Below are 57,671 nucleotides of genomic sequence, written 5' to 3'. Positions count from 1 at the left end.
TAACAGCCTGACAGAGGCCAGCAAAGAGGCCGGGCAGTGCTCCCTGCATTTCGATTCATGCCGCGATGCTGCGCTGGCCGACTTTGACTGGAACTTCGCCACCAAGCGCCTGGCTCTGGCAGATACCAATAATCCGCCGCCTGACTGGCAATACGCATACCAGTACCCGACTGATTGCGTGCGCATCACCGAAATTATGGTGCCCGGTGTTCGTAACCCGACGGCTGTCATGCGCATCAACTATGAGGTCGGCTCCAACGGTGACGGCACTGGGAAGCTGATCTACACCGACCAGCCTCAGGCGTGGCTGAAGTACATCGCGCGCGTCACCGACGTGAACATGTTCGATCCCATCTTTATGGAAGCTCTGTCCTGGCGTCTGGCCGCCGCCATTAACATGCCGCTAACCGGCAGCGCAGATCTCGGTAACAACGCCCTGAACATGTACCAAAAAGTCATCCTTAGTGCTGGCTCTCACAGCCAGAACGAATCTCAGGAGCCGCAGCCACCAGTCGATGAGTTTACAGCAGCGAGGTTGTCATAATGGCTATCAGCTGGATACAGCCGAGCTTTGCCGGTGGTGAGATTGGCCCGTCACTGTACGGGCGCATCGATATGTCGAAGTATCAGGTGGCGCTGCGCAAGTGCGATAACTTCATAGTCCGCCAGTATGGTGGGGTTGAGAATCGCCCGGGAACGCGCTTCGTCGGCGAAGCAAAATATTCGAACAAAAAATGCCGCCTTATCCCGTTCCAGTTCTCGACCGTTCAGACCTATGCGCTGGAGTTCGGCGACGGTTACATGAGGGTTATCAAAGACGGCGCGTATGTCTTGAACAGCAGCAATGTAATCTACGAGCTGGCGATGCCGTATACAGAGTCCGATCTGTTTCGCATTAAATTCACGCAGAGCGCCGATGTTCTTACGCTGGTGCATCCAGCATACCCGCCGAAGGAGCTGCGCCGCTACGCGCACGACAACTGGCAGATCGTCGACGTCACCACCAAAAACGGCCCGTTCGAAGATATCAACGTTGACGAGTCAGTGAAGGTTTACGCCAGCGCCAGCACCGGCACAATTACGCTGACGGCAAGCTCTGCCATCTTTGGCTCTGAGCAGGTAGGTAAGCTCTTTTATCTTGAGCAGCCTGCGGTTGATTCCGTTCCTGTCTGGGAGACCAGCAAGACCACGGCCATCAACGATGTGCGCCGCGCTGACAGCAACTACTACCGGGCCAACACCGCAGGGAAGACCGGCACTCTTCGCCCTTCGCATACTGAAGGCATGTCCTGGGATGGCTGGGGTGGTACCGGGGATAGCGATACAGGCATCCAGTGGGAATACTTGCACAGCGGTTTCGGTATTGTTCGTATCACGGCTGCGTCCGGCACTACCGCCACCGCTACGGTGATCAGCTACATCCCATCTCAGGTTGTCGGATCTGCCAATGGCAGCTACAAATGGGCAAAATACGCATGGAACAGCGTCAACGGCTACCCGAGCACTGTCGTCTATTATCAGCAGCGCCTGTATTTCGCTGCGTCCACAGCGTACCCGCAAACTATCTGGGCCAGTAGAACCGGCGACTATAAAGACTTCGGCAAGAACAACCCTATTCAGGATGACGATCGCATCATCTACACCTACGCCGGGCGTCAGGTAAATGAGATCCGCCATCTTATTGATGTTGGCAGCCTGGTCGCGCTGACGTCTGGCGGGGAATATACGATATCCGGAGACCAGAATAAGGTGCTCACGCCGTCGGCGTTCTCATTCAGCTCTCAGGGCAATAACGGGTCCAGTAATGTGCCGCCTATCTCCGTTGCCAACATCGCGCTTTTCATCCAGGAGAAGGGCAGCGTGGTGCGCGATCTGGCCTACTCCTTCGACGTAGACGGGTACCAGGGTACCGACCTTACCATACTGGCAAACCACCTGTTCCAGAAGCGCAGCATTGTCGACTGGTCATTCTGCATCGTGCCTTACAGCAGCGCGTTCTGTATCCGCGACGACGGCAAACTGCTGGTATTGACCTATCTGCGTGATCAGCAGGTTTTCGCCTGGGCGCCACAGTCCAGCACCGGGAAGTATGAAAGTACGTGCTCCATCAGCGAAGGCAGCGAGGATGCTGTTTATTTCGTGGTTAACCGCACTATCAACGGCCAGACGAAGCGTTACATTGAGCGCCTTTCAAGCCGCTTGTTTACCAGTGACGAAGATGCTTTCTTTGTCGATTGTGGCCTGAGCTATGACGGACGTAACACATCATCCAGGACGATGACCATCAGCGGCGGCACTGGCGACTGGAGCTACCAGGTCGACTACCCGGTAACGATTAGCGGCGGGGCATATTTCGTAAGCACTGACGTAGGTGCGCAGATCCAGTTCCCGTACTCAGAAACTGATCCTGACACTGGATCGGTGGTGGCGAAAGAGTTACGCGGCGATATTGTTTCGGTAACCAGCAGCACGGCGGTGGTTGTGCGCTTTAACCGTAACGTTCCTGCAGTACTGCGCAGCGCGGCCACGACTAACTGGCAGATGGCCCGTCAGACTTTCGGCGGCCTGTCGCACCTCGAAGGCCAGACAGTAAACATCCTCTCAGATGCCAGCGTGGAGCCGCAGAAAACCGTCTCTGGTGGTACTGTCACGCTGGAATCACCGGGCGCAGTGGTGCATATCGGGCTGCCGATCACTGCTGAATTTGAAACACTGGACATCAACATCAACGGGCAGGAAACACTGCTGGATAAAAAGCAGGTCATTCCAAAGGTCACGCTAATCGTAAACGCCAGCCGCGGCATTGAGGCGTCAACTCCTGGTGGAGAATGGTACGAATACCCGCAACGTGAATTCGAGTTCTACGACGATCCAGTTGATGACGCAACAGGTAAAGTTGAGGTGAAACTCGACAGCGTCTGGGATAACAACAGTCGCGTGAAGGTTCGCCAGACAGACCCGTTACCGCTATCGGTACTGGCTGTTATTCCTCGCCTGACTGTAGGGGGGAATTAATGGTTAACGCTCAGATCGTACCGGCCACTGCAGATCACATCGAAGCCATGTTGCCACATGTCAGGCAGGCAGACGTTGAAGAGTTCCTGGCGACAAACGGCTGGAGCCCGCGACGCGTGCTTGAAACCGGGCTGCGCACTTCAACATTCTGCTGCGCCGGGCTGGTAAACGGGGAGGTGGTAACCATCTTCGGCGTGGCCCCGGCATCCATGATCGGCGGTAGCGGCATTCCCTGGCTGGTAGGCACTGATGCGCTGGAGAAATACCAGCGCACCTTCCTGCGCCGCTGCGGGAAAGTGGTCAATGCAATGCTGACAGTTTACCCGTATCTTGAAAATTACGTTGATGCCCGCAACCACGTCGCGCGCGTATGGCTGCACTGGCTTGGGTTCACCATTGAAAAGCCGAAGCCATATGGCATCCACAATCTCCCGTTCCACCGTTTCCACATGGAGAGAAAATAATGTGTAGCCCAGCTATTGCACTGGTCGCAGTCACGGTAGCCTCTGCTGCTGCCAGCGCGTACAGCCAGAACCAGCAGGCAAAATATACTTCTGCTGTAGCTGAGAAGAACGCAGATATTGCTGAAGCTCAGGCGCAGGATTCAATCAACCGAGGTAATGCTCAGGCTGATGAGATTCGCCGCCGTAACCGTCAGGCTGCTGGGACCCAGGCCGCAACAATGGGTGCGACAGGCGCAGAGCTTTCCACGGGCAACGCTCTGGATATCTTCGGAGATACGGCACAATTCGGCACCCTGGATGCTCTGACCACTGTCAACAACGCTCAGCGTGAGGCTTATGGCTATCAGGTGCAGGGTAGTAATTATCAGTCTCAGGCTAATGCAACTCGCAGCGCGAACAGTGCAGCACTAACCCAGACGCTGCTGACAACCCCGTTGAAAGCATATGGCGCGTATCAGATGGGCGGCGGCACATGGTCGCCATTCACCCAGAAAGCAGCTCCTATCAGCGCTGCTGTCGGCACGCCAACCGGCCGATAAGGAGATATCATGCCAACAGTACCAACTGTAAACGGCCGTCAGGTAGAAAGCAGGGGATTCCAGTCACCTGGGCTTCAGGCGTTCGATACGCCTCAAACCGCTGATGTTCTTGGTCAGGTCGCAGAGCAATACGCAGGAGCATTCGCTCAGGCTAAGCAGCGTGCTGATGTTGCCCAGGCACAGGATGCATCCCTGCAACTCAGCCAGATTTCCAGCGATCTGTTGACGAACCCTGATACCGGACTGCTCAACTTGCAGGGTAAAAATGCACTCGGCAAGGGGCAGGAGTACACCCAGCAGTTTGATTCACAGGCTGAGCAGATCGCCATGACTCTGCCTGAGGGGGCGCGCGCAGGCTTCATGCAGCAGGCACAGCAAATGCGAACCCAGTTCACGACGCAGGCCGGTCGCCACGAGATTAGCCAGTTGAATGCCTACGAAGAAGGGCAGTTTCAGGCGACGCTGGCGAACAACGGGAAACTGGCTGCAGCCGCATACGGCGATAATGCTAACTATGTGCTGTACAACCAGCAGACTTTCCAGCAAATCGACGACTACGGCGCTGCGCATGGCTGGAGCGCCGAGCAGATTCAGGCGAAAAAAATTGAGTTCAAGGAGAAGGTTGCCGATGCTTCACTTTCTCAGTGGTCAGCCAACAATGCTATCGACTTCATTCACAGCAATGGCGAATTGAGCGACACGGCAACAGGCTCCCGCCGCGCGGTATCGGAAGGCGGTAGCGGTGACGGTGCGCGCGGCATCCGGAACAACAATCCCGGAAACCTCGAGTACAGCAAAACTAACCCGTGGATTGGGCAGACAGGCGATGACGGTCGATTTGCCAAATTCGAGACACCAGAGCATGGCATCCGCGCGCTGGGACGAAACCTGCTATCATACCAGCGCCAGGGCATTGATACCGTCAGTGACATTATCAACCGCTGGGCGCCGCCGTCTGACAATAACAATACAGACGCGTACATCAAAGCCGTTTGTGCTCAGCTCGGCGTGACAGCAGACCAGCAGCTTGACGCATCAAACCCTGACACGCTGAAGGCCCTGTGTGCTGCAATCATCCAGCATGAGAACGGTAGCCAGCCATACAGCGACCAGCAGCTCACCACCGGTGTCAGTGCAGCTATTGGCCTGTCTCAGCTTCCGACCAGCACCAAGCGCTACACCGGGAACGCAGCATTTGACGCCGCATCCCCGGAGGCGCAGGCAACCTTCCTTCGCCAGGCTGACCAAATCCGTAAGCAGCAGCAGGCGGAATATCGCACCAGTATCGACAGCCAGGTCCGCGACGCAACGGCGGCTTACATGCGCGGCGTGGATTTCCCAAATGCGCCAACACAGACCGACTTCCTCGCTGCCTATGGCGTGCGCGAAGGCAACCTGCGGTATACGGAGTTCAAAAACACGCAGATCGCCGGGCAGTACATTGGCTCATTCCGCAACATGCCGACGAGCAGCATCACTGCCTACGTCAATCAGCTGAAGCCAGGAACCGAGGAAACTGGCGAGGGGTATGCATCCCGCGCTGAATTATTCGATCAGGTGTCGGCGGCGGCCACGAAAGTAATCAGCCAGCGCCAGAACAACCCGTTCAATGCTGCGGTTGAGATTGGCGCCTATAAGCCGATCGCCAGCAACAACCCTAACGATATTACAGCCGAGGTGGCTAACCGTTTCTCTTCACAGGAGAGCCTGCGCGCGCTGGGCATCAATGCGCCTATCCTGTCCAGTGAGGAGGCTGCGGCCCTGTCCGAGCAGGTACGTGGCACCAAAGACGTTAACCAGACCATCAGCCTGTTGCAGAGCATGGGTGAAACTCTGTCGGCACCGGCTATGCGCCAGGTTGCATCTGCCATCGCGCCGAACAACGCAGCTACAGCCTATTCCGCGCTGCTGCTGGGCACACCGGATAACCAGTACGACAATACCAAGCCGTCTATCGCCTACAGTCAGTTCATCGGCTACAAGCCGACCATGAACAAGTACGATGTTTCGAAGGTGATCCTGGCTGGTGACCAGTTGCTGAACCCGACTAAAGCGATGAAAGACGCCGGGATAACTCCGGTCCAGTTGCCGAGCGAAGATAAGCTTAAGCGTGCTTTCGACGATCAAGTGGGTAATGCCTTCGCCAATAACGCACAGGCGCGCCAGCTCAGTTACAACCTTTTCAAAGCAGCTTACGCCGGGATCGCTTATCAGTCCGGCGATGCCTCAATGACGCGCACTGATGCAGCCAACTCCGACGTAGTGGAAAAGGCAGCGCAGTACGCCACAGGCGGCGTATACAAGGGCTTTAATGGTGGAGACGTGGTAATGCCATTTGGCATGGACAAATCCACTTTCAAGGACCGCTACACCGCATCTGCGCAGCAGGCGCTGAAGGATGCCGGGCTGAACGTCAACGCCGCGTCAAACTTTACCCCGGTAAATATCGGCAACAACCAGTATAGGCTGGTAAGCGGTAGCGGGCGCTGGGCGACGGATCCGAAAACCAATGAAGCTATCGTCGTGAGGGTTGAATAATGTCTGATGTATTTTCTCTGGCGCCGGAAGGCCAGGCTTGGACCGACGATAAAACAGCATCCAACCCTGCGCGACCTGAAGACTACGAGCCGACATTCTTCCAGGGCTCAATAGCTGCGCCGGTGCGCGGCGTGGCGGAAGGCACACTCGGCCTGGCGCAGTCTGCAGTTGGATTCAGCAAGCGCCTGATCAGCGATCCGGCATTCACCGCAGACATTGCGCCGACGGTCAATATCTTCCGGGTGATGTTCCCGGATGCCGACAAAGCCCTGAACGACACCTACGACACGATCGGCAAACAGCTGCAGGATGCTCGCGGATATGTGAAGCCTGACGCTGGCAGCCAGGGCACTGCCGCTGAAGTGCTTTACGGCCTCGGGCAGTTCGTTCCAGCCATCGGTGCGACCATTGTCGGCGGTCCTACCGTCGGCGCAGCGACAGCATTCAGCTCTACGTATGAGCAGTCCTATCAGGATTTCAAAGGGAAGGGTGTAGACGAATCAACGGCGCGCAACCTGGCAACGCAGCAGAGCCTCTTCAACGCGGCTGGGATGGCCCTGCCTGCTGCCGTCGGCACCACACTGGCAACGCGCATCGCCTCTGGTGTCGCAATCAACACCGGGTTCGGCGGCCTTAACCGTTACTCGGTTGGCGAAACGCTGGAGGAGAAAGGCTACACCGAGATGGCGAAGCAGTACCGGGTATTTGACGGTCAGGCCATGCTGGTGGATGCCGTGCTTGGCGGTGCATTTGGTGGTGCGCATCACCTGGCTGCGCGAAATGCTGACGTACCTCCGCCGCCAGATGCTGAAACGCCGATCCCGGCAGCAGAGGTTCAGAGCGTTCCTGATGCAACCACAGAGGCAGCACCTGTCGCAGACGCTTCGCCAGTAACAGATGCCCCTGGCGCGCCAGTGCGATCTGATGCTCAGGCACCAGTGACAGATACCACCGCAGCGCCAGATATTCCCGCCATTAAGCCAAGCGACATCGACGCCGCTCACACGCTGAATGAAGGGCTGTATTACGATCTGGAATCTGCTCCAGTGCTGCACGCCAGCAACGAGAGCATAAACAGCCATGTGGCTGCCATGGATGAAGCATACCGCCAGCTGAATGACGGCCAGCCCGTTAACGTCGGGATGATGGCGCGCGGGCTGGATGGTCCTGCGCGGCCCGGCATGCTGGAATCCGCAAACGAGCAGTACCATGCAATGCAGCGGGTTTTCGAAGAGAATGGTGTCAGGTATGAAACGCCGTCAGATCTGGCTGGCGAAGCTCCGGCGCCGCGGGCAGAAAGTGCATTCACTGCAGCAGCCGAAACTGGCGGGCAGGTAAGTGTCGACCCAGACACCGGCCAGGCGATTTCATCCAACAGTTACGACCTGATGGCGGCGCGCGATATGGCGACCACCAATCCGGATCTGACAATTACGCACCCAGACACCGGGCAGCCGGCGAAACTCTCCGATGTTCTGGCTGAATTTGATGAGCAAATCCAGACCGTGCAGAACGAATCAAAAGTGTATTCCGTCGCCGCCGCGTGCTTCCTGAGGAACCCATAATGAAACAGGCATGTGTTGAAGCCATTGCGCAGACACTTGGCCGCCAGCCAAAGGCTGACGAGCTGAAAGGTATTGAGGACCGCATCAAAGAAGCCGTGCGCCAGGTGCATAAAAAAAATGCCAGGGAAGGCAAGACTGGCATCCCGGATGCGCAGACGTACATGGAGGCCGCAGATCTTGTTCGTCAGCGCGTTGTGCATGACGTCTATAAGAAGCGCCAGCGCGTCGCTCAGAACGCGATCGCCATCAGAAGGGTGACAGATGCCCTCGACGCCAATATCCCACCAGAGCAGCAAACACCTGCCAATTTGCAGCAGTTTATCTTTGCCGGGCGGCGCACGAAGGTATTCGGTAAAGATCCAGATATCAACGTGACCTCTGCTGAAGAACTGGCAACCGGTGCATACCAGGACTGGTCACGCCAACTCAGTGCTGAATTGCTCAAGGCTGGCGATGATGTCCGCAAATTCTTCGAGCAGAGTAAGGCTCTTGGAGAGCAGCGTTTCCGTAGCCTGTTCGACCAGCAGGCGGCTAAGTCGGCACAGTTCCAGATCCTGAAAGAGCTTTACGGCGAGGACACCGGGAATCCACAGGCGAAGAAAATCGCCCAGGTATGGAATGACGTTACCAGTCGCGCCCGACAGGAGATGAACGATAACGGGTTTGATATCGGCCTGCGCGATGACTGGCACCTGCCGTATGTGGATGATGCCGATTTTATTCGCAACGCCGGGCGTGATGAATGGCTGGCGTCGTTGCCGGTGGCAGAGCAGGCTAAAGCGCGTCTTTCTGGCCGCCAGCCTCCTATTGAATTCGCCCGCCAGGCATGGGTGGATGACGTTTACAACACGCAGGATCGCAGCAACTACGTTAATCCGGACGGCAGCCCGATGAATGATATCGAGTACCGCCAGGCGCTGGAGGCGATCTTTGAAACGAAGGCCACCGACGGGGCCAACAAAATTGACCCTGGCGCATTCATGGGCACCGGCGGGATAAAGAACCGTGGATCGCAGAGCAGGGTAATGGCTTTCAAGGATGCTCAGTCGCACTTTGCCTACATGGAGCGCTATACCCAGCAGCCGGTGGCGGGCGTAATGATGTCTCACCTGCAGTCATCTTCCCGTGATCTGGGCGTGGTTAAAGCGTTCGGCCCGGATGCTGCCCGTAACTTTTCCCTGGTGCTGGACCGCGTATATCAGCGTGCGGTAACCGGCGGGAAGGAAGTCGGCAAGATGAACGATGAGCGCAAGATGGTTGAGCGCATGTTTAATTCAATGGCGGGGCTTAACGGTGCGGCCACATCGAGCGTGTTCACGTCGGCGGTTGGCGGCCTGCGCAACCTGATGACCAGCGCCATGCTCGGCACCAGCGTACTGACGGCAACCAGCGATCAGGCGATCATGCGCGCCAATGCCCAGGCTCTTGGCTTTACCCGAGACGGCATGCGCCTGTCTGCAAACACCATTCGCAACCTGTTCAGCGGTGATGCCAAAAAGGCCAATGCCGAGCTCGGCCTGCTGGTGGATTCGCACGCTGCTGTCGTATCGAAGATGGGTGGATTCGACCTGTCTCGCGGCATAACCGGCTGGTTTGCAGAGAAGACCCTGAAGTGGTCCGGGCTGATCGCTATGGACCGCGCCAACAAAGCGGCGTTCGGACTGCTTATGTACAAAAACATTGGCGAACTGACCCGCAAGTTTAAGACTCTGGACGACGTTAAGGGATCGGATAAGACCATTCTGGCGAGCAAGGGCTGGAGTAATGAGGACTGGGCTATCATGGCTGCTGCAGACCTCCAGCCAATGACCACCGCCGGGCATATGGGAATGACGCCTGATGCGATTTATGCCGTTCCTGATGAAGTGATCACCGGCATCATGGCGGACCGTATCGCGCAGGTGCGTGCAGGTAGTGATGCAGCGCTGGCCGCGCTTGGCGATATTCCACCAGAGCGCCTGAAGAAAATGAAAGAGGCGTTCGACGCTGAAGCAGAGCAGACCATCACGCGCATGGTGCGCAATGCCCGCGCCGAGGCCGCTCAGAAACTGCTGGGTGTCACGCACGGCGAGATGACCAGCGCCGTAACCACCGCTACCGGCCTGGACACCTACGCACGCGATGATGCCGGGCAGCTGATCAAGAGCTTCATGCTCTTCAAAACAACGCCGTTTGCAGGTTTCCGCCAGCTCGTAAACAGGGCCAATGATCTTGATACGGTGCCTGCTCTTAAGTTTCTGGCGTCTTACATCGCTGGCACGACACTTGCCGGAATGTTCGCTAACCAGATGAACAGCCTGCTGACAGGGAATGACCCGCTCGACATGACAAAAGTTACAACTTGGATCCAGGCGCTGCTGAAAGGTGGCTCCTTTGGCATCTACGGCGATTTCCTGTTCCAGGACCATACTCAATATGGCTCCAGTATCGCAGCCACCATCGGCGGTCCGGTGCTGAGTTTTGCTGAACAGTTAACAAAACTGCTAATCACTAACCCGCAGAAGGCGCTGCAAGGGGAGGAAACCTCATTCGGTGCCGACGCACTGAAGACAGCCCGCATGATCACCCCATTCGCCAACCTCTGGTATGCTAAGGCCATAACCAATCACCTGATCCTGCAGCAGCTTCAGGAGATGGCGAACCCGGGATACAACGACAGGGTGAGGGACCGCGCTCAGCGGGAATTCAATACAACAAGCTGGTGGGAGCCTGGCGAGACAACGCCACGCAGAGCGCCAGATTTAGGGAAAGCGGTGGGTAATTGATGAAAAATATCATGCGTATCATCGGTATAATTACAGGTCTGATTACGCTATTGGGGTCAGGATTCTATTTCGTTGAGAACTCATTCGATAACCTTTTATATGGCAACCTTTTTCTGAATATCTCAACTGGGATTGTTTTCGTCTTCTCCCTTATCGGGCTATATTTCATATGGAATAGTAAGTCGTGACATGTCACAAAGGCCGCCGAAGCGGCCTTTTTCATATCAGAACTCTGCTGTGTTTTTAGTGATGTACTGCGCGTGGGTGCGGATGTCGTTCAGGCATTTGCTGACGCCGACGATATAACTCACCATGGTAGTGAACTCCGCCGCCGCGCCGGAAACATCGTGCCCGTCATCCTGCATGCGGTTTAGCAGGTTCATCAGCAGGGAATGCTCAGCCAGGCCGAGAACGCCTTCAGGTGAATGGATATGCTCGCGGTAGCCTGGCTTCAGCGGGACGTTGTATTCCTGCTTCTCTCCCGACTTCATCGCTTCCAGTATCGCTGGCATAAAGCTGGCGACAACCTTCTGAGCTTTATCTGCTGGCGATAACTCTTCTCGAACGTAACGGCCGGTCTGGCGGATCTGCGGAAGCACTTCACCAGTGACCCATTTGCGGAAACGGTAGGCGGATGTTCCTTCAACTCCAGCCTTTCGGCACCTTAGCATTAGCCAATAGAGACCTGATTCGTTCACAACGCTTAACGACTGGAAACCTCCACGGGTCCGTATTGAATACGTACCCTTTTCATCGCTGTCTACTTTACGTAAAGCGACATCTACACTCTGGATTCCAAGGGCGCTACAAACATCCTGGGCAACGAAATAGGGGCGCTGGTCAATCATGACCATGCGGATGTTGACGGTGGATTCGAAAGAAAAGACGGTTGGTGCAGTTTGTGCTGACATAGTGATCACCTTTTTGATTAGGTTAATCACCACCTCTGAGACCAATCAGTTTGGTGGTGAGACGTACAGGGTTGGTCTTGCCGGTCACTATGAAACCCGGTGAGCCTTACGGCTCCCCTGCACGCCCCACCATAAAGATGTGCGTGTGTTTAGCGCATAAAAAAACCGCTAACGCGGTGTATGCGTCATAGTGAATTCCGGGAGACCAATCCCGGCACTGGATTTTGCCAGTGCCTGATTACTATGGCACAAGATTTATGCAATGTAAATTTACCGTAAAGGTAATGATTACATGAAATTTAGGTAATTACAAACCCTATCTGGTTTGCTTCTTCAGCTGCTCAGCGCAGTAATCAAGATGCATCTGCAGATCCTTCATGGACATCTGCGAGCTGGTGACATAGTTCACCAGGGCAGTCAGCTCTGCCATCGGGCCATCAACATTAAAGCCGTCCTCATTCAGCTGTCGCAGCAACGTCATCAGGTGTGATTCTTCAACAAGGGAGCGGACGCCTCCCGGCGTGTGTATGCGTTCGGCTAATCCTTTTTCCAGCGGGTGATGATACTGACGTTGCATCTCATGTTCTCCATGCAATTACTGTATGTATAAACAGTATCAGATGAGCTCAATCTTATCCAGCACGATATGCAAATTACCCCATCGGTAATAAGTTACCTGTTTCTTATTCAATCAATTCATATAAGGTTTGGCAGGTAATAAACTGTCCAGATGATGCACGCGCGCCGGGCGCTGCTTTACTGGAGACAGGCCATGACGGTATCAACCGTAGTTGACCATAACGATTACACCGGGAACGGCGTCACGACATCTTTCCCGTATACCTTCCGGATTTTCAAGAAAACCGATCTGACGGTTTCTGTAATCAACCTCGACGAAACCATTTCAGTACTTGTTCTTGATACGGACTACACAGTAACTAATGCCGGTGGTTACAACGGGGGGAATGTTGTACTGACTTCCCCTCTGGCATCCGGCTGGCAGATCTCAATCGCGCGAGATCTGGAACCTACCCAGGAAACAGACCTGCGCAACCAGGGCAAGTTTTTCGCAGAAGTTCATGAAGATGCATTCGATAAGCTGACGATGCTGATCCAGCAGGTAGGAAGTTTGTTCCGCCTGGCGCTACGGAAACCATCCAGCATTGCCAACTGGTACGATGCGCTAAACAACTACATCCGCAATGTGAAAGATCCTCGCGACCCGCAGGACGCCGCGACGAAAAACTACGTCGACACGTTGTCTGGTTCAAACAATTCCAGAACTCTGCGAACGCCTGAGCCTATCCCACAGCTTCCGGCTGCAGCATCCAGGGCAAATAAAATCATCGGCTTCGATAGCTCAGGGAACCCGGTTATGCTGGTGCCAGAATCCGGGTCAGCCTCTGATGTGCTGCTGCTTCTCCTTGCTGATGACGGCTACAAACGGATCCCGAGCATCTTCAGGGTCAATGCAGATGTACCAGTTGAGTCGTTTCGCTCAACCGGAATGACCGATCAGCAGGTAGTGCAGGCGGCAAATGATTATGCTGCATCGGTAGGGCGCAGGCTCATTTTTGAGGCCGGATTAACTTACCAGGTGGTAACCCTCAATTGCACGTGCGAATGGAGCGGACCGGCAACTATCAAGCGTCAGGCTGGCGTATCATCGACGCTGATCAACATGGCATCCGGTGCGCGTATTACAGGCAAGATGACCATCGATGGTAACAGCGCAAACTGCACTGGCTCAGCATCAAACGTCGTTATGAACGGGGTAAGCGGGTGCGTCCTGAATGATTTCTCTTCTATCAATGCCTGCGGCCACAACATTGAGATCAATAACTCTGTTTACAGCGATAACCGCCTGCCAAACAAAGTAAAAAATGGCGTGGTCAATGGTGCAGCAATCGGTCATGCCATCAGCCTATATAACGCGGCTAATGAGGTTCTCGAGGAACTTGAACTGATTAACGGTGGAGATGGGTTAAATGCATCAGGTAGCACACGCTCTATCAGGCCATTGATAATCAGTAAGGTAAATGCAAGGAAAAACAGAAATAACGGATTTGCTGTTAACTTCATCTCCACCGCTGATACGCCTGTGTATGACATGGTTAAATTCAGCGATTGTTTTGCCCGTGAGAATGGAGTTAATGGATTTGCTGTACAGAGCCATTACACGTCACTCACAAACTGCCAGGCCTACAAAAACGGAACAACAAAGGACCACCAGGGGTTCCTGTTTAATGCTAACGGCGTAACATTTAGCAGTCTTCTCGCTTTCCAGAACAAAGGTGTAGGGTTTGATTTTGGTGATTGTCGTAAGTGTGCTGGCTCAGGTCTGTTTGCAGAATCCAGCGGCTGGCATGGACTTGAAATAAACTCCTGTGAGGACATGGCTATCTCTGGTGTTGTACTGAATGATAGTTTCAAAGGGCAAGTTGACGGAGCGCTTCAGGCCGCCCTTATTATTCACAAAGGTAACGGTGGATATCCATTCCCTGGTGACAGCAAAAATATCTCCCTCAGTGCTGTAACAATCGGCAGTGGCGAGGGGCAGCGTTATGGCGTGTATGTTGATGCGGATTCGTACAATGTTGTAATAAACGGAGTGAACGCAAAAAATGCAGCTCTGTTAGAGGATATTTTCACAGCCTCTCCAAATGTAATTATTACTGGAAACACAACACGATGGGATCCATTGGGTGATGCCCGTGGAACATTAAGTGGCGGTTATATTCATATTCCTAGTGTCGCAAACACAGTCAGCGTCAATGGCTCTGGTAGTTGCGTTAATATCGCGATAGGAAACAACGGGGCATTCGTAAAAGACAGAACCGTAAGAATAAAGGCAGTTAGCGGGTTTACATTAGAGAACTCGGGAGGAACTCCAGGTGGCAACCTGTATCTTGGGGCATCCGTGGTGCTTACTGCTGGTCAAAGTATTCTTCTCTACTCTGACGGTAGTGGTGGCTGGGTAAAGTATAATGCCCTCAGCAACAGTGCTGGGGGCATTATAAACAATGTTGCAGTATTTGGTGACAGCACTGTAGATGGTTATGGCACTACCCCGTGGGTCCAGAATCCAATCACGCCAAACCATTACCACAACTCTGAATCTCCAATGGCTTGGGTATCTATGCTGGACGGAATAGTAGGTAAGAGGGTATTTAACAACGGATATTCAGGTAAGAGCATCATTGATGGTTGGGCTATCTCAAACATAACAAATTTAGTTTTTAATAACACAACAAACATAAACACAAAATATGTCATGTTAGTGTTTGGTCTCAATGATATTGGTCAGCCGAACTGGTCTACTTCATTGTATTCAAGCAAATATACAGAGTTGATTAATTTCGTAAAAAATCAAGGGTTAATACCGATTGTTGTGACCTCGGACCCAATCAGCAATGTGAATGATACATTTGTACAAAACACATTAGTGCCTTTGCAAAGGCAGATTGCTACAGATAATAGCGTTCAGTGCCTTGATCTTAATGCTGGCCTGGTTTCATGGTCTGACTATAAGTCAAACCAGCCAGACCAGATACACTTCAACAACACAGGGAACGCCAAGAAACGAGACCTTGCACAAACCTTCGTGCAATCATTACCTTAAAATTAAAGGGCCACTGTTAATTGGTGGCTCTTTTCATTTGCCTAAGGATCCTTACCGTGTAAAATAGCACAATGTAAATATATGATTACAAATTCAATAAGATGAGAAAACTAAAGTCAATACAGGCACTTAGAGCCATTGCTGCAATATTGGTTGTGATAGATCACGTCTTTTCAAGAGTAGAAGGGCTTAACCCTGGCTCAACATTTTTCAGTGAGGCTACATATCACTACCTTGGTGAAATTGGTGTTCAGGTTTTCTTCTGCATTAGTGGTTTTATCATGGTCCATACATCGAATGGGAGCGGGGGAATATCAGATGCGTTAGTTTTCTTGAAGAAAAGGGCCATCAGAATTTATCCTATTTATATCATTACGCTGCTCGTGTTTGTTGTAACTGTAAAACATTTTGCAGCCACCTATAACATAAATTTCTGGGTTGATATTTCAGACACAAACGTTTTTAAAAGACTATTCCTCCTGCCTACATTCATTTATGGTAATGGCTGGAATAATATTTTAATGCAGTCATGGACACTGGTTTATGAGGTATATTTCTATATGGTGTTTGCATTTTGCATGATGCTGGTATCTACAAAGCATATACCATTACTTGCAACATTGTTTATACTTTCTGTTATGTCAGTCGTGGTATTCACTGGAGGCAGGGAAGATTCGAATACTTCTACTTACATATTGAATGTTTTGGGTAGCAAAAACCTATTATTCTTTATTTTCGGAATGCTTGTTTCATTTGCAGAGAAACATGTTGCAAGAAAATTAATGTTAATTAACAACAGCGCTCTGTTTTATTCGCTGTCAGCAATCCTTATTTTAGTTTCAATTGCTCTGACAGATTATGTGTCAGTGTATGGGATAAGCATTTCCATACTGGCCCTTATGTATATATCAACTATTGTCGAGATTAATGGTGATAACCCAATAAACAAATTAATGGTATACCTTGGAGAGGCATCTTACAGCCTATACCTCGTGCACATTTTTGCTTATATAGCCTCACCATATTTTAATGTTCTTAATATTAACAACAATATTTATTGCTCTTTGATGTCAGTTGTTGCAATCATTCTTGGTTGTATCGTGCATTCTTTTATGGAAAAGCCGATCGTCACCTTGCTCAACAAATCATTTACTTATAAAGAAAGAAAAACAGCAGCATAAATTACCTCTAGGGTAATTTTGCTAAGAGTAATCCGATCAAATTTAATCCACATATGGTTTATTGTGTATGATGAACTCACCAACTAAGGGGGTTCATTATGCACATTAAACGGTGGTCACTATGGCGCATGTGCTGACAACGGAGTCAGTAAATCAGGGATTAAGCCTGACGGCACTGGCGTCCGTGTTCGTTGGTATACCGCCGGAGGTCGCGTTAGGTGCTCTGGCTGGTGCGGTAATTTTCGTTACCTCAGCAGTAGAGTACCCGATAAAGCGCCGGTTGCTCCTGGCGCTTCTCAGCTTCCTCTGTGGCGTTCTCTTCTACAAAGCGACAGCATCCATTCTTATCGGCGTTGCCAGCCTTATTCCCACGATTACACAGGACTCTTTCGAGAAGGGGATTGTGTTTTCTGCGGGGGCATTTGTCTCGGCTATCGTCGCTGTAAGAATCGGCATCTGGCTGTATCACCGTTCTGAAAATCCGCGCGACCTGATCCCGGGGAGAAAAGACGATGACCAGTCCTGATCTGCTTCTCATCCTGAACGCCGCTATCTGCGGCGGCATTGCAATCCGAGTCCTGCTTTTTCGCCGTGACGGGTCACGCCATCGCTGGTGGGGTGGATGGCTCGCCTACATCCTGATCGTCGTGGCTGCCAGCGTTCCTATCCGGACTTTCTACGGGTACTACGTCAGCGCAGACTGGTCAGAAGTCATCATCAAAGCCGTGTTCCTGGCTGCGCTCATCAAGACAAAAGGGAACGTGGTGCAAATTTTCAAGATAACGAGGTCCCAGCATGGACATTAAAAAATTCCAGCGCGCAGCTGGCATCAGTGAGGTGCTGGCCGCGCGCTGGTACCTGCATATCACCGCAGCCATGAAAGAGTTTGGCATCGAGCAACCGCTACACCAGGCGATGTTTATCGCGCAGGTGGGCCATGAGTCCGGCGGCTTCACCCGGCTGCAGGAGAACTTCAACTACAGCGTTACTGGGCTGGCAGGATTCGTCCGCGCCGGGCGACTAACCCAGGGCCAGGCTAACGCGCTGGGCCGTCGTGCTGGTGAGCCATCGTTACCGCTGGAGCGCCAGCGTGCGATCGCCAACCTGGTGTACAGCAAACGCATGGGGAATAACGGGCCGACAGACGGCTGGTTTTACCGCGGGCGCGGGCTTATACAGATCACCGGCCTGAACAACTATCGCGACTGCGGCAACGGCCTGAAGGTGGATCTGGTTAAGCAGCCTGAGCTGCTGGCGCAGGACGAGTACGCGGCCCGCAGCGCGGCGTGGTTCTTCGCTACCAAAGGTTGCATGAAGTACACCGGCGACCTGGTGCGCGTCACGCAGATCATCAATGGCGGGCAGAACGGTATCGACGACCGGCGCGCGCGGTATATCACAGCCAGCAAGGTGCTATCGGTATGATCTGGGCATTCGTTAAAGCGTACTGGAAGCAACTGTATATCGTCGCAATGGTTATAGTGTCGATTATTGCCTGCCGGGTAGCCTGGGTGAAGCATGGGGATATCCAGTACGACGCCGGATACGCGCAGGCGCAGTCAGACCAGAAACAGGCTGATGATGAGGCCAGGTCACAACGTGATCAGGAGAAAACACAAATTGAACGTGAAGCACAATCCCGTATCGATGTGGCGCGTGTTGATGCTGAGCATGCTAATACCGCTGCTGACGGCCTGCGCGCCGAGCTTGACAAAACCAAGCGACTCGCCGAACACTATACCGGATCTTTCCCCACTGGCACGCCAGCCAGCAAGGTCATCGGTGTGCTCGCCGACATGCTTGAAGAAAGCAACCGATCTTACATCTCAGCAGCAGAAGAGGCTGAGCGATATCGGTCTGCAGGACTCACATGCGAGAGGCAGTACGACTCCCTGAAAATGGGGCACTGATTTCTGGTGACGGTATATAAAGCGGTACGGTGAAAATCAGGTTTCGAAATGTTGTTATCAGTCAATTGGTTATGCGTGCCGTAAACAATTGAGTGGGAATGATTTCCCTCTGAATTAACACCCAAACCCTCTGCCTGCGCAGGGGGTTTTTTATTGCCTTATTTCCCTTCACCCAACCGATACGCCAGCGCCACCACCAGCGACTGCACCAGGCACAGCGTCGCCGACTGAGACCGGAACGCATCCACTTGCGCCTCTTTCACCACAAAGCAGAGATCGCTAAACGTCGCCAGGGGGCTTATCTGGCTGTCCGTAATCACGATCTGCCGCGCGCCGACGCTGGCGGCGGTTTCGCTGACCATCACCGTCTCTTCCGCGTACGGCGAGAAGCTGATCGACACTACGATGTCGCACGCCTTAATGCGGCTGATCTGCTCGCGCAGCATCCCGCCCATGCCGTCGAGCAGGATAGGGCGGCACTCCAGGTGGCTCAGGGCGTAGGTGAGGTAGGCCGCGACGCTAAACGAGCGGCGCAGTCCGGCGATGTAGATAGTGTCGGCGTCGGCCAGCAGCTGTACCGCGCGCTCCAGCATTTCCGGCTCGGCGCGGGCGGCCAGCTGCTGTAGCGCCTGCGCGTTCGAGCGGGCGAACTCCTGCAGAATATCGAGCGGCGTTTCCGGCACGGCCTCGCTCTCCATTTCGCGGAACAGCCGCGCGCGGTCGCTGTAGCTGGCAGTCTCCTCCACCAGGTTCATGCGAAACAGCTGTTTCATTTCGTTGAAGCCGGTGAAGTCAAAGGCGTTGGCAAAGCGGATCAGCGTCGAAGGCGGCACGTCGGCGCGCTCGGCAATGACGGCAACCGTATCAAAGGCGACGCTGTTGGTGTTATCCAGCACGTAGCGGGAGACCTGCTGCAGCCTCTTGCTCAGGCTATCGTAGCGATCGCGGATTTGCTGCTGCAGTTCGTTCAGGCTGGTTGCTGTCGTCATGTTATCCCCCAAATACAGTCTGATGATTCTAAACGCAAAACTGCGTCTTTTAAATGTCGGCCATCCATCTGGCAGCAAAAATGAAACAGAAGCTTCAGTCATTTCCTCGCCCGAAATCCCTTAATAGCGCACGCAGCGTCAGTGTTGCTGGCTGTTAACATAAAAATCCATCCTTGATCACAATAATCATCATTTATTTTATTTCAACTTAAAATGGAATATTTGTTTCATATATAGTGTCCTGTACACAGCGTTCAGGTAACAGTCACGTATCAACAGCGAGAGGTTAAGGATGGAGACGGTAGCGAATTTTATTCACGGCGAATGTGTCACTGGTTCAGGCCAGCGCGTTCAGGCGATCTTCAACCCGGCCACCGGCGAGCAGATCCGCCAGGTGGTGATGAGTACGGCGCAGGAAACGGAGCAGGCGATTGCCGCCGCGCAGCAGGCGTTTCCCGCGTGGGCGCGCCAGGCTCCGCTTAAGCGCGCGCGCGTGATGTTCCGCTTCAAGGCGCTGCTGGAAGAGAACATGACGCGCCTGGCCCGCATCATCAGCGAAGAGCACGGCAAGGTTTTCTCCGACGCGGTGGGCGAACTGACCCGCGGCCTGGAAGTGGTGGAATTTGCCTGCGGTATCCCGCATCTGCAAAAGGGTGAACACTCTGCGAACGTCGGTACCGGCGTCGACAGCCACTCGCTGATGCAGCCGCTCGGCGTCTGCGCCGGGATCACGCCGTTTAACTTCCCGGCGATGGTGCCGATGTGGATGTTCCCTATTGCGCTGGCGACCGGGAATACCTTCGTGCTGAAGCCGTCGGAAAAAGACCCTTCTCTCGCGCTCGCGCTGGCACAGCTGCTAAAAGAGGCAGGCCTGCCGGACGGCGTCTTCAACGTGGTGCAGGGGGATAAAGAGTCCGTTGACGTGCTCCTGACCGACCCGCGCGTGCAGGCGGTGAGCTTTGTCGGCTCCACGCCGATTGCCGAATACATTTACCAGACCGCCTCCGCCCACGGTAAGCGCTGTCAGGCGCTGGGCGGCGCGAAAAACCACTGCATTTTAATGCCGGATGCTGACATGGAGATGGCGACCAACGCCATCATGGGTGCGGCCTACGGCGCGGCGGGGGAACGCTGCATGGCGCTCTCGGTGGTGCTGGCGGTGGGGGATAAAACCGCCGATGACCTCTGCACCAGGCTGGAAAAACAGATTGAAGCGCTGCGCGTCGGGCCGGGGCTGGACCAAACACCGGAAAACGAAATGGGGCCGCTTATCTCCTCCGCGCACCGCAGCAAGGTGCTGGGCTATATCGACAGCGGGGAAGCGCAGGGGGCGAAACTGCGCGTGGACGGGCGCGGCTTCAGCGTGAAGGGCCACGAGCAGGGCTACTTCGTCGGGCCGACGCTGTTCGATAACGTCACACCGGAGATGACCATCTATAAAGAAGAGATTTTTGGCCCGGTGCTTTCTGTGGTGCGCGTAGCAGATTACGCCAGCGCGGTGGACCTCATTAACCGCCATGAATATGGTAATGGCTCGGCGATCTTCACCCGTGACGGCGGCTGCGCGCGCCGCTTCTGCGAAGAGGTGCAGGCGGGCATGGTGGGGGTCAACGTGCCGATCCCGGTGCCGATGGCATTCCACAGTTTCGGTGGCTGGAAGCGTTCCATCTTCGGCGCGCTCAACGTACACGGCAACGACGGCGTGCGTTTCTACACCCGAATGAAAACCATCACCGCGCGCTGGCCGGAAATGCAGCAGGAGACAGGCGCTGCGTTCTCCATGCCGACGCTGGGCTGACAGGAGGCATTATGCAAACCGAACGTATGACCATGGCCCAGGCGCTGGTCCGGTTCCTGAATCAACAGTACGTCAGCGTTGACGGCAACGAAACGCCCTTCGTGGAGGGCGTGGCGACGATCTTTGGGCACGGCAACGTGCTGGGTATTGGCCAGGCGCTGGAGCAGGATCCCGGTCATCTGAAAATCATGCAGGGGTGCAACGAGCAGGGCATCGCCCACATGGCGACGGGATTCGCCAAACAGCACCGCCGCCAGCGCATTTTTGCCGTCACCTCCTCAGTCGGGCCGGGCGCCGCCAATATGGTCACGGCAGCGGCCACCGCCACGGCGAACCGCATCCCGCTTTTACTGCTGCCGGGCGATATCTACGCCAGCCGCCAGCCGGACCCGGTGCTGCAGCAGATCGAGCAGTATCACGATCTCAGCATCAGCACCAACGACTGCTTCCGTCCGGTTTCCCGCTACTGGGACCGCATCAACCGCCCCGAGCAGCTCATGAGCGCCATGCTAAGCGCGATGCGAACGCTTACTGACCCCGCAGATACCGGAGCGGTGACCCTCTGTCTGCCGCAGGACGTGCAGGGGGAAGCGTGGGATTACCCGCTGAGCTTCTTCGCGCGTCGCGTGCACCACATCGAGCGTCGTCCGCCCGATCCGCAGCGTCTGGCGCAGGCGCGGGCGCTGATTGCCCGCAAACGCCGTCCGCTGGTGGTGTGCGGCGGTGGCGTACGCTACTCCGGCGCGCATGAGGCGTTTCGCGAATTTGTCGAGACGCTGCAGCTACCGTTTGCCGAAACGCAGGCCGGGAAGGGGGCGCTGGTAAGTGACCACCCACTTAACCTCGGCGGCGTAGGAGTGACGGGCGGAATGGCCGCCAACCAGCTCGCGCCACAGGCTGACTTAGTGATTGGCGTCGGCACGCGCCTGACCGACTTTACCACCGGCTCCAAGGCGCTCTTTTCCCACCCGGACGTCGAATTCCTGCTGCTGAACGTGGCCGAGTTTGACGCCCTGAAGCTGGACGCCACCGCGCTGATTGCCGATGCCCAAACCGGGCTCCAGGCCTTAACCCACGCGCTCGGCGATTACCGCAGCGGCTGGGGAGAGGCGATCGCCCAGGCGAAATCCGCGTGGCGCGATGAGTGCCGCCGCCTGTGGGATCGCCAGTGGCATCCGGACGACGCGCCCGAAGTGGCGGGGCATCTGGACGCGCAGCTGGCGGAATACGGCGAGACGCTCAACACCCGCCTGACCCAGACGCGGGTGCTGGGGCTGATCAATCAGCATGTGGAAGATAACGCCATCGTGGTGGGCGCGGCCGGTTCGCTGCCGGGAGATTTACAGCGCCTCTGGCAGGTCAAAACGCCGGACAGCTATCACCTGGAGTATGGCTATTCCTGCATGGGCTATGAGATTGCGGCAGCCATCGGCGCGAAGCTCGCCCGCCCCGAGCAGCCGGTTTACGCCATGGTGGGGGATGGCTCCTACATGATGCTGCACTCCGAGCTGCAAACCGCGGTGCAGGAGGGCATTAAGGTCACCGTTCTGCTGTTTGATAACGCCAGCTTCGGCTGCATCAACAACCTGCAGATGGGGCACGGCATGGGCAGCTTTGGCACGGAAAACCGCCATCGCAACCCGGAAACCGGGCGGCTTGACGGTCCGCTGGTGAAGGTCGACTTCGCGCAAAATGCGGAGAGCTACGGCTGTCGCGCGTGGCGGGTGCACGACGAGCAAACCCTGCTGGCGGCGCTTGAGGCGTCACGCGCGCATCCTGGCCCCACGCTGCTGGACATCAAGGTGCTGCCGAAGACTATGACCCACGACTACGCCTCCTGGTGGCGAACCGGTGATGCGCAGGTGGCGGAATCGTCTGCCGTGCGTGAGGCCGCTGAGCAAACCCAGGCGCAGGTGAAAAAAGCCCGTCAGTATTAAGATTTACCGCCATAACGAAATTTTCATTTCATTTCCCCTCACCCTAACCCTCTCCCCAAAGGGGAGAGGGGATGATTCGGTGCGGCCTTTTCTCCCTCGCCCCTTTGGGGTGAGTCGCACGTCCTCCCGTGTTGTGAGATTGATAACAAAATTTATCTCATTCATCTCAAAAGTGTTAACCCGCACTCAAAAACATAATTTTCACTATTTATAAAAATGAAATAAATGTTTTATTTATAGGGTCGTTAGTTCACAGCATTCACCAACACCGGGAGCCGTTATGTTTAACATTGCTTTACTGGGCGCTGGCCGAATTGGCCAGGTACATGCAGCTAACATCGCCAGCCACGGCGCGACTACGCTCTGGTCCGTGGTTGACCCGAATCAGGAATTTGCCACCCGTCTCGCCGCACAGTATCAGGCCCGCCAGCAGAGCGTGGATGAGGCGATGACCGACCCTAACGTTCACGCCGTGCTGATCGCCTCCGCCACCGACACCCACGCGGATCTGATTGAAATGGCCGCCCGCCACGGCAAGGCTATCTTCTGCGAAAAGCCGGTACACCTCGACCTCGCCCGCGTGCGCGACTGCCTGAAAGTGGTTAAAGAGTACGACGTGCCGCTGTTCATCGGCTTTAACCGCCGCTTTGACCCGCAGTTCCGCCGCGTGAAAACCGATGCCCAGGCCGGACGCATCGGCAAGCCGGAATCGTTGCTGATCATCTCCCGCGACCCGTCTCCGCCGCCCGCGGAGTACGTGCGCGTCTCCGGCGGCATGTTCCGCGATATGACCATTCACGACTTCGACATGGCCCGTTTCATCATGGGCGAAGAGCCGGTGTCGGTGTATGCCCAGGGCAGTAACCTGGTGGATCCGGCGATTGGCGAGGCGGGGGATATCGATACCGCGTTTATCGTTCTGAAATATGCCTCCGGCGCGATGGCGACCATCGTCAACAGCCGCCGCTCCTCTTACGGTTACGACCAGCGCCTGGAGCTGCACGGCTCCGAAGGGCTGCTGTGCGCCGGCAATATTCTGGAAAACCAGGTGCAGCACTACGGCAAAGAGGGCTGCACCAGCGCGCTGCCGGAACACTTCTTCCTGCAGCGCTACAAATCCGCTTACGCCGCGGAATGGGAACACTTTGTTGCGGTTCTGCGCGGCGAAGCGGTGCCTGACTGCAGCGGCGATGATGGTGAACGTGCGCTGTACCTCGCGGATAAAGCGCTGGAGTCGCTGCGTAGCCAGCGCGAGATCGTCCTCTAAACACAACAACCCTACACAGAGAGACATAATAATGAAAAAACTGATCTTAGCCGCCCTCATCGCCATGACGTCCGGGGCCGCCCTCGCCGAAAACGAGCAAATTGTGTTCAGTACGCCAAACCTGGCCATGCCGTTTGAAGTTCACATGCAGCGCACGGCGGTAAAAGCCGCAAAAGAGATGGGCGTGAAGCTTCAGGTGCTGGACGGGCAGGGCAGTTCACCGAAGCAGGTGGCTGACCTGGAAAACGCCATCACCCGCGGGGCGCAGGGCTTTATCGTCTCCCCGAACGACGTGAACGCGGTCTCCAGCGCGGTGGATGAAATTCAGGATGCGAAGCTGCCGGTGGTCACCCTTGACCGCTCCGTCGACAGCCAGAAGAAAGTGCCGCACTTTGGCGCCAACAACTACAAAGGCGGCCAGGCGATTGGCGACTTCGTCAAAACCAAATTCCCCGACGGGGCAGAGATCATCCTGCTCACCGGCCAGCCGGGTTCCTCTTCCAATATTGAACGCACCAAAGGGATCCGCGACAGCCTGAAGGCGGGCGGGGATAAGTACAAGATCGTCGCCGATCAGACCGGCAACTGGATGCGTTCTGAAGGGATGCGCATCGTCGAAAGCGTTCTGCCTTCGCTACCGAAACGCCCGCAGGTGATCCTCTCCGCCAACGACGATATGGCGCTGGGCGCGATTGAAGCCCTGCAGAGCCAGGGCGTGAAGCCGGGTGAAATCCTCGTGACCGGCTTTGATGCGGTACCGGAAGCGCTGGCCCGCGTGCGCGACGGCTGGCTGGCGGTAACGGCGGATCAGCGTCCGGGCTTTGCGGTGCAGACGGCGATGAGCCAGCTGGTGGCCAACGTGCGCGAGAAGAAGGCCATCACCGGGGCCGACTACCCGCCGACGCTGATCACCAAAGAGAACCTGCAGCAGGCTGAGCGTATCGGTGAGGCCGGTAACTGATATGTCCCGAGCCGCCTCTGGCGGCTCAACATGAGGAGGAGCAGACCGATGTCGCAACCCTTACTGAAAGTGACCGACCTGGCAAAAAGCTTTTCCGGCGTCTGGGCGCTAAGCAGCGCCCAGCTGACCGTCGGCGCGGGGGAGATCCACGCCCTGCTGGGGGAAAACGGGGCGGGAAAATCCACGCTGCTGAAGGCGCTTGCGGGCGCGCAGCCGCAAACCCGCGGGGATATCTGGTTCAACGGCGAAATGCTGCCGGTGGACGACTCTCCGGTGGAACGGCAGAACAAGGGCATTATCACCATCTATCAGGAATTCAACCTGCTGCCCAACATGACCGTCGCGGAAAACATGTTTCTCGGGCGCGAGCCGCGTAAACGTAATCTGATCGTCGACGAAAGGGCGGTAAATCAGGAGGCGCAGGTCATTCTCGATTACCTGCAGCTAAACGTTGCGCCGACCACGCCGGTCGCCCGTCTGAGCGTCGCCCAGCAGCAGATGGTGGAGATCGCCCGGGCGCTGACCCTCAACGCTCGCCTGATCATCATGGACGAACCTTCTGCCGCGCTGAGCGACAGCGAGGTGGAAAGCCTGCACCGCGTGGTGCGGGAGCTTAAAAACCGCGGCGTGAGCATTATTTACGTTACCCACCGCCTGCACGAAGTTTTCCAGCTCTGCGATCGCTTCACCGTATTTCAGGACGGCCGCTTCACCGGTACCGGCGCGGTGGCGGAGACCAACGTCGAACAGCTGATCCGCCTGATGGTCGGGCGCGACGTGGCTTTTAACCGTCGCCCCGCCAGCGAAACCCATCATCAAGACAAACCTGTCCGCCTGGCGGTGAAGGGGCTGAGCCGCGAAAAGCCGCCGCTGGATCCGCACGGCATCGCCCTGCACGACATCAGCTTCCACGTCCATGCCGGGGAGGTCTTAGGGATTGCCGGGCTGGTGGGCGCGGGACGCACCGAGGTGGCACGCTGCCTGTTTGGCGCAGACGCCTTTACTTCCGGGAGCTTTGAGCTGGACGGCGTGCCTTACCAGCCGCGCGACCCGCTGTATGCCCTCGACCAGGGCGTGGCGCTGGTGCCGGAAGACCGCAAAAAAGAGGGGGCGGTGCTGGGACTGTCGATTCGCGACAACCTGTCGCTCTCGTGCCTCTCCTCGCTGCTGCAGTGGCGCTGGTTTGTGAACACCCGTAAAGAGGACGATCTGATTGAGTCCTATCGCCAGGCCCTGCAGATCAAAATGGTCAACAGCGCGCAGGAGGTACGCAAGCTCTCCGGCGGTAACCAGCAGAAGGTGATCCTCGCGCGCTGCATGGCGCTCAACCCGCGGGTGCTGATCGTCGATGAGCCGACGCGCGGCATTGACGTGGGGACCAAATCGGAAGTGCACCAGGTGCTGTTTGACATGGCGAAAAAGGGCGTGGCGGTGATCGTGATCTCCTCCGATCTGCCTGAAGTGATGGCGGTTTCTGACCGGATCATCACCCTCAGCGAAGGCCGGGTGACCGGCGAGATCCACGGTGACGACGCTAACGAAGAACGGCTGATGACGATGATGGCCATCAACCACAACGCCCTGAACGCGGCATAACGGAGTTTCTCATGACGCAGATGATTTCTAAAACGCAGGCCCCGGTCAAACGCGCCGGACGCATCGATCCCATCGCCTTCTTCGAGCGCTTCGGGGTGTTGATTTTCATGATCCTGCTGCTGATCTTCTTCCAGTCGCAGAACAGTAACTTTTTCTCTGAACGCAATATTTTCAACATCCTGACCGAGGTGTCCATCTACGGGATCATGGCCGTGGGGATGACCTTCGTCATTCTGACCGCCGGGATCGACCTCTCCGTGGGCTCCATTCTGGCGGTGTGCGCCATGACCGCGGCATACGTCATTAAGGGCGATAACTTCACCACCGTCGACCCGAACGCCTGGGGTGGCATGAGCTGGCTGATCGGGCTGGGGATTTGTCTGGCGATGGGCACGGCGATTGGCTTCCTGCACGGCCTGGGCGTCACCCGCCTGCGTCTGCCGCCGTTTATCGTCACCCTCGGCGGGATGACCATCTGGCGCGGCCTGACGCTGGTGATCAACGACGGCGCGCCGATTGCCGGTTTCGACCCTGGCTACCGCTGGTGGGGACGCGGCGAGCTGCTTGGCATCTCCATTCCGATCTGGATCTTCGCCATCGTCGCCGTCGGCGGCTATCTGGCGCTGCATAAAACCCGCTGGGGCCGCTTCGTCTACGCAATCGGCGGCAACCCGGAGGCGGCGCGCCTGGCAGGGGTGAACGTCAAGCGCGTGCTCGTCAGCGTCTACGTGCTGATCGGCTGTCTGGCCGGGCTGGCGGGCTTCATCCTGAGCGCGCGTCTGGGGAGCGCCGAGGCGGTGGCCGGCATCTCCTTTGAGTTACGCGTCATCGCCTCGGTGGTGATCGGCGGTACCTCGCTGATGGGCGGCTACGGGCGCATCGGCGGCACCATTATCGGCTCCATCATCATGGGTATTCTGATTAACGGTCTGGTGCTGATGAACGTCTCGGCCTACTACCAGCAGATTATCACCGGGTTAATTATCGTTCTGGCGGTGGCATTCGATACCTATGCCAAGAGCCGTCGCGGCGCACTGTGAGGATCGTGATGAAAGAGGTTCGTATTGGATTGATTGGCACCGGGTATATCGGCAAGGCGCACGCTATCGCCTATGCCCAGGCCCCGACGGTGTTCAACCTGCGCGGCAGGCTGGTGCGCGAGATGGTGGCGGAAGTCACGCCGGAGCTGGCGGCAGAGCGCGCCCGGGCGTTTGGCTTTAACCGTTCAACGGGAGACTGGCGGGCGCTGGTGGCCGACCCGGCCATTGACGTGGTGGATATTTGCTCACCCAACCACCTGCATAAAGAGATGGCGCTGGAGGCGATCCGCCACGGCAAGCACGTCTACTCGGAGAAGCCTCTGGCGCTCAACGCCCACGATGCGCGCGAGATGGTCGACGCCGCGAAGCGGGCTGGGGTGAAAACGCTGGTGGGGTTCAACTACATGAAGAACCCGACGGCGCAGCTGGCGAAGGAGATTATCGCCAGCGGCGAGATAGGCGATGTGATCCACTTCTACGGCACCCACAACGAAGATTATATGGCCGACCCGCTGTCGCCCATCCACTGGCACTGCTTTAAAGAGACCGCCGGGCTGGGCGCGCTGGGCGACCTCGCGGCGCATATCGTCAATATGGCTCAGTACCTGGTGGGCGATATTGAGCAGGTCTGCGGCGATCTGAAGATCGTGGTCCCGGCGCGCCCGGCGAAGGCCGGATCGTCAGAGATGATTGCGGTGGAAAACGAGGATCAGGCCCACGCGATGGTGCGCTTCGCGGGCGGGGCGCAGGGTGTCATTGAAACCTCCCGCGTCGCCTGCGGCCGCAAGATGGGGCTCTCGTACGTGATCACCGGGACGAAGGGCGCCATCAGCTTCACCCAGGAGCGCATGGCGGAGCTAAAGCTCTATCTGCATGACGATCCGGTGAACCGTCAGGGGTTCCGCACGCTGCTCGTCGGCCCGGCGCACCCGGACTACGCCGCGTTCTGCATGGGCGCAGGCCACGGAATTGGCTTTAACGATCAAAAAACGGTGGAGGTGCGCGACCTGGTGGACGGGATTGCCGCCGACGCGCCGATGTGGCCGGACTTCGAAGAGGGCTGGAAGGTGTCGCGCGTGCTGGACGCGATTGCGCTCTCGCACCGGGAAGGCCGCTGGCTGAACGTGAACGACATTGTCTGATGAGGTATCAACGTGGAAAAGCAGTTTGATGTGATATGCATGGGCCGCGTGGCGGTAGACCTCTATAGTCAGCAGATTGGTGCCCGCCTGGAGGACGTGTCGAGCTTCGCCAAATACCTTGGCGGATCCTCCGGCAACGTGGCGTACGGCACCGCGCGCCAGGGCCTGCGCTCGTCGATGCTGGCGCGCGTCGGCGATGAACATATGGGCCGCTTCCTGCGCGAAGAGCTCAACCAGGTAGGCTGCGATACCAGCCATCTGATTACCGATAAAGAGCGCCTCACGGCGCTGGTGCTACTCGGCATTAAAGACCGGGACACCTTTCCTCTGATTTTTTATCGCGATAACTGCGCGGATATGGCGATTACCGCCAGCGATGTGGACGAAAGCTACATTGCCTCCGCACGTTGTCTTGCCATCACCGGGACCCACCTTTCTCATCCGCAGACCCGCGAGGCAGTGCTGACGGCGCTGGGCTATGCCCGCCGTCACGGCGTGCGCACGGTGCTGGACATCGACTACCGTCCGGTGCTGTGGGGGCTCACCTCCTTAGGCGACGGCGAAACGCGCTTTATCGCCGCCGACCAGGTCACCCGCGAGCTGCAGGAGGTACTGCACCTCTTCGACGTCATTGTCGGCACCGAAGAGGAGTTCCACATTGCGGGCGGCAGCACGGATACGCTGCAGGCGCTGGGGCAGGTGCGCGACGTGAGTCACGCAACGCTGGTCTGCAAGCGCGGCGCGCTGGGCTGCTCGGTCTATACCGACGCCATTCCGTCCCGGCTGGACGACGGCCTGACGGTGATCGGCGTGCGCGTGGAGGTGCTGAACGTTCTCGGGGCGGGGGACGCGTTTATGTCCGGCCTGCTGCGCGGCTACCTGAACGACGAGGGCTGGGAGCAGGCGTGCCGCTACGCCAATGCCTGCGGCGCGCTGGTGGTCTCGCGCCACGGCTGCGCCCCGGCGATGCCGAGCAAAATCGAGCTGGATGACTATCTCTCCCGCGCTGCGGTTGTGCCGCGCCCGGATCTTGACCCGCGTCTGAACCATCTCCACCGGGTGACCACCCGCCGCCGCGAGTGGCCGGAGCTGTGCGTGATGGCTTTCGACCACCGCAGCCAGCTTGAGGATATGGCGATGCAGTGCGGCGCGTCGCTTAAGCGCATTCCGGCGCTGAAGCAGCTGATCCTGCAGGCCAGCCGCGAGGCGGCGAGCCGCGCCGGGCTGGAGGGCAAAGCCGGTCTGCTGTGCGACGGCACCTTTGGTCAGGACGCGCTGAACGCGATCACCGGGGAAGGGTGGTGGATTGGGCGGCCCATTGAGCTGCCGGGCTCCCGTCCGCTGGAGATGGAGCACGGCAATATCGGCACCCAGCTTATCAGCTGGCCGCAGGAGCACGTGGTGAAGTGCCTGGTCTTTTTCCACCCGGAAGATGCCCACGGCCTGCGCCTGGAGCAGGAGCAGAAAATCGCTGAGGTGTACCACGCCTGCTGCCGGTCCGGGCACGAGCTGCTGCTGGAGGTGATCCTGCCCGCCAGCATGCCGCGCAGCGACGAGCTCTACCTGCGCGCCATTTCCCGCTTCTACAACCTGGGCATTTACCCGGACTGGTGGAAGCTGCCGCCGCTTTCCGCCGACGGCTGGACGGCGCTCGGCGAGATTATCGAACGCCGGGACCCGCACTGCCGCGGGGTGGTGATCCTCGGTCTGGACGCTCCGGCGGAACAGCTGCGCGCTGGCTTCAAGGCCGCAGCGGGGCAGCCGCTGGTTAAAGGCTTCGCCGTGGGGCGCACGCTGTTTGGCGACGCCTCCCGCGCGTGGCTGAAGCACGATATTGACGATGCGCAGCTGGTGGCGCGCATCCGGGACAACTACCTGCAGCTTATCGCCTGGTGGCGCGAGCGCGGACACGCATAATGGAGATAACAATGAGTGTGCAATTAGGCATTAACCCGCTGACGTGGACGAACGACGATCTGCCTTCCCTCGGCGCGGAAACCTCGCTGGAGACCTGCCTGAGCGAAGGGAAAGAGGCCGGTTTTGCTGGCTTTGAGCTGGGCAACAAATTTCCGCGCGAAGCGCGCCTGCTTGGCCCGATTTTGCAGCGCCACGACCTGCAGCTGGTCTCCGGCTGGTACTCCGGCCGCCTGCTGGAGCGCAGCGTGGAGGCGGAGATCGCCGCCGTGCAGCCGCACCTGACGCTGCTGCGCGAGCTGGGGGCGAAGGTGCTGGTCTTTGCGGAAGTGAGCGGCTGCATTCACGGCGAGCAGCAGACCCCGGTGCATCTGCGTCCGCGCTTCCCTCAGGCGCGCTGGAAGGAGTACGGCGAGAAGCTCACCGAATTTGCCCGCTATACGCAGCAGCAGGGAGTCCAGATTGCTTACCATCATCATATGGGCACGGTGATTGAGTCCGCCGACGACGTGGACAACCTGATGACCCACACCGGAGAGGCGGTGGGACTGCTGCTGGACACCGGTCACCTGACCTTTGCCGGGGCCGATCCGCTGGCGGTGGCGCAGCGCTGGGCGTCGCGCATCAACCACGTTCACTGCAAAGACGTGCGCGCAGACGTGCTGGCGGACGTGAAAAACCGCAAAACCAGCTTCCTCGATGCGGTGCTGAGCGGCGTGTTTACCGTGCCGGGCGACGGCTGCGTCGATTACCCGCCGATCATGAGTCTGCTGAAGGCGCAGGACTATCGCGGCTGGCTGGTGGTGGAGGCCGAGCAGGACCCGGCGATTGCCCATCCGCTGACCTACGCTCGTCTGGGGTATAACAACCTGAGCCGCCTGGCGCGCGACGCCGGGCTTATTTGAGGAGGTGACATGTCACGTCTGTTATCACGCTGGCAGCAGCCGAACGCGGAGGGGCGCACTCAGTCCGTCACCCCGGAACGCGCAGGGTGGGGGTACGTCGGGTTTGAGGCGTATGAGCTGCAGGAGGGGCAGACGCTGACGCTGCCCGCCGTCTGGGAAGAACGCTGCCTGGTGCTGGTCGCCGGGCGCGCCTCTATCACCACGCCTTCCGCGCAGTTTAACGATATCGGCGAGCGGATGAGCCCCTTCGAGCGCATCAAACCGTGGGCAGTGTACGTTACCCCGCAGGAGACGGTGCAGGTGAAGGCGCTGACGGCGCTGGAGCTGGCGGTCTGCGCCGCGCCGGGCAAGAGCTCGTACCCGACGCGGCTGATTGCCCCGCAGGATATCGACGCTGAAGCGCGCGGCAAGGGGCACAACCAGCGCTACGTGCACAACATCCTGTCGGAAGACAAGCCCGCCGACAGCCTGCTGGTGGTGGAGGTCTGGACTAACGAGGGCTGTACCAGCTCGTACCCGAGCCACAAGCATGACACGGATAACCCGCCGCAGGAGACCTGGCTGGAGGAGACCTACTATCATCGCCTCAACCCGGAGCAGGGGTTCTGCATGCAGCGCGTCTACACCGACGACAGAACGCTGGATGAGTGTATGGCGGTCTACAACCGTGACGTGGTGATGGTGCCGAAGGGGTATCACCCGGTGGCGACGATGGCCGGGTATGACAGCTACTACCTCAACGTGATGGCCGGTCCGGTGCGCAAATGGATGTTCACCTGGGAAGAGGACCATGCGTGGATTAATCGCGATTATCCCGCAGAGAGGGGGGGCTGAGACGGCCTTTCTTGTCGGGTGGCGCTGCGCTTACCCGGCCTACGAAATCGTAGGTTCGTGCAAGCGTAGCGCCGCCGGGCGAATTGTCCTCAGTGCGTCCGCCTCGCCTGCTCAATCGTCCGGGCGATGGCCTCCGGCTGACTCACCATCGACACGTGGCTCGCGGCCACCTCGGTGGTTTTCGCATGTATTGCCTTCGCCATCGCACGTTCCAGGTCGGGGTTGATCATCCGGTCATGCTTGCTGACCACAAACCAGCTCGGTTTATCATGCCACGCCGCGTGAGTCACCTTTTCACCAAACGCATCGGCTTTAATCGGCCCCTGCGTGGCCGCGATAGCGTTTTGTTCACCCGACTTCACGTCAGGCGCGAAGTCCTTCCTGACGGCTTCCGTCGGCAGGTATAAATAGCCGTCCGCCGTTTTAGCGATGCCCGCGCTACCCGGCGGCGGAGGGAAGCTACCTGCCAGATCCCCCGTCGACTGGCCGGAATCCGGCGCGAACGCCGCCACATAGACCAGCGATTTTACCCGTGCATCGTTGCCCGCCTCGCTAATGACGGTTCCGCCCCAGGAGTGGCCTACCAGCACCACGTCGCCGTGCGCCCGGGCGATGGCCCGTTTTGTGGCGGCAACATCATCATTAAGCGAGGTAAGCGGGAGCTGGACGGCAATGACCTCTGCGTGTTGTTTCTGCAGAAGGGTTATCACCTTATTCCAGCTGCTGCCGTCGGCAAACGCGCCGTGCACCAGCACGACGCTGGTTTTATTTTCCGCGAAGGCGCTGGCAGAAAGCGCCAGCAGGCCCGCCGTCAGTACAGACAGTGCTTTCATGTTCAGACTCCTTAAAAATGGTGGATCGCCGCGTGGGGCGGGACGGTGAATTCAATGGTTTTGTGGTCGAGCGGCTTGTGCGTCGGGTCAGCCAGGATGATCGTTACCTTGTGCTTGCCGGCGGGCAGCCCCACAAGGATCACCGGCTCGCCGCTGGCGTCAGCCCAGTGCCACGGCGCACCGTCCACCACCACGTGAATGTGCCCGATGCGCGGGGTCACCTTGAGCGCCTCGGGGCCGAATACCGGCTCGATGCGCAGGTTTTCGGCCCGGTACTGAATAAACACCGCGCCTTTGCTCAGCGGCCCGGCAAGCGGCGGATCGACGATCAGTTTTGCAGGCGGTTGCGGCTGCGCCAGCGGGGCAACGGCGGCGGGGCCGTTAACGTCCGCGGCGCTCAGGTTGTCCAGCGGCGTGGCCTGGCCATGCGTTACAGAGGCCAGGACGAGCAGGGGTAAAATTGCGTAACGACGAATCATGGTTCTCTCCTCATCAGTTCTGAATGACGACAGGGAAAGAAAACCATTTTTATGTATCGGAGATATTTGCCGGAGGGGGCGTTTTGTACCCGTTTGTCAGCGCGTCGCGCGGGATACAGTGCGATACAGTTTGCCTACCGGGATGGCGCACGATCGCTATCGCCAGCCCGGCAATCACCAGCGTTAACCCCGTCGACACTCCCATTGCACCCGCGATCCCCAGCGTTTTATTCAGCCACGCATAGGCAAACGGTGCGGCTGCGGCCATCAGCTGGCCCGGGATAAGCAGCATGCCCGTGCGGCGGGCATAGCTTTCCGTGCTAAACAGCTCCAGTGGCAGCGTGGCTTTTACTATGGTGACCAGCCCGTTGATGGCGCCGTAGCCCAGCACAAACCCGGCCGCGCACCACGCAAAGAGGGGGCTGCTCATCCCCAGAATAAAGCAGAGCGGCATGGCGAGGGCGGTGAAGAGCGTGAGTTTGAAGGGGGTTAAGCGGCCGCCTGCCAGCACCTCCAGCGAGCGCGCGCCCGTCTGGCCGATTCCCCACAGCATGCCGATGGCGACCGGCAGGCCAAAGTGGGCAATAAACTCCGGCAGATGGGTGGAGGTGCCGTTAGAGACAAAGGTGATAAGGGCGATGAAGGCCGCATAAAGCCAGGCGTTACGCCGCTCGTTGCGCAGGGGCGGCGCGATGGCCTTTGTGTTTTCCATCAGCCGCTGCCGGGGAAGCGTGCGGATCAGCACTGCGCTCAGCAGACCAAGCAGGGCATAAATGCGTAACGCGTCCTGCCAGCTCATGATGTGAAGCAGGCCATCGCCCAGCGGCCAGAAGACGGCGGAGGCCAGCCCGCCCATCAGCGTAATACGGGAGATCGTCCCGCGTGCCTGCTGGCCAAAAAGATTGACCAGCGCGGCGAACAGTGCGTCATACAGCGACAGACGCATCCCGATGCCGCACAGTAGCCAGGCGCCGTACCAGCCAGACAGCGTCCGGGTATACGCCATACCGGCGCAGCTTGCGGCAATCAGCAGCGTTCCGCCCATTACCACTTTCTGTCCGCCAAAGCGTGCCAGCAGACGGGCGACGAAAGGGGAGACCGCGGCCATCACCAGCATCGCCAGCGTCAGGCCGAGGTAAATCTGCGGCGCTGACCATCCCCGGTCGGCTGAAATGGCCCGCGCAAAGGTGCCGGGCAGATAAAACGAGATCCCCCAGTTGATAAGCTGATTACATCCAGCAGTAAGGGCAAGGCGACGAGGCAGGGCAGGTGTTTCCATTGTTTTTCATTCCGTTATGCAGTTGTCCTGAGCATAGCGAGCGCGGTATTGTGCTGGCAGGCCTGCAACCTTATGCGCTGTATAAGAGAAACTTTGAATGACGACGCTTAACCTTGGCTATCTCGCGACGTTCCGTCTGGTGATCCAGCGCGGCAGCTTTTCGGCGGCGGCGGATCTGCTGGGCATTTCCCAGCCTGCCGTTAGTCTGCAAATACGTCAGCTGGAGCAGTTTCTGCAAACGCGGCTGGTGGAGCGTACCGGGCGGGGCATTAAGGCCACGGCGGCAGGAGAGTCACTGCTGGTGCACGGAGAGCGCATTCAGCAGGTTGTGGACGAAACCCTGCGGTCCGTGAGTGCGTTCAGCCACGATGTCAGCGGTACCATTACCCTTGGCACGGGGGCGACGGCCTGTATCCATCTTCTGCCGCCCCTGCTGGAGCAGCTGCGCCGCGACTATCCGCTCCTGCGGGTGGGCGTAACAACGGGCAACACCCTCGACATCGTCAGGGCCATAGAAGAGAACCGTCTCGATATGGGGCTGGTGACGCTGCCGGTCAGCGGCAGAGCGCTGGACGTTATGCCGGTGATGGACGAGGAGTTTGTTTTTATCGCGTCGCGGGAACAGCAGGATGCTTTCAGGGAGTTAACCCCGGAGGCGCTCCATGCCCAGCCGCTGATCGCCTTTGAGTCTGGCAGCGGTACCCGGGCGCTCATTGATGGCTGGTTTGCGGCCAATGGGTTAGCGATCGCGCCGGTGATGCAGCTTGGCAGCATTGAGGCGATTAAGCGTATGGTTCGGGTGGGGCTCGGCTACAGTATCGTTCCGCGAATGGCGGTTGAGCATGACGCTGACCGTGAAGGGCTCTGCGTCATGTCGCTCACGCCCGTGCTGCAGCGCCAGCTCGCCATCGTGATGCGGCAGGACAAGATCCTCAGCAAAGGGATCGCGGGGATTATTCGGCTGGTGCAAAACCCATCGCAGGGCTAGCGGCCAGCGGCGTCGACGTTCAGGCTGGACTGCTGCGACTGGATTTTGTCCTGATGGTGATACCAGGCGCCGATGGAAGAGTAAACGAAGCGGCCAAAGAAAAACAGAAAGCTGATGAGCAGTATAATGCGGGTCATCCGGGTGTTAAAACGGTGTCGTTTGCGCATACGCGTGGCCTGACTCACTCTTCTTTTTCCTGGGCATACCCTTCTGGGCGACGGGGATATTAAGGCACAGCGGAAAGAGAGGGTCAATTCCGTCATGTGTAAATAACCGTCAACGTTTACATTAATTATTGTTATTGAAATTAATATTTGCATTTACCATATTGATAATATGAAGAAAATTATTTCAAAAAAACGCTGCGCAAAGCTTATTTGCGTAAAATAGTTTGATTTATGTCAACGGATTTCCGGCCCTGATATTTAAAATCCCTCCTCCATACCGTTCGCCCCGCACGTCGCCGGGCGGCGCCAGGTCAGGTTGGATGCCTGTCATTATTTTCCTTCTGGAGAAAAAGGGGCTTAACCGGGCATCTATGAACATTTTTGCTTTCCTGAAAAAGAATAAACACCGCTGGTGGGTATTGCCGCTTATTTTACCGGTGGTTTTACTTCCCGTACTGAGCGTGGCGAATACGTTCACGCACCTGGGCGACGGGATAGCGGCACTTTATTATTTACCGCTCTCGTTTTTGCTTTCGCTGATGATGTTTTTTGGTCTGGAAGCCCTTCCCGGGATCGTGTTGTCGCTGTTTATCCGCTATTACCCGTCGGTCGGGATGTTTGAAACCGTCGCCGGCGTGCTCCATTTTATTGTCCCTATAGTGCTTAGCTGGGGCGGCTACCGGGTCTTTGCGCCCAGACGCAATATGACGGCGTACGGCGACGTACGGCTGATGGCGCAGCGCATCTTCTGGCAGGCCTTCTGCCCCGCGACGCTGTTTCTGCTGTTGTTCCAGTTTGCGGTGTATTTGGGCGTGTATGAGAGTCGCCAGAGCCTGGCAGGGCTTAACCCCCTCAACATTCGCACGCTGATCAACTATCAGGCCTTGCTGGTCAGCGGTCTGACGGGCGTGCCGTTAAGTTATCTGCTGATCCGCCTGATTCGTCATCCGCGCTATCTCAAAAGCCTCATCTCGCAGATCCGTACCCAGATAGACAAAAAGGTGACGCGCGCTGAGTTTCTGATTTGGGCCATTGCGCTTGCCGGGCTGCTTTCGCTCCTGCTGCTGCCGATGAATGAAAACAGTTCGATTTTCACCACTAACTACACCCTGTCGCTGCTGATGCCGGTGATGCTCTGGGGAGCGATGCGCTTTGGCTATAAGCTGATTTCGCTTATCTGGATCCCGATACTGCTGGTGTCTATTCACTATTTTTACCGCTATATCCCCGTGAACCAGGGGTACGACATTCAGCTGGCAATCACCTCTTCCAGCTATCTGGTCTTCTCGTTTGTGGTGATTTACATGTCGATGCTGGCGACCCGGCAGCGGGCGGTGAACAAACGCTCCCGCAGGCTGGCGCTGCTCGACCCGGTTCTGCATATGCCTAACCTGCGGGCGCTTTCGCGAGATCTGGCAAAAAATCCGTGGTCGGCGCTCTGTTTACTCCGCGTTCCGGAGCTTGAAATTCTGGGCCGTAACTATGGCGTGTTACTGCGCATTCAGTACAAACAGCAGCTGGCGCAATGGGTTAACGGCACGCTCCAGCCCAATGAGCAGGTCTATCACCTGACGGGCTGTGACATGGCGGTTCGCCTTAACGCCGAATCGCACCAGCAGCGGATTGAAACCCTGGACGAGCACATCAAGCAGTTCCGCTTTGTCTGGGACGGCATGCCGCTGCAGCCGCAGGTGGGGGTGAGCTACTGCTATGTGCGTTCGCCGGTTAACCACCTCTATCTGGTGCTGGGTGAGCTGGGGGTGGTGGCCGATCTGTCGCTCTCCTCTAACCACCCGGAAAATCTTCAGCAGCGCGGCGCCGTCCATCTGCAGCGCAGCCTGAAGGATAAAGTCGCGGTGATGTGTCGCCTGCAGCGTGCGCTGGATAACAACGCATTCACGCTGCTCGTTCAGCCCGTACGCGGCCTGCGTGGCGATAGGTATCATGAGGTCTTGCTGCGGATGACTGATGCAAACGGGCTGTTGATCTCCCCTGAACAATTCCTGCCGATAGCCCAGGAGTTTGGCCTCTCTTCGCGGGTGGATTTGTGGGTGCTGGAGCATACGCTGCGCTTCCTCGCCGCGCATCGCGAACGGCTGCCCGGCCAGCGCTTTGCCATTAATCTGGCCCCTTCAACGGTGTGTCGGGTGCAGTTCCCGCTTGAGGTGAGTCGCCTGCTGGCGAAATATGCCATTGAGCCGTGGCAGCTGATCTTTGAAGTGACGGAGTGCAGCACCTTCTGCAACGCGGAGCAGGGGCTCCACATCCTGCGGCAGCTGCAGAAAATGGGGGTACGCATTGCGATCGATGATTTTGGTACCGGCTATGCGAGCTATGCGCGGCTGAAAAGCGTGGATGCGGACATTCTCAAAATCGACGGCGATTTCATCCGCAATATCGTCAACAACAGTCTGGATTACCAGATTGTGGCCTCTATCTGTCATCTGGCGCGCATGAAGAAGATGCTGGTGGTGGCGGAATATGTCGAGACCGAAGAGATACGTAGCGCGGTGCACGCGCTAGGCATTGATTATGTGCAGGGCTATCTGATTGGCAGACCGGCACCGCTTGAGTCACTGCTGGAAGCAGAGGCGTCCACGGCGGACGCCTGAGCCGTTACGCGGCGACGTCGGCGCTATCTTCCTCGATTTTGAGCATCCAGCCGGTGACCGCTTCCCAGTACTGCTGCTCTTTTTCCAGGTCCAGCAGGACCAGCGCGTTCTGGCTGAACCAGTCGTGCGGGAAGCTCAGCGTCCAGTGGTGATCGTCGGTTTTCAGCTTCAGCGTTGGCGGTGTGGTGGTGGCCTGACGCTGATTGTTCAGCAGCACGCCCAGGCGCAGCAGCTGAATAAGCGGCAGGAACTGCTTTTTCTTAAACAGCGTGAAGCGCGGCAGATCGTCGAGCTTGATGGCTTTACGGTGATAGCGCACCAGGGTCGCCATCATGGTTTGCTGCTCCTGGTTGAAGCCGGGCAGATCGCTGTTTTGCAGAATATACGCTGAATGGCGGTGCATCCCGCTGTGGTTGATGTTCAGCCCCACCTCGTGCAGCATCGCGGCCCATTTCAGCAGCGCGGCAAGCTGCGGGTGCGCCAGCTTGGGGTTCTGCTCCTGCCACTGCTCGTACATTTGCACCGTGGTTTCCAGCACGCGCTTCGCCTGCTCGCGGTCGATGTTGTACTGGTTGGCCAGACTCTGTGCGGTGCGGCTGCGAATGTCCTGATGGCGGAAGCGGCCCTCCATCTCATACAGCACCCCCTCACGCAGCGCGCCGTCGGAAAGGCGCAGCTCTTTAATCGCCAGGGCGTCAAACACGCCGCAGAGAATAGCCAGGCCCGGCACGAAGACTGCCTTACGCTCGTCGGAAAGCCCCGGCAGGCTTAGGGCGTCAAAACTTTTATGCTTCAGCACCTCTTCGGTCAGCAGGGTCAGGCGTTCAGGCGTAATAAAACCGTCTTTTTCACCCATCGCCAGCAGCACTTCATGCGCCGCCTTGATGGTGCCCGACGCGCCCAGCGCCACGTTCCAGCCCTGAATGCGGTACTGCCAGGCCAGATTCTCCAGCTTCTGGATCGCAGCCATTTTCGCCCGCTGGAAGTTTTCACGGGTAATGGTGCCGCCGGGGAAGTACATTTGCGCGAAGCTGACGCAGCCCATGCGACGGCTTTCCACCAGGCGCGGCTCAAAGTCTTCGCCGATCACCAGCTCCGTAGAACCACCGCCGATGTCGATCACCAGCTTGCGCCCTTTTTCCGGCTGGGTATGTTCAACGCCCATGAAAATCAGACGCGCCTCCTCGTTACCGGAGATGATCTCAATCGGGTAGGGGATCACTTTTTCGGCCCGCTTGAGGAACTCCGGCGCGTTCAGCGCCTGGCGCAGCGTGTGAGTGCCCACGATACAAACGCTGGAGGGCGAGAAGCCCTGCAGGCGTTCGGCAAACAGCGACAGGCAGTTTAAACCGCGCTCCATCGCCTCTTCGCTGAGCATGCTGCGCTCATCAAGCCCATCCGCCAGGTGTACGCGCTGCTTCAGACGACCGATGATCTGCAGCGCGCCATCAACCTCACGGGCGATGACCATGTGAAAACTGTTAGAGCCAAGATCGACCGCGGCGTATTCCTGCGGGCGTGGGGTCTTATCATTTATCGGCATAGGTTAATCGGGTTGCTCGAGTGATTTGATATAGTCGTAAATCGCCAGCTGTGACCGCACTTTACGGCGGTTGCCGCGCGGTACGTAGCGGTTACTGAGTTCTTTGTCGATATAGCGCGCCTTCACCGTATCGCTGAACAGGATCTCGATAATGTCGAGGATACGCTGTTTCAGACGCGGATCCAGCAGCGGCGTCGCGACTTCAATTCGATAGTCAATATTGCGCGTCATCCAGTCTGCCGAAGAGAGATAAACCTGTTTATCGCCCGCATTATCGAAAATATAGACCCGATCGTGCTCCAGGTAGCGGTCAACGATGCTGATAACGCGAATATTGTCGCTGATGCCTTCCAGTTCCGGAATAAGCGAGCACATGCCGCGGATCAGCAGGTTAACCGGCACGCCGGAGCTGGACGCCGCGTACAGCCTGTCCACCAGCCCTTTATCGACCAGGTTGTTAAGCTTCAGCGTGATGCCGGACGACAGCCCATTCTGGGCATTGGCAATCTCTTTATCGATCATATCGTACAGCAGACGGCGCGAGTTCTGCGGTGAGACCAGCAGATAGTCGAAGCTGACCGGGCGGTACGGGTTTTCGATGAAGTTAAACACCCGGCGCACTTCGTTGGTAATGCGGGCGTCAGCGGTTAAGAGCGAGTAGTCGGTATAAATCCGCGCGGTTTTTTCGTTAAAGTTCCCGGTGCCGATGTGGGCATAGCGCACCACGTCATCACCCTCTTTACGCGAGATCAGGAACAGCTTGGCGTGAATTTTCAGACCCGGCGCGGAGAAGATCACGTGCACGCCCGCTTCCGTCAGGCGGCGCGCCCAGTGAATGTTCGCCTCTTCGTCGAAGCGCGCCTGCAGCTCAACCACCACGGTGACTTTTTTGCCGTTGTGTGCCGCGTGGATCATCGCATCGATGATGCGGGAATCTTTTGCCACGCGGTAGATGTTGATTTTGATCGCCAGCACGTTCGGATCGAACGAGGCCTGACGCAGCAGCTCCAGCACGTGTTCAAAGGTGTGGTACGGGTAGTAGAGCAGCACGTCGCGCTCGCGGATGGCGTCGAATCCGTTGCGGAACTTATCGAACCAGATATGACGCAGGCGCGGCAGCGGTTTGTTCACCAGATTGGCTTTGCCAACGTTCGGGAAGCCAATGAAGTCTTTAAAGTTGTGGTAACGGCCACCCGGCACGATGGAGTCATAGCGCGAAATGGTCAGCTTCTCGCGCAGCATCTCCACCATGGCGTCCGGCATGTCGCGCTGATAGACAAAGCGCACCGGCTCGGCCGTCAGGCGCTGTTTCAGGCTGGAGGACATCAGCTCCATCAGGCTGGCTTCCATCTCGTGCACCAGGTCATATTCGGCGTCACGGGTCATCTTCATCGAGTAGGCGTTTAACGCATCGTAATCGAAGAAGCCTTTGAAAATGTCGTCCAGACAGTAGCGCAGGATGTTATCCAGCAGGATCATCGGCTTGCGTCTGCGCGGGGTTTCCGGCGGCAGGTTCACAAAGCGCGGCACCTTGTCGGACGGGATCTCCAGCAGGGCATAACGGATGGATTCACCGCGAATAATTTCCACCGCCAGGTAGGTGTAGTCATCCTTCAGGAACTGCACCAGATCGGTTTCGCGGTTGATGAGAATCGGGGTAATGTGCTGGCGCAGGTACTGTTTAAAGTAGTGGCGCAGCCAGTTTTGTTGGTTAACGGAAAGCTGACGTTCGTTAATCAGGAAGATTTGATTGCGCGCCATCTCCAGCAGCAGTTCGTTATACAGGCCGTCAAATTCCTGATCGGCTTTCAGCACGCGGGACTGGATTTTGCCCAGCAGATGCCGCGAGTGCGAGTTTAAGCCCTGTTCTTCGCTGATGATGATGCGTCTTTTCAGCTCGGCAAAGCGAACCTTGTAGAACTCATCCAGGTTGTTGGAATAAATGCCTAAAAAACGCATGCGTTCGATCAGCGGGTTACTTTTGTCTGCCGCTTCCTGGAGTACACGTTCGTTAAATGCTAACCAGCTTAGCTCTTTCTCGATATATAACTTTTCCTGACCCATTACAGCTCACACTCCAGTTCAATCACAGGACGTGGTAAATCCGTCTCGTCCTTATTATGGCGAGCATTTCCACGATATGTCCAACAGTGCCAGAAAAGTATGACAGTTATTTTTTTTGTTGGGGAATTTAGCGGGTTGGGGGAGGGAATATCGGGTAAGCGAAGCGCCACCCGACATAGCAAACTACTCTTCGGCCGCATAACCCTGCGGGGGCAACTTCTCGCCGTCCAGCCAGGCTGCGCCGTCGCGCATCTCCAGACGCCCGTCGACAAACCAGCTTACCACCAGCGGGTAAATGGCGTGCTCCTGCGTCTGCACGCGTTCGGTCACGTCGTCTTCGTTGTCGCCGTCAAAGACCGGGACTTTCGCCTGCAGGATCACCGGGCCACCGTCCAGCTCGTCGGTCACGAAATGGACTGAGGTACCGTGCTCCTCGTCACCGTTTTCCAGCACCTGACGATGGGTATGCAGGCCGGGATATTTTGGCAACAGGGAAGGGTGAATATTCAGCAGTCGACCGGCGTAGTGTTCGACGAAGGCCGGGCTCAGAATGCGCATATAGCCCGCCAGCACCACGAGGTCGGGCGCGTAGGCGTCAATCTCCTGCACCAGCTCGCGGTCAAAGGCTTCACGTCCGGCGAACTGGCTGGCTTCCAGCGCGTGAGCGGGAATGTTCGCTTCCCGCGCGCGCTCAAGGCCGAACGCATCGGCCTTGTTGCTGAAAACTGCCCGAATGGTGCCATTGATTTTCTTCTGCTTGCAGGCGTCTATGATGGCCTGCAAATTGCTTCCGTTACCGGAAATGAGCACCACGATGTTTTTCATTCAATGACCACACGCTGTTCGGAATCGGAGGCTTTAATCGTACCGATTTTCCACGCGTTTTCACCTTTCTCGGTCAGCAGCTTAACCGCTTTATCCGCTTCGCTTGCCGGCAGGGCGATAACCATGCCCACGCCGCAGTTAAAGGTACGGTACATTTCGTGAGAGCTCACGTTGCCTGCATTCTGCAGCCAGTTAAAGACGGCTGGCCACTGCCATGAGGATTCGTCGATCACCGCCTGGGTGTTGTCAGGCAGCACGCGCGGGATGTTTTCCCAGAAGCCGCCGCCGGTCAGGTGAGCAATAGCGTGAACGTCAACGTTCTCGATAAGCTCCAGTACGTTTTTCACATAGATGCGGGTTGGGGCCAGCAGGTGGTCAGCCAGCGGTTTGCCGTCCAGCTCGGTGGTCAGCGGATCGCAGCCGCTTACTTCGAGGATTTTACGCACCAGAGAGTAGCCGTTAGAGTGCGGGCCGCTGGAGGCCAGCGCGATCAGCACATCGCCATCGGCCACTTTGCTGCCGTCGATAATTTCTGATTTTTCTACTACGCCGACGCAGAAGCCCGCGACGTCATAATCTTCGCCGTGGTACATGCCCGGCATTTCAGCGGTTTCACCGCCCACCAGCGCACAGCCGGACTGCAGACAGCCTTCGGCGATACCGTTAATGACGCTGGCTGCGGTATCCACATCCAGTTTGCCGGTCGCGTAGTAATCGAGGAAGAACAGCGGCTCTGCGCCCTGAACCACCAGGTCGTTCACACACATCGCAACCAGATCGATACCGATCGTGTCGTGACGTTTTAAATCCATCGCCAGGCGCAGCTTGGTGCCTACGCCGTCAGTACCCGAGACCAGAACAGGTTCACGATATTTTTGCGGCAGCGCGCACAGTGCGCCGAATCCACCCAGACCACCCATCACTTCCGGGCGGCGGGTTTTCTTCACCACACCTTTGATTCGGTCAACCAGCGCATTACCTGCGTCAATATCAACACCGGCATCTTTGTAGCTGAGAGAAGTTTTGTTGGTCACGGCTTAAATCCCCACGCGATTGCATAGCTAGTAAGAAAAATCGGCGCAATTCTAACAGTCCAGGCAAACGTTTGCGAGCCTATTCTGGACGTGGGGATCTTTTTTTCTGTATAGCCCGCAAATGCAGCCAAACTTGACTCCGTTCACGAAAATGAAACCGGTTTCGGCGATCTGCTTGCAACGAATATCCCCTTTGCACATCATCGAACTGAAACCGGTTTCTGTAATTGTTTTTGCAGAAAATAACGCAGAATGAGGGAAAGCGAATGTCAGGATTCAAAGCAGATTTTCTGTGGGGTGGGGCCGTTGCAGCTCACCAGCTTGAGGGCGGCTGGAAAGAGGGCGGTAAGGGCGTAAGCGTTGCCGACGTCATGACCGCGGGCGCCCACGGCGTGCCGCGTGAAATCACCAACGGCGTGCTGGAGGGGAAAAACTACCCTAACCATGAGGCTATCGATTTCTACCACCGTTATAAAGAAGACATCAAACTCTTTGCCGAGATGGGGTTCAAATGCTTCCGTACCTCTATCGCCTGGACGCGTATCTTCCCGAAAGGCGACGAGCTGGAGCCGAACGAGGCGGGCCTCAAATTCTATGACGATCTGTTCGACGAATGCCTGAAGTACGGCATCGAACCTGTTATCACGCTTTCCCACTTTGAGATGCCGTTTCACCTGGTGACGGAATACGGCGGCTGGCGCAACCGTAAGCTGATCGACTTCTTCGTGCGTTTTGCAAAGGTCGTTTTTGAGCGTTACCAGCACAAGGTGAAGTACTGGATGACTTTTAACGAGATCAACAACCAGGCCAACTTCCACGAAGACTTTGCGCCATTTACCAACTCCGGGCTGAAGTACGCGCCGGGTGAAGACCGCGAGCCGGTGATGTTCCAGGCGGCGCACTACGAGCTGGTGGCCAGCGCCCTGGCGGTGAAGGCGGGGCGCGAGATTAACCCGTCGCTGCAGATCGGCTGCATGATTGCCATGTGCCCCATCTACCCGCTGACCTGTGCGCCGGACGACATGATGATGGCGATGAACGCCATGCACCGTCGCTACTGGTTTACCGACGTTCACGTGCGCGGCAAATATCCGCAGCATCTGCTCAACTACTTCGAGCGTCGCGGCTTCGCGCTGGATATCACCGAAGAAGATAAAGCCGCGCTGAAACAGGGTTGCGTGGATTACATCGGGTTCAGCTACTACATGTCTTTCGCCACCAAAGCGACGGCAGATAACCCGGCGCTGGACTACGACGAAAGCAAGAGCCTGGTCTCCAACCCGTACGTGCAGAAATCCGACTGGGGCTGGCAGATTGATCCGGTCGGGCTGCGCTACTCCCTGAACTGGTTCTGGGATCACTATCAGCTGCCTCTGTTTATCGTTGAGAACGGCTTTGGCGCGATCGACGTGCAGGAGAGCGACGGCACGGTGAATGACCAGTACCGCATCGATTACCTTTCCGCACACATCCGCGAGATGAAAAAAGCAGTGGTGGAAGACGGCGTGGATCTGATGGGCTATACCCCGTGGGGCTGTATCGACCTGGTGTCTGCCGGAACGGGCGAAATGAAAAAACGCTACGGCTTTATCTTTGTCGATAAAGATAACGAAGGTAACGGCACCCTGAACCGCAGCAAGAAGAAATCGTTCGACTGGTATAAGCAGGTGATTGCGAGCAACGGCGATAACCTCTAATTGTCGGGTGGCGCTAACGCTTACCCGACCTACAATACACGTAGGCCCGCGTAAGCGCAGCGCCACCGGGCAAGACCCCGCACCCAAGCCGGAGCCCAGCCTCCGGTTTTTTTGTTTTTGATTGATGTACGTCAAGCAAGTTGGGTATGGCGCAATCCGTAAAAAGCGGTATAATCCCGCGATTTTTTTGCGGATGCCACCTCAGAGGAGAAAGAGAATGAAGATTGTGGAAGTGAAACACCCACTCGTTAAACACAAGTTGGGCCTGATGCGTGAGCATGACATCAGCACGAAGCGTTTTCGCGAACTGGCTTCTGAAGTGGGCAGCCTGCTGACCTACGAAGCAACCTCCGATCTGGAAACGGAAAAAGTGACCATCGAAGGCTGGAACGGCCCGGTGCAGGTTGAGCAGATCAAAGGTAAGAAAATTACCGTGGTGCCTATCCTGCGTGCCGGTCTTGGCATGATGGAAGGCGTGCTGGAGCACGTACCGAGCGCGCGCATCAGCGTGGTCGGTATCTACCGTAACGAAGAGACGCTTGAGCCGGTCCCTTACTTCCAGAAGCTGGTCTCTAACATCGACGAGCGTATGGCGCTGGTGGTTGACCCAATGCTGGCGACCGGCGGTTCAATGATCGCCACCATCGATCTGCTGAAAAAAGCGGGCTGCAGCACCATTAAGGTGCTGGTTCTGGTTGCTGCTCCGGAAGGGATCGCGGCGCTGGAAAAAGCGCACCCGGACGTTGAGCTGTACACCGCCTCTATCGACCAGGGGCTGAACGAGCACGGGTACATCATCCCGGGGCTCGGCGATGCCGGCGATAAGATCTTTGGTACGAAATAATCGAATAACGATAAATAAGCCGACTTTGATAGTCGGCTTTTTTTTGAATAAAACACCAACAACGATACTACTCAGAGGAAAACACTATGACGCGCCGTGCTATCGGGGTGAGTGAAAGACCGCCGCTTTTACAGACGATCCCGCTTAGTTTGCAGCACCTGTTCGCTATGTTTGGCGCAACCGTGCTGGTGCCAATCCTGTTTCACATTAACCCGGCTACCGTGCTGCTGTTCAACGGCATCGGGACGCTGCTGTACCTCTTTATCTGTAAAGGCAAAATCCCGGCGTATCTGGGGTCGAGCTTTGCTTTTATCTCGCCGGTGTTATTGCTGCTGCCGCTGGGGTATGAAGTGGCGCTGGGCGGCTTTATCATGTGCGGCGTGCTGTTCTGCCTGGTCTCCTTCATCGTGAAGAAAGCCGGTACCGGCTGGCTGGACGTGATGTTCCCGCCTGCGGCGATGGGCGCCATCGTTGCCGTTATCGGCCTGGAGCTGGCGGGCGTGGCGGCGAATATGGCCGGCCTGCTGCCTGCGGACGGCCAGTCACCGGACTCCAAAACCATTATCATCTCACTGGTGACGCTGGGCGTGACGGTATTTGGCTCCGTGCTGTTCCGCGGTTTTATGGCGATTATCCCGATCCTGATTGGCGTGCTGGCGGGCTACGCGCTCTCCTTCGTCATGGGCGTTGTGGATACCACCCCGATTGCCGAGGCGCACTGGTTCGCGCTGCCAACTTTCTACACCCCACGCTTTGAATGGTTCGCCATTTTCACCATTCTGCCTGCCGCGCTGGTGGTAATTGCGGAGCACGTTGGCCACCTGGTGGTGACGGCGAACATCGTGAAGCGCGACCTGATCCGCGACCCGGGTCTGCACCGCTCCATGTTTGCCAACGGTTTCTCCACCATCATCTCCGGTTTCTTCGGCTCCACGCCAAACACCACTTACGGTGAAAACATCGGCGTGATGGCGATTACCCGCGTCTACAGTACCTGGGTTATCGGCGGCGCGGCGATCATCGCCATTCTGCTCTCCTGCGTGGGCAAGCTGGCGGCAGCGATCCAGATTATCCCGGTCCCGGTAATGGGCGGCGTTTCCCTGCTGCTGTACGGGGTGATCGGTGCCTCCGGTATTCGCGTGCTGATTGAATCCAAAGTGGATTACAGCAAGGCGCAAAACCTGATCCTGACCTCCGTTATCCTGATCATCGGCGTGAGCGGCGCGAAGGTGCACATCGGTGCGGCCGAGCTGAAGGGCATGGCGCTGGCGACCATCGTGGGCGTGGGCCTGAGCCTGATTTTCAAGCTGATCTCGGTGATCCGCCCGGAAGAGGTGGTGCTGGACGCTGACGAAAGCGAAAAAGCCCCACACTGATCCTTTAACTGGGCGAAGGATCGCCCGGTTCTCTCCTGGCGGGTTCCGTGTTAAACTCATCGCCGATTTTATGTAAGATCTCTGGTTGAGGTATTTCTGAACGGACCGGCACAGCTCTCTCTGCCACTCTATCTCCCTGACGACGAAACTTTTGCGAGTTTCTGGCCGGGTGATAACCCCTCTTTACTGGCTGCACTGCAAAACGTGCTGCGCCAGGATCACAGCGGATACATCTATATCTGGTCACGCGAAGGCGCGGGGCGCAGTCACCTGCTGCATGCAGCCTGTGCCGAGCTTTCGGCGCGCGGCGATGCGGTCGGCTACGTGCCGCTGGATAAACGTACCTGGTTTGTGCCTGAAGTGCTTGAGGGCATGGAACATCTCTCGCTGGTCTGCATCGATAATATCGAATGCGTGGCGGGGGACGAGCCGTGGGAAATGGCGATCTTTAACCTCTACAACCGCATTCTGGAGTCGGGCAAAACCCGGCTGCTGATCACCGGCGATCGTCCGCCGCGCCAGCTTAATCTTGGGCTGCCGGATCTGGCGTCTCGTCTGGACTGGGGACAAATCTACAAGCTCCAGCCGCTGTCAGATGAAGATAAGCTGCAGGCGTTACAGCTGCGAGCAAAGCAGCGCGGCTTTGAGCTGCCGGAAGACGTGGGCCGTTTCCTGCTCAAGCGTCTGGACCGTGAGATGCGCACCCTGTTTGATACGCTCGATCAGCTCGATCGCGCCTCCATTACCGCCCAGCGCAAGCTGACCATTCCGTTTGTGAAAGATATTCTTAAGCTGTAGTTATGCCGGGTGGCGGCTGCGCCTTACCCGGCCTACATATGGCGCCCGTTGGCCCGGTAAGCGCAGCGCCACCGGGCTAAAGATCCCCCAGCAAGTGCTCCACCAGCAGCGGAATCGGCCTTCCCGACGCCACGCTCCTGCCGTTCTCGCGCCACAGCGCCGTGCCGCTGATGTCCAGATGCGCCCACGGGATCGTCTGCGGGCAAAAATGGTGCAGCAGCCACGCCGCCGACGCGCTGATTGCCGCGTTGTTTGTCGGGGTGTTGCACAGATCGGCAATCGCGCTGTCGGTCTGCTTTTTCAGCCGCGCATCCAGCGGCAGGGACCACACTTCGTCACCGCTCCGTTTTCCCGCCTGCGTCAGCGCGGCGCGCAGCGGCTCGTCCTGCGTCATTAATCCACTCAACTCATACCCCAGCGCTTTCACCACCGCACCGGTTAAGGTCGCCATATCAATGATATAGCGCGCCTGCGGATTGCGCTGGCTGGCCCAGGCGATGGCATCCGCCAGCACCAGTCGGCCTTCGGCATCGGTGTTGTTGATTTCAACCGTCATGCCGTTGCAGGCCGTTGCTACCGAGCCGGGCTGCATGGCGTCCGGGCCGATGGCGTTTTCCGCCAGCGCCAGCACGCCCATGATGCGTACGGGCAGCGCCAGCTCTGCTACGGTCAGCATCAGCCCCAGCACGTTGGCCGCACCGCACATGTCGTATTTCATGGTGTACATGCCTGCGCCTTCCTTCAGCCACAGGCCGCCGGTATCGAAGGTAATGCCTTTACCTACGTAGCAGCGCACCGGGCCGTCAGATACGCCGTCGTAATGAATAGCCAGCAGACGTGGCGGGCAGGTCGCCCCTTTGCCGACGGCGTTCAGCAGCCCAAGACCCTGCTCAACAATAGCCTTTTCGTTCAGCACCTCGCAGTGCAGGGCAGGGTAGGCGGCACACAGTTTTTGCGCCTCTTCGACCATAAACTGCGGCGTACAGCGATCGGACGGTATATCCGCCAGGCGACGCGCTGCGACCATGCCGTGAGCGATGGCCTGCTGCTGGCGGAAAATTGTTTCCAGCTTTGCCTGCTGTTCCGGCAGGCAGAGGGCGGTGATGTGCTTAATACGAACGCACTCACTGGTTTTTTTCAGCTGTAAATCGCTCAGCCTGTGCGCCTGATTAAAGAGAAAACGCATCACCTGCGCCAGCACCACCTCGTCGATATCCGTCACGTCCAGCACGATATCTGCGCTGACGGGAGAGGCAAACAGCGGTCGCAGGGCGGCAAGCAGGCCTTCAGTGAGCGCGTCATGCCAGAGCGCATCCGGCAGCAGGGTGATGCGCGCAAAGGGCGCGCAGCCAAAGCGGGTGTCCGCGATGCCGTCAGAGTCACGCATTTCCGCAACAAGCGCGGTTTGCGGCAACTGCGCACAGGAGACGCGGGCGATTAAATGGCTTCGCGGCTTCGCGTCAGAAAGCGCGGTGATAAACTGATACGCGATCATCATGGCTCCTCAATCGGTGCGCGGATCCGCGCGGCGTAGGCCTGCATCCACTCTTCGTCCACGGCGTGATAGTGCGTTTTCTCCCGCAGGCGCTCGGTACGAAAAACGGTGAGGGGCTGACGGGCCGTCGCCACCACAAACGAGAAGGTTTTGATGTTAGTGGCGGCGCCAAATTCGCCCCTGTTGTTCATGCACACCACGGAGAGATCGCCCACGCGACCGAAGCGCGACATCAGCTTGTCTTCCAGCTCGAACACCACGGAGTCTGCCGCCTGCTGCGGCGTCATACCCTGCGCCATGCGACGAACGATTTCGTAGCTCGTGCAGCCTTTCATCAGATCTTCACCGACGCCCGTAGCGGTGGCCGCGCCGGTTTCGCTGTCGCAGTAAAAGCCGGAGCCGATAATCGGCGAATCCCCGATGCGGCCGCGTTTTTTCATAAACAGGCCGCTGGTGGAGGTGGCAACGCTCATCGACCCCTGCTTATCGAGGCCGATAATGCCGACGGTGTCGTGTCCGTCGTACGGGCTTAAGCCTTTATCCAGCGTCTCGCGGCAGCGTTTGCGGTAGTGCTGCATAGCCCGTTCGGTGAGCATGCTTTTGTCGGCAAAGCCCTGACTTAGCGCCCATTCACGCGCGCCCTGGCCGACCAGCAGGCTGTTGTAGCGCTGGCGGCTGAGCGCGTGCGCCACGCGCACCGGGTTGGCGATATCCACCAGGTTCCCCACGGCACCGAACGCCAGCGTGTCGCCGTCCATGAATGCCGCGTCCAGCTCGACTTCGCCGTTTTCGGTCGGCAGCCCGCCGTAGCCGACGGATTTATAAAACGGAAAGTCTTCGACGGCGGCGACGGCATCAACCACCGCCGTAGCGACCGGTTTTCCCGCCGCCAGGGCAGACGCAGATTCCGTTACCCCTTCAAGCGCCATTCGCCAGGTTGCGATAATTCCCCACATGCTTTACTCCTGTTTTGCAAGGGTGGTGTCGGTTTGCGTAACGGTGGCAATTTCCGCCGCGCGGTACTGTTTGTCCACGATACGCATGAAAGGCAGGTACAGCATGGCGCCAATCAGCAGGTTGATCAGCTGCATCACGCTGCCGCTCAGGTGTCCGGTGACGATAAAACCGCTGGTCACCGGCGGCAGCGTCCAGGGGATAAACACCCCGGTGGTGACGGCGACCGCGCCAATCTTCATCGCCGCATACTGCACGGTGACCAGCACCAGCGGCACCAGGTTGAACGGAATAAGCATGATCGGGTTCATGATCACCGGCAGGCCAAACAGAATCGGCTCGTTGATGTTAAACACTGACGCCCCGGCGCCGAGGCGCGCCACTTCGCGCATGTTTTTACTGCGGGCGAAAATCAGCATCGCAATCACCAGCGACAGCGTAGCACCCGCGCCGCCCATCCAGATCATGTCAAAAAACTGTTCCGTGATAATGTGCGGCGGCGTCGTCCCCGCCTGGATAGCGGCGATGTTGTCGGTCTGGTTCTCCATCCACAGCGGACGAATGATGCCGTTAATCATCGAGCCGGAGTTAATGCCCACTGACCAGAGAATGGTGATGCTAAAGACGGTCATCAGCGCACCGAAATAGGAGGTGCCGTAGTGGCGCACCGGGGTAGCAACCACTTCATAAATAAACTGGTGGATGGTGTTGTAGTGAGTGTTTTCGAAAACGATGCGGATACCCAGCACCAGAATCATCACCAGCAGGGCGGGGATCAGCGCCGCGAACGACTCCTGCACCGCAGGAGGCACGCCGTCCGGCATTTTAATGACCAGATTTTTGCGCTTCAGCCAGCAGAACAGCTCCGTCCAGAGCAGCGAGCCGATCATCGCCACGAACAATCCTTTGCTGCCAATCCACTCCACCGGCATCACGGTAATCCCGCCGTTTTCCGCCACCTTAATAAACGGCGTCAGGATCAGAAACGCGACCAGCGCCAGAATGCCGCAGGAGATGCGGTCCTCGCCGTAGTGTTCCGCCAGGCGGAAGGCGACCAGAAAGCTGATGAACAGCGACATGGTGGAGAACACCGCGTTGAATGGAATTTCAATAATCGCGCTCCAGCTCTCACCAAAGGCCTGAGACATAAACTGCTGATAGGCTTGGTTAGGGAAGGAGGAGATAACCAGCAGAATGGAGCCGACGATAATAAACGGCATGAATGACACGTAGGCACCGCGAATGGCCCCGAGATGACGCTGCTGGGCCGTTTTCGCCGCCAGGGGCATCAGTTTTGCTTCAAGAAATCCCAGAACATTGTTCATTGTGAACTCCGTACAAGATTGAGGGGTGTTGTTTATGTTATGTCTGTGGATTATCAGTGAAGCGCGGCGAGCGAAAGGTGAAACCGGTCACAAAGCAATCGCCTGTGTTATATAAATCTCACATGATTAGTTAACGGAATTGTTGCGATGGAAATTAAACTTCACGCCAATGCGACCACCACGCCGCGCATCCGCCGCTATCTGCAACAGTCAGATAAAAGCGACAGAGAGCTTGCCGTTGAGCTGGGGATCTCGGTCACGACCGTCAGGCGCTGGCGCAACCGCGACCAGGTTTCGGATAACCACACCACGCCAAAAGTGATACACAAAGCGTTGAGACAGGAGCAGGTGGCGCTGGTGAATGCGCTGCGCGACATCTCAGGGGCGCCGTTAGATGAACTGCTGCAGATGGTTAACGACGTGCTGGGGATCCGCGTTTCAAGGGCAACGCTGAATCGCTATCTCAAACCGGCCTCCGCGAAGCTAAAAGGGGGGCCGTTGCAGGGAATAAAAGCGCTGAAGGCTGGCATGCGGCCGCATACGCTGATGCTCCATCATCTGCCTTTATCCCTGCACATGGACGATGGGGGTGAACAACACCTGCTCTGGGCGCACGAACCAGTGAGCGGCTGGTGTTATGCCCGGCTCTATGCGGGACTGTCGCCCCAGTTGCTCAGTACCTGGACGCGGGCACTGCTTGATGACTGTCCGGCTGATATACAATCTATTGAGACTTTTGGTTTTGAGCTGACGGATGCTGCAAAAGATGTGGCTGTAAAAACGCATCCCCAAAAACACAACGCGCTTCAGGTAGCGGTGCCATTAGGCGATGTTATTCCTCGCGTGAATGATGAACCGGCGGGAGAGGTATTGATCGCGCTGTGCGAGTTTTATAACCGGGGCAAAACGCAGAAAAAGCTGGGAGAGAGTACGCCGCAGGCGTTTCTGGAAGCGCTGCGGCGTAAGGACTAGAGGATGTCGAGCACATCTTCCGGCGGACGGCCAATGCGCGCCTTGCCGTTCGCCACCACAATCGGGCGCTCAATCAGCTTTGGATTGTCGACCATCGCCTGTACCAGCTCAGCCTCGGTGAGGCGGCTGTCATCCAGATTAAGCGATTTATACAGATCCTCTTTCTGACGCATCAGTTCGCGCGCGCTGCCCATCCCCAGCATGTGCAGCAGCTCGCGGATCGTCTGCGCGTCCGGCGGCGTTTCCAGATACAGCACCACTTCCGGGTCGATGCCGTTAGATTTCAGCAGGCTGAGGGTGTCGCGGCTCTTGGAGCAGCGAGGGTTATGGTAAATTTGTACCGCGTCTGTCATGACTTCTCCTTTATTACATCTTCTCGTACGGCTTAAAGCGTTGTTGCAGGCCGCGCAGCTGGTCGATACGCGCGTCGTAGCGGGCCTGCTGCAGGCTGCCGAGCTTCACCTGCGAGCTGGCGCTGCTGAGCAGGGAAATAGCCTGATCGAGACGGCCCGCCAGCGCCAGCCCTTCAGCACGCGCCGCCAGTTCCTGATCGCGGTTACCCAGTTGCCCCTGCGCCTGAGCGAGCAGCTCCCAGCCGTTCTGGTCGTCTTTATTGTTAAACGTGTAGCGGTTCAGAATGGTTACGGCCTGCGCAGGCTGACCGCCCTGCAAGTAAGCGTTCGCCAGGTTAAGCTGCAGCACCGGGTTGGTCCGTATGTCTTTCGCCCCTTTCAGGCGGTTAATCGCATCAGTGGCTTTCTTCTGCCCCAGATCGATATCCGTCGAGAGATCGAGATACCACGGATTGTTCGGGTCGGCTGCCAGCAGCGGCTGCAGCGCTTTACGCGCCTCGTCGTATTTACTGGCTTCCATCGCCTGTAGCGCCTGACCATACTGCGCGGCATTTTTTTCCCGCACGTTTCCTTTCGCCAGGGTATCCAGCAGATCGCTGGTGAGCTGGTTACGTCCGGAGTTGTACATGCCGAGCGTTCTTACTTTCGCCATGTAGAAGTCCTGCGAAGACTGCACGACCACCGGGCGCATCTGGTTGGCACGGTTGCGTGCGTCCGAGAGACGGCTTTCCGGCAGCGGGTGGGTGAGCAAAATTTCCGGCGGACGGGAAGAATACCGTGCCTGGTCGAGCAGTTTTTCCAGGAAGCTCGGCATGGCCTGCGGGTCAAAGCCGGAGCGCTGTAAAACCTGAATGCCGATGCGGTCAGCTTCCTGCTCGTTTTGCTGGGTGAAGCTGATCATCCCCTGACGCGTTCCCGCAAGCGTACCGGTCAGGGCCGCCATCCCGGCCTGCGGGCTGGCCATTGCCAGCAGAATAGAGCCCAGTGCGCCCACCCAGGTGAGCGGGGCGTTACGTTTCTGGTCTTCCATTGCACGCGCGAGGTGGCGCTGGGTAACGTGCGAAATTTCGTGCGCCATTACCGAAGCCAGCTGGCTTTCGTTGTCTGAGTAACGGAATAACGCCGAATGCAGCACCACGTTTCCGCCGAAGAAGGCGAAGGCGTTGATTTCGTCGTTATTAATCAAATAGAAGTGGAAGGGCGTTTTTACCGAATCGGCGTGCGCCACCAGGCGCATCCCCAGCCCGTTAATGTACTGCACCAGCAAAGGGTCGTTGATCAGCGGGGCGCTGCCGCGCAGCTGGCGCACATAGTAATCACCCATCTGCATCTCTTGCCCGATAGAGAGCGTGCTTCCTGCCGTGGTGCCCATGTCCGGCAATGAATCGGACGAGTCAGCGAAAGCGGGCAACACCTGACCGACCGTCACTGCGGCAATCAGTGTTGCAACCAGTGTTTTTCTCAACTGCCTGAACATAACCACTGTCCTGTATGTTGGAGGTGCTAATTTGACCGATGAACCGGCATATCGTTCATCTCTGCTGCCCTGCGAGTGTAGCCGTGTTACCGCATGAAGAAAATCCCATTCATCAGGCTTTTGCGGATTGTGACAGGGATACAAAAAGCGAAAGTCTTTTTTGTGACAGTTAGATACAATTCACCGTCTCACTCCCGCCATTCGATTCAGGGAAGGGTTGTATGCTCGAAATGTTAATGCAGTGGTATCGGCGTCGGTTCAGTGACCCGGAAGCCATTGCTTTGCTGGTTATTCTGGTTGCCGGGTTCGGTATTCTGTTCTTCTTCAGCGGCCTGCTCGCCCCTCTGCTGGTGGCGATTGTGCTCGCGTACCTGCTGGAGTGGCCAACGGCGCGCCTGGAACATATCGGCTGTTCGCGCCGCTGGGCAACGAGTATCGTGCTGGTGCTGTTTGTCGGCATTCTGCTGCTGATGGCATTTGTGGTGATGCCGGTTGCCTGGCAGCAGGGGATCTACCTGATCCGCGATATGCCCGGCATGTTGAACAAGCTGTCTGATTTCGCCGCCACGCTGCCGCGTCGTTACCCCGCGCTGATGGATGCGGGGATCATAGATGCGATGGCCGAAAACATGCGCGCCCGCATCATGACGATGGGCGATTCGGTGGTGAAATACTCTCTGGCCTCGCTGGTGGGGCTGCTGACGCTGGCCGTCTATCTTGTGCTCGTGCCGCTAATGGTGTTCTTCCTGGTCAAGGACAAAGAGCAGATGCTGAACGCGGTACGCCGCGTGCTGCCGCGCAATCGCGGGCTGGCCGGGCAGGTCTGGCAGGAGATGAACCAGCAGATCACCAACTACATTCGCGGCAAGGTGCTGGAGATGATCGTGGTGGGCGTGGCGACCTGGATTGGCTTCCTGATTTTCGGCCTGAACTACTCGCTGCTGCTGGCGGTGCTGGTCGGATTTTCGGTTCTGATCCCGTATATCGGCGCGTTTGTGGTAACCATTCCGGTGGTGGGCGTTGCGCTGTTCCAGTTTGGGCTGGGTACCGAGTTCTGGAGCTGCTTCGCGGTATACCTGATTATTCAGGGGCTGGACGGTAACCTGCTGGTGCCGGTGCTGTTCTCCGAGGCCGTGAACCTGCATCCGCTGGTGATTATCCTGTCGGTGGTGATTTTCGGCGGGCTGTGGGGGTTCTGGGGCGTGTTCTTTGCCATTCCACTGGCGACGCTGATTAAAGCGGTGGTGCACGCGTGGCCGGATGTGCCTGCGGTGGAAGAGAAGTAGTTTTTGTGCGGCCTGATGCCCTCACCCCGACCCTCTCCCACGGGGCTGAGGGATCCCCACAAAATAATACCAGCACGGACGACCCCCTCTCCCTTGAGGGTGTACAGTCCGGGGACATGGTAGACAGGTGTTCGGGGACATCGTGAACACTTTTTAACATCCTTTACCCATGGTGATCGACTTTTTCTTCAGGTCGATCACCCCCACTTTCGTGCTGTACCACCACACTTCATAGCAGCCGTCATCCTGCGTCTCCCTCAGCCCGACCCGTTCTCCCCTGAACGCCTTGCCTGCGCTCAGACTGACACCCTGTATGCTCAGCTTTCCGCTGACATCCACTTTCCTGACCTTCACCCCTTCATCGTATTCAGGTGGCG

47 protein-coding genes and 1 pseudogene (1 of these 48 running past the window's edge) are annotated in these 57,671 nt (G+C 57.3%); 31 read left to right on the top strand and 17 right to left on the bottom strand.

Features of this window, described 5'->3' with window-relative positions:
• The 7 genes in view from APT89_RS11835 to APT89_RS11805 are tightly spaced (at most 9 nt apart) and all read left to right on the top strand, a layout consistent with a single transcriptional unit that may run on beyond the window.
• Positions 1–544 carry the 3' portion of a hypothetical protein gene (locus APT89_RS11835; protein ID WP_060572460.1) on the top strand. 62 nt of this gene lie to the left of the window's left edge, so 544 of the gene's 606 nt are visible here — the last part of the coding sequence; the start codon falls outside the window, past its left edge; the stop codon is at positions 542–544.
• A complete protein-coding gene (locus APT89_RS11830) occupies positions 544–3,015 on the top strand; it encodes a hypothetical protein (protein ID WP_060572458.1) in 2,472 nt (823 codons plus the stop codon). Before APT89_RS11835 ends, APT89_RS11830 begins: the two co-directional genes overlap by 1 nt.
• On the top strand, positions 3,015–3,479 hold the full coding sequence (locus tag APT89_RS11825) for a hypothetical protein (RefSeq protein ID WP_060572456.1): 465 nt from the start codon (positions 3,015–3,017) through the stop codon (positions 3,477–3,479). The genes APT89_RS11830 and APT89_RS11825 overlap by 1 nt, the downstream gene beginning before the upstream one ends.
• Positions 3,479–4,018 (top strand): virion core protein, T7 gp14 family, encoded by a 540-nt coding sequence (locus APT89_RS11820; RefSeq protein ID WP_060572454.1) that lies wholly within the window; start codon positions 3,479–3,481, stop codon positions 4,016–4,018. Before APT89_RS11825 ends, APT89_RS11820 begins: the two co-directional genes overlap by 1 nt.
• 9 nt (positions 4,019–4,027) lie before the next feature.
• Complete coding sequence (locus APT89_RS11815) at positions 4,028–6,556, top strand: hypothetical protein (protein ID WP_060572452.1); 2,529 nt, start codon at positions 4,028–4,030, stop codon at positions 6,554–6,556.
• Positions 6,556–8,121 carry a hypothetical protein gene (locus tag APT89_RS11810; RefSeq protein WP_060572450.1) on the top strand — a complete coding sequence of 522 codons (1,566 nt, stop codon included), beginning with the start codon at positions 6,556–6,558 and terminating at the stop codon, positions 8,119–8,121. The genes APT89_RS11815 and APT89_RS11810 overlap by 1 nt, the downstream gene beginning before the upstream one ends.
• A complete protein-coding gene (locus APT89_RS11805) occupies positions 8,121–10,886 on the top strand; it encodes a hypothetical protein (RefSeq protein ID WP_060572448.1) in 2,766 nt (921 codons plus the stop codon). The genes APT89_RS11810 and APT89_RS11805 overlap by 1 nt, the downstream gene beginning before the upstream one ends.
• Before the next feature lie 224 nt (positions 10,887–11,110).
• Here APT89_RS11805 and APT89_RS11795 read toward each other — a convergent pair whose 3' ends face one another.
• Both APT89_RS11795 and APT89_RS11790 read right to left on the bottom strand, forming a co-directional pair.
• Positions 11,111–11,797 (bottom strand): BRO-N domain-containing protein, encoded by a 687-nt coding sequence (locus APT89_RS11795; RefSeq protein ID WP_060572442.1) that lies wholly within the window; start codon positions 11,795–11,797, stop codon positions 11,111–11,113.
• Positions 11,798–12,113: 316 nt separating this feature from the next.
• Positions 12,114–12,374 carry a hypothetical protein gene (locus tag APT89_RS11790; protein ID WP_060572440.1) on the bottom strand — a complete coding sequence of 87 codons (261 nt, stop codon included), beginning with the start codon at positions 12,372–12,374 and terminating at the stop codon, positions 12,114–12,116.
• A gap of 195 nt (positions 12,375–12,569) precedes the next feature.
• Between APT89_RS11790 and APT89_RS23825 the strand changes: the two genes are divergently transcribed.
• From APT89_RS23825 to APT89_RS11760, 6 genes are all read left to right on the top strand, one after another.
• Positions 12,570–15,419, top strand: a complete 2,850-nt coding sequence (locus APT89_RS23825) for an SGNH/GDSL hydrolase family protein (protein WP_082632952.1) — start codon at positions 12,570–12,572, stop codon at positions 15,417–15,419.
• A 101-nt stretch (positions 15,420–15,520) separates the two neighbouring features.
• Positions 15,521–16,600: an acyltransferase family protein gene (locus APT89_RS11780; protein ID WP_060572438.1), complete on the top strand. Its 1,080-nt coding sequence runs from the start codon at positions 15,521–15,523 to the stop codon at positions 16,598–16,600.
• A 121-nt stretch (positions 16,601–16,721) separates the two neighbouring features.
• Positions 16,722–17,126: a putative holin gene (locus APT89_RS11775; protein ID WP_047344980.1), complete on the top strand. Its 405-nt coding sequence runs from the start codon at positions 16,722–16,724 to the stop codon at positions 17,124–17,126.
• Positions 17,113–17,406, top strand: coding sequence for a phage holin family protein (locus APT89_RS11770; RefSeq protein WP_060572436.1), 294 nt, complete (start codon positions 17,113–17,115; stop codon positions 17,404–17,406). The genes APT89_RS11775 and APT89_RS11770 overlap by 14 nt, the downstream gene beginning before the upstream one ends.
• Positions 17,396–18,025 (top strand): glycoside hydrolase family 19 protein, encoded by a 630-nt coding sequence (locus APT89_RS11765; RefSeq protein WP_060572434.1) that lies wholly within the window; start codon positions 17,396–17,398, stop codon positions 18,023–18,025. Before APT89_RS11770 ends, APT89_RS11765 begins: the two co-directional genes overlap by 11 nt.
• Positions 18,022–18,510, top strand: coding sequence for a DUF2514 family protein (locus APT89_RS11760; protein WP_060572432.1), 489 nt, complete (start codon positions 18,022–18,024; stop codon positions 18,508–18,510). The genes APT89_RS11765 and APT89_RS11760 overlap by 4 nt, the downstream gene beginning before the upstream one ends.
• Positions 18,511–18,668: 158 nt before the next feature.
• Here the strand turns inward: APT89_RS11760 and APT89_RS11755 are convergent, their stop codons facing one another.
• Positions 18,669–19,499 (bottom strand): MurR/RpiR family transcriptional regulator, encoded by an 831-nt coding sequence (locus tag APT89_RS11755; RefSeq protein WP_060572430.1) that lies wholly within the window; start codon positions 19,497–19,499, stop codon positions 18,669–18,671.
• 292 nt (positions 19,500–19,791) lie between these two features.
• Between APT89_RS11755 and APT89_RS11750 the strand changes: the two genes are divergently transcribed.
• The 10 genes from APT89_RS11750 (at position 19,792) to iolB (ending at position 32,893) form a co-directional block, all read left to right on the top strand.
• A complete protein-coding gene (locus APT89_RS11750) occupies positions 19,792–21,297 on the top strand; it encodes a CoA-acylating methylmalonate-semialdehyde dehydrogenase (protein ID WP_045630997.1) in 1,506 nt (501 codons plus the stop codon).
• An 11-nt stretch (positions 21,298–21,308) separates the two neighbouring features.
• Positions 21,309–23,234 (top strand): 3D-(3,5/4)-trihydroxycyclohexane-1,2-dione acylhydrolase (decyclizing), encoded by a 1,926-nt coding sequence (gene iolD / locus APT89_RS11745; RefSeq protein ID WP_060572428.1) that lies wholly within the window; start codon positions 21,309–21,311, stop codon positions 23,232–23,234.
• A 280-nt stretch (positions 23,235–23,514) separates the two neighbouring features.
• Positions 23,515–24,501: an inositol 2-dehydrogenase gene (gene iolG / locus APT89_RS11740; protein WP_041908740.1), complete on the top strand. Its 987-nt coding sequence runs from the start codon at positions 23,515–23,517 to the stop codon at positions 24,499–24,501.
• Positions 24,502–24,532: 31 nt separating this feature from the next.
• Positions 24,533–25,462, top strand: coding sequence for a sugar ABC transporter substrate-binding protein (locus tag APT89_RS11735; protein WP_041908742.1), 930 nt, complete (start codon positions 24,533–24,535; stop codon positions 25,460–25,462).
• Between the two features lie 48 nt (positions 25,463–25,510).
• Complete coding sequence (locus APT89_RS11730; RefSeq protein WP_028014046.1) at positions 25,511–27,058, top strand: sugar ABC transporter ATP-binding protein; 1,548 nt, start codon at positions 25,511–25,513, stop codon at positions 27,056–27,058.
• An 11-nt stretch (positions 27,059–27,069) separates the two neighbouring features.
• Positions 27,070–28,098, top strand: a complete 1,029-nt coding sequence (locus APT89_RS11725; protein WP_028014045.1) for an ABC transporter permease — start codon at positions 27,070–27,072, stop codon at positions 28,096–28,098.
• An 8-nt stretch (positions 28,099–28,106) separates the two neighbouring features.
• Entirely contained in the window at positions 28,107–29,240 is a 1,134-nt protein-coding gene (locus APT89_RS11720; RefSeq protein ID WP_045631001.1) for a Gfo/Idh/MocA family protein, read from the top strand.
• Positions 29,241–29,252: 12 nt separating this feature from the next.
• Positions 29,253–31,157 carry a bifunctional 5-dehydro-2-deoxygluconokinase/5-dehydro-2-deoxyphosphogluconate aldolase gene (locus APT89_RS11715; protein WP_060572426.1) on the top strand — a complete coding sequence of 635 codons (1,905 nt, stop codon included), beginning with the start codon at positions 29,253–29,255 and terminating at the stop codon, positions 31,155–31,157.
• A gap of 11 nt (positions 31,158–31,168) precedes the next feature.
• Positions 31,169–32,059 (top strand): myo-inosose-2 dehydratase, encoded by an 891-nt coding sequence (iolE, locus tag APT89_RS11710; RefSeq protein WP_028014042.1) that lies wholly within the window; start codon positions 31,169–31,171, stop codon positions 32,057–32,059.
• Between the two features lie 9 nt (positions 32,060–32,068).
• Positions 32,069–32,893 (top strand): 5-deoxy-glucuronate isomerase, encoded by an 825-nt coding sequence (iolB, locus tag APT89_RS11705; RefSeq protein ID WP_060572424.1) that lies wholly within the window; start codon positions 32,069–32,071, stop codon positions 32,891–32,893.
• Between the two features lie 89 nt (positions 32,894–32,982).
• On the opposite strand, the gene APT89_RS11700 is transcribed toward iolB, so the two are convergent.
• Genes APT89_RS11700 through APT89_RS11690 form a run of 3 tightly spaced genes read right to left on the bottom strand, consistent with a single transcriptional unit; the run spans position 32,983 to position 35,484 of the window.
• A complete protein-coding gene (locus tag APT89_RS11700; protein ID WP_060572423.1) occupies positions 32,983–33,726 on the bottom strand; it encodes an alpha/beta fold hydrolase in 744 nt (247 codons plus the stop codon).
• 11 nt (positions 33,727–33,737) lie between these two features.
• Positions 33,738–34,205, bottom strand: a complete 468-nt coding sequence (locus APT89_RS11695; protein ID WP_060572421.1) for a DUF6130 family protein — start codon at positions 34,203–34,205, stop codon at positions 33,738–33,740.
• A 49-nt stretch (positions 34,206–34,254) separates the two neighbouring features.
• Complete coding sequence (locus APT89_RS11690; RefSeq protein WP_060572419.1) at positions 34,255–35,484, bottom strand: MFS transporter; 1,230 nt, start codon at positions 35,482–35,484, stop codon at positions 34,255–34,257.
• A 97-nt stretch (positions 35,485–35,581) separates the two neighbouring features.
• Here APT89_RS11690 and APT89_RS11685 point away from each other — a divergent pair, with 97 nt between their 5' ends.
• A complete protein-coding gene (locus APT89_RS11685; RefSeq protein WP_045631007.1) occupies positions 35,582–36,472 on the top strand; it encodes a LysR family transcriptional regulator in 891 nt (296 codons plus the stop codon).
• Here the strand turns inward: APT89_RS11685 and APT89_RS11680 are convergent.
• Complete coding sequence (locus APT89_RS11680) at positions 36,469–36,657, bottom strand: YfgG family protein (RefSeq protein WP_060572417.1); 189 nt, start codon at positions 36,655–36,657, stop codon at positions 36,469–36,471. The genes APT89_RS11685 and APT89_RS11680 overlap by 4 nt on opposite strands.
• Before the next feature lie 353 nt (positions 36,658–37,010).
• Here APT89_RS11680 and APT89_RS11675 point away from each other — a divergent pair, with 353 nt between their 5' ends.
• Positions 37,011–39,251, top strand: a complete 2,241-nt coding sequence (locus tag APT89_RS11675) for an EAL domain-containing protein (RefSeq protein WP_060572555.1) — start codon at positions 37,011–37,013, stop codon at positions 39,249–39,251.
• 4 nt (positions 39,252–39,255) lie between these two features.
• Here the strand turns inward: APT89_RS11675 and ppx are convergent, their stop codons facing one another.
• The 4 genes from ppx to purM all read right to left on the bottom strand — a co-directional run bounded on the left by ppx (position 39,256) and on the right by purM (position 44,717).
• Positions 39,256–40,794 carry an exopolyphosphatase gene (gene ppx / locus APT89_RS11670; RefSeq protein ID WP_028014034.1) on the bottom strand — a complete coding sequence of 513 codons (1,539 nt, stop codon included), beginning with the start codon at positions 40,792–40,794 and terminating at the stop codon, positions 39,256–39,258.
• A gap of 3 nt (positions 40,795–40,797) precedes the next feature.
• Entirely contained in the window at positions 40,798–42,858 is a 2,061-nt protein-coding gene (gene ppk1, locus APT89_RS11665) for a polyphosphate kinase 1 (protein ID WP_041908755.1), read from the bottom strand.
• 183 nt (positions 42,859–43,041) lie between these two features.
• Positions 43,042–43,683 (bottom strand): phosphoribosylglycinamide formyltransferase, encoded by a 642-nt coding sequence (gene purN / locus APT89_RS11660; protein ID WP_041908757.1) that lies wholly within the window; start codon positions 43,681–43,683, stop codon positions 43,042–43,044.
• Positions 43,680–44,717, bottom strand: a complete 1,038-nt coding sequence (gene purM / locus APT89_RS11655; RefSeq protein ID WP_041908759.1) for a phosphoribosylformylglycinamidine cyclo-ligase — start codon at positions 44,715–44,717, stop codon at positions 43,680–43,682. Before purM ends, purN begins: the two co-directional genes overlap by 4 nt.
• Before the next feature lie 266 nt (positions 44,718–44,983).
• On the opposite strand from purM, the gene APT89_RS11650 reads away from it, so the two are divergent.
• The 4 genes from APT89_RS11650 (at position 44,984) to APT89_RS11635 (ending at position 49,432) form a co-directional block, all read left to right on the top strand.
• Complete coding sequence (locus APT89_RS11650) at positions 44,984–46,414, top strand: 6-phospho-beta-glucosidase (protein ID WP_041908761.1); 1,431 nt, start codon at positions 44,984–44,986, stop codon at positions 46,412–46,414.
• A gap of 217 nt (positions 46,415–46,631) precedes the next feature.
• Positions 46,632–47,258: a uracil phosphoribosyltransferase gene (gene upp / locus APT89_RS11645; RefSeq protein ID WP_041908762.1), complete on the top strand. Its 627-nt coding sequence runs from the start codon at positions 46,632–46,634 to the stop codon at positions 47,256–47,258.
• An 86-nt stretch (positions 47,259–47,344) separates the two neighbouring features.
• Positions 47,345–48,634: a uracil permease gene (gene uraA / locus APT89_RS11640; RefSeq protein ID WP_017692944.1), complete on the top strand. Its 1,290-nt coding sequence runs from the start codon at positions 47,345–47,347 to the stop codon at positions 48,632–48,634.
• Between the two features lie 96 nt (positions 48,635–48,730).
• On the top strand, positions 48,731–49,432 hold the full coding sequence (locus APT89_RS11635) for a DnaA inactivator Hda (protein ID WP_211438414.1): 702 nt from the start codon (positions 48,731–48,733) through the stop codon (positions 49,430–49,432).
• A 76-nt stretch (positions 49,433–49,508) separates the two neighbouring features.
• Here APT89_RS11635 and APT89_RS11630 read toward each other — a convergent pair whose 3' ends face one another.
• From APT89_RS11630 to celB, 3 genes are read right to left on the bottom strand one after another with little or no spacing between them, the layout of a single operon-like run.
• Positions 49,509–50,927, bottom strand: a complete 1,419-nt coding sequence (locus APT89_RS11630) for a leucyl aminopeptidase family protein (protein ID WP_060572415.1) — start codon at positions 50,925–50,927, stop codon at positions 49,509–49,511.
• A complete protein-coding gene (locus APT89_RS11625) occupies positions 50,927–51,883 on the bottom strand; it encodes a N(4)-(beta-N-acetylglucosaminyl)-L-asparaginase (protein ID WP_060572413.1) in 957 nt (318 codons plus the stop codon). The genes APT89_RS11630 and APT89_RS11625 overlap by 1 nt, the downstream gene beginning before the upstream one ends.
• Positions 51,884–51,886: 3 nt before the next feature.
• Positions 51,887–53,206 carry a PTS cellobiose transporter subunit IIC gene (gene celB / locus APT89_RS11620; RefSeq protein WP_060572411.1) on the bottom strand — a complete coding sequence of 440 codons (1,320 nt, stop codon included), beginning with the start codon at positions 53,204–53,206 and terminating at the stop codon, positions 51,887–51,889.
• 147 nt (positions 53,207–53,353) lie between these two features.
• Between celB and APT89_RS11615 the strand changes: the two genes are divergently transcribed.
• Positions 53,354–54,178, top strand: a complete 825-nt coding sequence (locus APT89_RS11615) for a hypothetical protein (protein WP_060572409.1) — start codon at positions 53,354–53,356, stop codon at positions 54,176–54,178.
• Here the strand turns inward: APT89_RS11615 and arsC are convergent.
• The gene (gene arsC, locus APT89_RS11610) at positions 54,175–54,531 is read right to left on the bottom strand and encodes an arsenate reductase (glutaredoxin) (RefSeq protein WP_060572407.1); all 357 of its coding nucleotides are present in this window, start codon (positions 54,529–54,531) and stop codon (positions 54,175–54,177) included. The two genes, APT89_RS11615 and arsC, sit on opposite strands and share 4 nt — an antisense overlap.
• 13 nt (positions 54,532–54,544) lie before the next feature.
• On the bottom strand, positions 54,545–56,008 hold the full coding sequence (gene bepA / locus APT89_RS11605) for a beta-barrel assembly-enhancing protease (protein WP_041908772.1): 1,464 nt from the start codon (positions 56,006–56,008) through the stop codon (positions 54,545–54,547).
• 221 nt (positions 56,009–56,229) lie between these two features.
• Here bepA and APT89_RS11600 point away from each other — a divergent pair, with 221 nt between their 5' ends.
• Positions 56,230–57,294, top strand: coding sequence for an AI-2E family transporter (locus APT89_RS11600; RefSeq protein ID WP_028014023.1), 1,065 nt, complete (start codon positions 56,230–56,232; stop codon positions 57,292–57,294).
• 153 nt (positions 57,295–57,447) lie between these two features.
• Here the strand turns inward: APT89_RS11600 and APT89_RS11595 are convergent.
• Positions 57,448–57,671 (bottom strand): annotated as a pseudogene (locus APT89_RS11595) (IS481 family transposase); the annotation flags it as partial.

Origin of the sequence: Enterobacter sp. 50588862 (assembly GCF_001462935.1) — a bacterium.
GTDB lineage: Bacteria > Pseudomonadota > Gammaproteobacteria > Enterobacterales > Enterobacteriaceae > Enterobacter > Enterobacter bugandensis.
This window is presented reverse-complemented; position numbering and strand designations above follow the sequence as displayed.

Excerpts from the sequence above, each read along its gene's own strand:
- APT89_RS11725 (WP_028014045.1), top strand. The coding sequence starts at position 27,070 with ATGACGCAGATGATTTCTAAAACGCAGGCCCCGGTCAAACGCGCCGGA.
- purN (WP_041908757.1), bottom strand. The coding sequence starts at position 43,683 with ATGAAAAACATCGTGGTGCTCATTTCCGGTAACGGAAGCAATTTGCAG.
- APT89_RS11625 (WP_060572413.1), bottom strand. The coding sequence starts at position 51,883 with ATGTGGGGAATTATCGCAACCTGGCGAATGGCGCTTGAAGGGGTAACG.
- ppk1 (WP_041908755.1), bottom strand. The coding sequence starts at position 42,858 with ATGGGTCAGGAAAAGTTATATATCGAGAAAGAGCTAAGCTGGTTAGCA.
- APT89_RS11685 (WP_045631007.1), top strand. The coding sequence starts at position 35,582 with ATGACGACGCTTAACCTTGGCTATCTCGCGACGTTCCGTCTGGTGATC.
- APT89_RS11830 (WP_060572458.1), top strand. The coding sequence starts at position 544 with ATGGCTATCAGCTGGATACAGCCGAGCTTTGCCGGTGGTGAGATTGGC.
- APT89_RS11675 (WP_060572555.1), top strand. The coding sequence starts at position 37,011 with ATGAACATTTTTGCTTTCCTGAAAAAGAATAAACACCGCTGGTGGGTA.
- APT89_RS11735 (WP_041908742.1), top strand. The coding sequence starts at position 24,533 with ATGAAAAAACTGATCTTAGCCGCCCTCATCGCCATGACGTCCGGGGCC.
- APT89_RS11760 (WP_060572432.1), top strand. The coding sequence starts at position 18,022 with ATGATCTGGGCATTCGTTAAAGCGTACTGGAAGCAACTGTATATCGTC.
- APT89_RS11795 (WP_060572442.1), bottom strand. The coding sequence starts at position 11,797 with ATGTCAGCACAAACTGCACCAACCGTCTTTTCTTTCGAATCCACCGTC.
- APT89_RS11600 (WP_028014023.1), top strand. The coding sequence starts at position 56,230 with ATGCTCGAAATGTTAATGCAGTGGTATCGGCGTCGGTTCAGTGACCCG.
- APT89_RS11805 (WP_060572448.1), top strand. The coding sequence starts at position 8,121 with ATGAAACAGGCATGTGTTGAAGCCATTGCGCAGACACTTGGCCGCCAG.
- APT89_RS11700 (WP_060572423.1), bottom strand. The coding sequence starts at position 33,726 with ATGAAAGCACTGTCTGTACTGACGGCGGGCCTGCTGGCGCTTTCTGCC.
- APT89_RS11825 (WP_060572456.1), top strand. The coding sequence starts at position 3,015 with ATGGTTAACGCTCAGATCGTACCGGCCACTGCAGATCACATCGAAGCC.
- bepA (WP_041908772.1), bottom strand. The coding sequence starts at position 56,008 with ATGTTCAGGCAGTTGAGAAAAACACTGGTTGCAACACTGATTGCCGCA.
- APT89_RS11720 (WP_045631001.1), top strand. The coding sequence starts at position 28,107 with ATGAAAGAGGTTCGTATTGGATTGATTGGCACCGGGTATATCGGCAAG.
- arsC (WP_060572407.1), bottom strand. The coding sequence starts at position 54,531 with ATGACAGACGCGGTACAAATTTACCATAACCCTCGCTGCTCCAAGAGC.
- APT89_RS11780 (WP_060572438.1), top strand. The coding sequence starts at position 15,521 with ATGAGAAAACTAAAGTCAATACAGGCACTTAGAGCCATTGCTGCAATA.
- APT89_RS11690 (WP_060572419.1), bottom strand. The coding sequence starts at position 35,484 with ATGGAAACACCTGCCCTGCCTCGTCGCCTTGCCCTTACTGCTGGATGT.
- APT89_RS23825 (WP_082632952.1), top strand. The coding sequence starts at position 12,570 with ATGACGGTATCAACCGTAGTTGACCATAACGATTACACCGGGAACGGC.
- APT89_RS11750 (WP_045630997.1), top strand. The coding sequence starts at position 19,792 with ATGGAGACGGTAGCGAATTTTATTCACGGCGAATGTGTCACTGGTTCA.
- APT89_RS11775 (WP_047344980.1), top strand. The coding sequence starts at position 16,722 with ATGGCGCATGTGCTGACAACGGAGTCAGTAAATCAGGGATTAAGCCTG.
- iolG (WP_041908740.1), top strand. The coding sequence starts at position 23,515 with ATGTTTAACATTGCTTTACTGGGCGCTGGCCGAATTGGCCAGGTACAT.
- APT89_RS11765 (WP_060572434.1), top strand. The coding sequence starts at position 17,396 with ATGGACATTAAAAAATTCCAGCGCGCAGCTGGCATCAGTGAGGTGCTG.
- iolE (WP_028014042.1), top strand. The coding sequence starts at position 31,169 with ATGAGTGTGCAATTAGGCATTAACCCGCTGACGTGGACGAACGACGAT.
- APT89_RS11815 (WP_060572452.1), top strand. The coding sequence starts at position 4,028 with ATGCCAACAGTACCAACTGTAAACGGCCGTCAGGTAGAAAGCAGGGGA.
- APT89_RS11770 (WP_060572436.1), top strand. The coding sequence starts at position 17,113 with ATGACCAGTCCTGATCTGCTTCTCATCCTGAACGCCGCTATCTGCGGC.
- iolB (WP_060572424.1), top strand. The coding sequence starts at position 32,069 with ATGTCACGTCTGTTATCACGCTGGCAGCAGCCGAACGCGGAGGGGCGC.
- celB (WP_060572411.1), bottom strand. The coding sequence starts at position 53,206 with ATGAACAATGTTCTGGGATTTCTTGAAGCAAAACTGATGCCCCTGGCG.
- APT89_RS11615 (WP_060572409.1), top strand. The coding sequence starts at position 53,354 with ATGGAAATTAAACTTCACGCCAATGCGACCACCACGCCGCGCATCCGC.
- APT89_RS11630 (WP_060572415.1), bottom strand. The coding sequence starts at position 50,927 with ATGATCGCGTATCAGTTTATCACCGCGCTTTCTGACGCGAAGCCGCGA.
- ppx (WP_028014034.1), bottom strand. The coding sequence starts at position 40,794 with ATGCCGATAAATGATAAGACCCCACGCCCGCAGGAATACGCCGCGGTC.
- APT89_RS11650 (WP_041908761.1), top strand. The coding sequence starts at position 44,984 with ATGTCAGGATTCAAAGCAGATTTTCTGTGGGGTGGGGCCGTTGCAGCT.
- APT89_RS11820 (WP_060572454.1), top strand. The coding sequence starts at position 3,479 with ATGTGTAGCCCAGCTATTGCACTGGTCGCAGTCACGGTAGCCTCTGCT.
- APT89_RS11755 (WP_060572430.1), bottom strand. The coding sequence starts at position 19,499 with ATGACGACAGCAACCAGCCTGAACGAACTGCAGCAGCAAATCCGCGAT.
- APT89_RS11730 (WP_028014046.1), top strand. The coding sequence starts at position 25,511 with ATGTCGCAACCCTTACTGAAAGTGACCGACCTGGCAAAAAGCTTTTCC.
- APT89_RS11790 (WP_060572440.1), bottom strand. The coding sequence starts at position 12,374 with ATGCAACGTCAGTATCATCACCCGCTGGAAAAAGGATTAGCCGAACGC.
- upp (WP_041908762.1), top strand. The coding sequence starts at position 46,632 with ATGAAGATTGTGGAAGTGAAACACCCACTCGTTAAACACAAGTTGGGC.
- APT89_RS11695 (WP_060572421.1), bottom strand. The coding sequence starts at position 34,205 with ATGATTCGTCGTTACGCAATTTTACCCCTGCTCGTCCTGGCCTCTGTA.
- APT89_RS11810 (WP_060572450.1), top strand. The coding sequence starts at position 6,556 with ATGTCTGATGTATTTTCTCTGGCGCCGGAAGGCCAGGCTTGGACCGAC.
- iolD (WP_060572428.1), top strand. The coding sequence starts at position 21,309 with ATGCAAACCGAACGTATGACCATGGCCCAGGCGCTGGTCCGGTTCCTG.
- uraA (WP_017692944.1), top strand. The coding sequence starts at position 47,345 with ATGACGCGCCGTGCTATCGGGGTGAGTGAAAGACCGCCGCTTTTACAG.